This is a genomic window from Paenibacillus sp. FSL H8-0260 (assembly GCF_045040625.1).
GTDB classification, from domain to species: domain Bacteria; phylum Bacillota; class Bacilli; order Paenibacillales; family Paenibacillaceae; genus Paenibacillus_AQ; species Paenibacillus_AQ odorifer.
This window is the reverse complement of sequence record NZ_CP150298.1, coordinates 1-57,671: the sequence shown is the minus strand read 5'-3', so window position 1 is coordinate 57,671 and position 57,671 is coordinate 1. Positions and strand designations below refer to the sequence as shown.

47 protein-coding genes, 6 rRNA genes and 1 riboswitch (1 of these 54 running past the window's edge) are annotated in these 57,671 nt (G+C 45.7%); of the genes, 4 read left to right on the top strand and 49 right to left on the bottom strand.

Annotated features, from left to right (window positions below):
* The 4 genes from MHI51_RS00265 to pth form a co-directional block, all read right to left on the bottom strand.
* On the bottom strand, nt 1-355 hold the 5' end (the start) of the coding sequence (locus MHI51_RS00265; protein WP_076186806.1) for a peptidylprolyl isomerase. The gene continues 698 nt to the left of window position 1, outside the view; the window shows 355 of its 1,053 coding nt (coding positions 1-355); its start codon is at nt 353-355; its stop codon lies beyond the left edge, outside the window.
* On the bottom strand, nt 342-3,866 hold the full coding sequence (gene mfd, locus MHI51_RS00260; protein WP_038568019.1) for a transcription-repair coupling factor: 3,525 nt from the start codon (nt 3,864-3,866) through the stop codon (nt 342-344). The genes MHI51_RS00265 and mfd overlap by 14 nt, the downstream gene beginning before the upstream one ends.
* 131 nt (nt 3,867-3,997) lie before the next feature.
* Nucleotides 3,998-4,228, bottom strand: a complete 231-nt coding sequence (locus MHI51_RS00255; protein WP_036678789.1) for an anti-sigma-F factor Fin family protein — start codon at nt 4,226-4,228, stop codon at nt 3,998-4,000.
* Between the two features lie 84 nt (nt 4,229-4,312).
* A complete protein-coding gene (gene pth, locus MHI51_RS00250; RefSeq protein WP_076218449.1) occupies nt 4,313-4,873 on the bottom strand; it encodes an aminoacyl-tRNA hydrolase in 561 nt (186 codons plus the stop codon).
* A gap of 125 nt (nt 4,874-4,998) precedes the next feature.
* On the opposite strand from pth, the gene MHI51_RS00245 reads away from it, so the two are divergent.
* Nucleotides 4,999-5,199, top strand: a complete 201-nt coding sequence (locus MHI51_RS00245; protein ID WP_036678792.1) for a hypothetical protein — start codon at nt 4,999-5,001, stop codon at nt 5,197-5,199.
* A gap of 88 nt (nt 5,200-5,287) precedes the next feature.
* Here MHI51_RS00245 and MHI51_RS00240 read toward each other — a convergent pair whose 3' ends face one another.
* The 13 genes from MHI51_RS00240 to MHI51_RS00180 all read right to left on the bottom strand — a co-directional run bounded on the left by MHI51_RS00240 (nt 5,288) and on the right by MHI51_RS00180 (nt 17,930).
* A complete protein-coding gene (locus MHI51_RS00240) occupies nt 5,288-6,241 on the bottom strand; it encodes a ribose-phosphate diphosphokinase (RefSeq protein WP_036678796.1) in 954 nt (317 codons plus the stop codon).
* Nucleotides 6,242-6,328: 87 nt separating this feature from the next.
* Nucleotides 6,329-7,729: a bifunctional UDP-N-acetylglucosamine diphosphorylase/glucosamine-1-phosphate N-acetyltransferase GlmU gene (gene glmU, locus MHI51_RS00235; protein ID WP_076138495.1), complete on the bottom strand. Its 1,401-nt coding sequence runs from the start codon at nt 7,727-7,729 to the stop codon at nt 6,329-6,331.
* 272 nt (nt 7,730-8,001) lie between these two features.
* On the bottom strand, nt 8,002-8,289 hold the full coding sequence (gene spoVG, locus MHI51_RS00230) for a septation regulator SpoVG (RefSeq protein WP_020425826.1): 288 nt from the start codon (nt 8,287-8,289) through the stop codon (nt 8,002-8,004).
* Between the two features lie 209 nt (nt 8,290-8,498).
* Nucleotides 8,499-9,326 (bottom strand): pur operon repressor, encoded by an 828-nt coding sequence (gene purR, locus MHI51_RS00225; protein ID WP_036678807.1) that lies wholly within the window; start codon nt 9,324-9,326, stop codon nt 8,499-8,501.
* 75 nt (nt 9,327-9,401) lie between these two features.
* Nucleotides 9,402-10,256, bottom strand: a complete 855-nt coding sequence (gene ispE, locus MHI51_RS00220) for a 4-(cytidine 5'-diphospho)-2-C-methyl-D-erythritol kinase (protein WP_076138497.1) — start codon at nt 10,254-10,256, stop codon at nt 9,402-9,404.
* 140 nt (nt 10,257-10,396) lie between these two features.
* Nucleotides 10,397-10,573: a small, acid-soluble spore protein, alpha/beta type gene (locus tag MHI51_RS00215; protein WP_036678812.1), complete on the bottom strand. Its 177-nt coding sequence runs from the start codon at nt 10,571-10,573 to the stop codon at nt 10,397-10,399.
* A gap of 143 nt (nt 10,574-10,716) precedes the next feature.
* The gene (gene veg, locus MHI51_RS00210; RefSeq protein WP_019914493.1) at nt 10,717-10,992 is read right to left on the bottom strand and encodes a biofilm formation stimulator Veg; all 276 of its coding nucleotides are present in this window, start codon (nt 10,990-10,992) and stop codon (nt 10,717-10,719) included.
* Between the two features lie 276 nt (nt 10,993-11,268).
* A complete protein-coding gene (gene yabG, locus MHI51_RS00205) occupies nt 11,269-12,171 on the bottom strand; it encodes a sporulation peptidase YabG (RefSeq protein WP_036678813.1) in 903 nt (300 codons plus the stop codon).
* 164 nt (nt 12,172-12,335) lie between these two features.
* Complete coding sequence (gene rsmA, locus MHI51_RS00200; RefSeq protein ID WP_076218450.1) at nt 12,336-13,220, bottom strand: 16S rRNA (adenine(1518)-N(6)/adenine(1519)-N(6))-dimethyltransferase RsmA; 885 nt, start codon at nt 13,218-13,220, stop codon at nt 12,336-12,338.
* Nucleotides 13,217-13,768, bottom strand: a complete 552-nt coding sequence (gene rnmV / locus MHI51_RS00195; RefSeq protein WP_036678817.1) for a ribonuclease M5 — start codon at nt 13,766-13,768, stop codon at nt 13,217-13,219. The genes rsmA and rnmV overlap by 4 nt, the downstream gene beginning before the upstream one ends.
* A 176-nt stretch (nt 13,769-13,944) precedes the next feature.
* Complete coding sequence (locus tag MHI51_RS00190; protein ID WP_076105834.1) at nt 13,945-15,111, bottom strand: 3D domain-containing protein; 1,167 nt, start codon at nt 15,109-15,111, stop codon at nt 13,945-13,947.
* 285 nt (nt 15,112-15,396) lie between these two features.
* Nucleotides 15,397-15,626, bottom strand: a riboswitch (cyclic di-AMP (ydaO/yuaA leader).
* Nucleotides 15,627-15,824: 198 nt separating this feature from the next.
* Nucleotides 15,825-16,595, bottom strand: coding sequence for a TatD family hydrolase (locus tag MHI51_RS00185; protein ID WP_036678823.1), 771 nt, complete (start codon nt 16,593-16,595; stop codon nt 15,825-15,827).
* 51 nt (nt 16,596-16,646) lie between these two features.
* The gene (locus MHI51_RS00180) at nt 16,647-17,930 is read right to left on the bottom strand and encodes an HD domain-containing protein (RefSeq protein WP_076218451.1); all 1,284 of its coding nucleotides are present in this window, start codon (nt 17,928-17,930) and stop codon (nt 16,647-16,649) included.
* Between the two features lie 295 nt (nt 17,931-18,225).
* Here MHI51_RS00180 and MHI51_RS00175 point away from each other — a divergent pair, with 295 nt between their 5' ends.
* Nucleotides 18,226-18,480 carry an AbrB/MazE/SpoVT family DNA-binding domain-containing protein gene (locus MHI51_RS00175; RefSeq protein ID WP_036678829.1) on the top strand — a complete coding sequence of 85 codons (255 nt, stop codon included), beginning with the start codon at nt 18,226-18,228 and terminating at the stop codon, nt 18,478-18,480.
* Between the two features lie 418 nt (nt 18,481-18,898).
* Here the strand turns inward: MHI51_RS00175 and rsmI are convergent, their stop codons facing one another.
* The 10 genes from rsmI to MHI51_RS00125 form a co-directional block, all read right to left on the bottom strand.
* Nucleotides 18,899-19,810 carry a 16S rRNA (cytidine(1402)-2'-O)-methyltransferase gene (rsmI, locus tag MHI51_RS00170; RefSeq protein ID WP_076218452.1) on the bottom strand — a complete coding sequence of 304 codons (912 nt, stop codon included), beginning with the start codon at nt 19,808-19,810 and terminating at the stop codon, nt 18,899-18,901.
* Nucleotides 19,807-20,580: a tRNA1(Val) (adenine(37)-N6)-methyltransferase gene (locus MHI51_RS00165; protein WP_036678833.1), complete on the bottom strand. Its 774-nt coding sequence runs from the start codon at nt 20,578-20,580 to the stop codon at nt 19,807-19,809. The genes rsmI and MHI51_RS00165 overlap by 4 nt, the downstream gene beginning before the upstream one ends.
* A gap of 109 nt (nt 20,581-20,689) precedes the next feature.
* Nucleotides 20,690-21,055: a DNA replication initiation control protein YabA gene (gene yabA, locus MHI51_RS00160; protein WP_036678835.1), complete on the bottom strand. Its 366-nt coding sequence runs from the start codon at nt 21,053-21,055 to the stop codon at nt 20,690-20,692.
* 30 nt (nt 21,056-21,085) lie between these two features.
* Nucleotides 21,086-21,886: a stage 0 sporulation family protein gene (locus MHI51_RS00155; RefSeq protein WP_036678838.1), complete on the bottom strand. Its 801-nt coding sequence runs from the start codon at nt 21,884-21,886 to the stop codon at nt 21,086-21,088.
* Between the two features lie 139 nt (nt 21,887-22,025).
* Complete coding sequence (gene holB, locus MHI51_RS00150; protein WP_076218454.1) at nt 22,026-23,000, bottom strand: DNA polymerase III subunit delta'; 975 nt, start codon at nt 22,998-23,000, stop codon at nt 22,026-22,028.
* A gap of 17 nt (nt 23,001-23,017) precedes the next feature.
* Nucleotides 23,018-23,461 (bottom strand): YaaR family protein, encoded by a 444-nt coding sequence (locus MHI51_RS00145; protein ID WP_036678842.1) that lies wholly within the window; start codon nt 23,459-23,461, stop codon nt 23,018-23,020.
* Between the two features lie 51 nt (nt 23,462-23,512).
* Nucleotides 23,513-23,842, bottom strand: coding sequence for a cyclic-di-AMP receptor (locus tag MHI51_RS00140; protein ID WP_036678844.1), 330 nt, complete (start codon nt 23,840-23,842; stop codon nt 23,513-23,515).
* A 126-nt stretch (nt 23,843-23,968) separates the two neighbouring features.
* Nucleotides 23,969-24,610: a dTMP kinase gene (gene tmk / locus MHI51_RS00135; RefSeq protein ID WP_076099910.1), complete on the bottom strand. Its 642-nt coding sequence runs from the start codon at nt 24,608-24,610 to the stop codon at nt 23,969-23,971.
* Nucleotides 24,611-26,149 (bottom strand): aminotransferase class I/II-fold pyridoxal phosphate-dependent enzyme, encoded by a 1,539-nt coding sequence (locus MHI51_RS00130; protein WP_076277932.1) that lies wholly within the window; start codon nt 26,147-26,149, stop codon nt 24,611-24,613.
* Between the two features lie 208 nt (nt 26,150-26,357).
* Entirely contained in the window at nt 26,358-26,543 is a 186-nt protein-coding gene (locus MHI51_RS00125) for a sigma factor G inhibitor Gin (RefSeq protein WP_036678851.1), read from the bottom strand.
* A gap of 209 nt (nt 26,544-26,752) precedes the next feature.
* Here MHI51_RS00125 and MHI51_RS00120 point away from each other — a divergent pair, with 209 nt between their 5' ends.
* Nucleotides 26,753-27,277 (top strand): hypothetical protein, encoded by a 525-nt coding sequence (locus MHI51_RS00120; protein ID WP_076194944.1) that lies wholly within the window; start codon nt 26,753-26,755, stop codon nt 27,275-27,277.
* A gap of 63 nt (nt 27,278-27,340) precedes the next feature.
* On the opposite strand, the gene MHI51_RS00115 is transcribed toward MHI51_RS00120, so the two are convergent.
* The 16 genes from MHI51_RS00115 to gyrA all read right to left on the bottom strand — a co-directional run bounded on the left by MHI51_RS00115 (nt 27,341) and on the right by gyrA (nt 50,031).
* On the bottom strand, nt 27,341-27,754 hold the full coding sequence (locus tag MHI51_RS00115; protein ID WP_036678856.1) for a hypothetical protein: 414 nt from the start codon (nt 27,752-27,754) through the stop codon (nt 27,341-27,343).
* 258 nt (nt 27,755-28,012) lie between these two features.
* A 5S ribosomal RNA gene (gene rrf / locus MHI51_RS00110) occupies nt 28,013-28,129 on the bottom strand.
* A 128-nt stretch (nt 28,130-28,257) separates the two neighbouring features.
* Nucleotides 28,258-31,183, bottom strand: a 23S ribosomal RNA gene (locus tag MHI51_RS00105).
* 231 nt (nt 31,184-31,414) lie between these two features.
* Nucleotides 31,415-32,972, bottom strand: a 16S ribosomal RNA gene (locus MHI51_RS00100).
* The 16S, 23S and 5S rRNA genes sit together here, the layout of an rRNA operon.
* A gap of 425 nt (nt 32,973-33,397) precedes the next feature.
* Nucleotides 33,398-34,549 carry an amidohydrolase family protein gene (locus MHI51_RS00095; RefSeq protein WP_312151823.1) on the bottom strand — a complete coding sequence of 384 codons (1,152 nt, stop codon included), beginning with the start codon at nt 34,547-34,549 and terminating at the stop codon, nt 33,398-33,400.
* Nucleotides 34,550-34,551: 2 nt separating this feature from the next.
* Nucleotides 34,552-35,610 carry an alanine--glyoxylate aminotransferase family protein gene (locus MHI51_RS00090; RefSeq protein ID WP_076195264.1) on the bottom strand — a complete coding sequence of 353 codons (1,059 nt, stop codon included), beginning with the start codon at nt 35,608-35,610 and terminating at the stop codon, nt 34,552-34,554.
* A gap of 21 nt (nt 35,611-35,631) precedes the next feature.
* Complete coding sequence (locus MHI51_RS00085; protein ID WP_076187689.1) at nt 35,632-36,381, bottom strand: ABC transporter ATP-binding protein; 750 nt, start codon at nt 36,379-36,381, stop codon at nt 35,632-35,634.
* Nucleotides 36,372-37,136, bottom strand: coding sequence for an ABC transporter ATP-binding protein (locus MHI51_RS00080; protein ID WP_342410305.1), 765 nt, complete (start codon nt 37,134-37,136; stop codon nt 36,372-36,374). The genes MHI51_RS00085 and MHI51_RS00080 overlap by 10 nt, the downstream gene beginning before the upstream one ends.
* Nucleotides 37,136-38,002, bottom strand: coding sequence for an ABC transporter permease (locus tag MHI51_RS00075; RefSeq protein WP_139330225.1), 867 nt, complete (start codon nt 38,000-38,002; stop codon nt 37,136-37,138). Before MHI51_RS00075 ends, MHI51_RS00080 begins: the two co-directional genes overlap by 1 nt.
* Entirely contained in the window at nt 37,999-38,988 is a 990-nt protein-coding gene (locus MHI51_RS00070; protein WP_341088147.1) for an ABC transporter permease, read from the bottom strand. The genes MHI51_RS00075 and MHI51_RS00070 overlap by 4 nt, the downstream gene beginning before the upstream one ends.
* On the bottom strand, nt 38,985-40,601 hold the full coding sequence (locus MHI51_RS00065) for an ABC transporter substrate-binding protein (RefSeq protein ID WP_076130912.1): 1,617 nt from the start codon (nt 40,599-40,601) through the stop codon (nt 38,985-38,987). The genes MHI51_RS00070 and MHI51_RS00065 overlap by 4 nt, the downstream gene beginning before the upstream one ends.
* Nucleotides 40,602-40,755: 154 nt before the next feature.
* Nucleotides 40,756-40,872 (bottom strand): 5S ribosomal RNA (gene rrf, locus MHI51_RS00060).
* A 146-nt stretch (nt 40,873-41,018) separates the two neighbouring features.
* A 23S ribosomal RNA gene (locus MHI51_RS00055) occupies nt 41,019-43,944 on the bottom strand.
* 231 nt (nt 43,945-44,175) lie between these two features.
* Nucleotides 44,176-45,733: ribosomal RNA gene (locus tag MHI51_RS00050) — 16S ribosomal RNA — on the bottom strand.
* Between the two features lie 379 nt (nt 45,734-46,112).
* Nucleotides 46,113-47,210: an HD-GYP domain-containing protein gene (locus MHI51_RS00045; protein ID WP_076124333.1), complete on the bottom strand. Its 1,098-nt coding sequence runs from the start codon at nt 47,208-47,210 to the stop codon at nt 46,113-46,115.
* Nucleotides 47,211-47,466: 256 nt separating this feature from the next.
* Nucleotides 47,467-50,031 (bottom strand): DNA gyrase subunit A, encoded by a 2,565-nt coding sequence (gene gyrA / locus MHI51_RS00040; RefSeq protein WP_036677722.1) that lies wholly within the window; start codon nt 50,029-50,031, stop codon nt 47,467-47,469.
* A 356-nt stretch (nt 50,032-50,387) separates the two neighbouring features.
* Between gyrA and MHI51_RS00035 the strand changes: the two genes are divergently transcribed.
* On the top strand, nt 50,388-51,263 hold the full coding sequence (locus tag MHI51_RS00035; RefSeq protein WP_076276332.1) for a YheC/YheD family protein: 876 nt from the start codon (nt 50,388-50,390) through the stop codon (nt 51,261-51,263).
* Between the two features lie 79 nt (nt 51,264-51,342).
* On the opposite strand, the gene gyrB is transcribed toward MHI51_RS00035, so the two are convergent.
* From gyrB to dnaA, 6 genes are all read right to left on the bottom strand, one after another.
* Nucleotides 51,343-53,253, bottom strand: a complete 1,911-nt coding sequence (gene gyrB, locus MHI51_RS00030) for a DNA topoisomerase (ATP-hydrolyzing) subunit B (protein WP_036677726.1) — start codon at nt 53,251-53,253, stop codon at nt 51,343-51,345.
* Between the two features lie 47 nt (nt 53,254-53,300).
* On the bottom strand, nt 53,301-53,549 hold the full coding sequence (gene remB, locus MHI51_RS00025; RefSeq protein ID WP_036677731.1) for an extracellular matrix regulator RemB: 249 nt from the start codon (nt 53,547-53,549) through the stop codon (nt 53,301-53,303).
* 17 nt (nt 53,550-53,566) lie between these two features.
* Entirely contained in the window at nt 53,567-54,685 is a 1,119-nt protein-coding gene (recF, locus tag MHI51_RS00020; protein ID WP_036677733.1) for a DNA replication/repair protein RecF, read from the bottom strand.
* 23 nt (nt 54,686-54,708) lie between these two features.
* Nucleotides 54,709-54,936, bottom strand: a complete 228-nt coding sequence (gene yaaA, locus MHI51_RS00015; RefSeq protein WP_036677736.1) for a S4 domain-containing protein YaaA — start codon at nt 54,934-54,936, stop codon at nt 54,709-54,711.
* 48 nt (nt 54,937-54,984) lie between these two features.
* Complete coding sequence (gene dnaN / locus MHI51_RS00010) at nt 54,985-56,127, bottom strand: DNA polymerase III subunit beta (RefSeq protein WP_036677739.1); 1,143 nt, start codon at nt 56,125-56,127, stop codon at nt 54,985-54,987.
* Between the two features lie 197 nt (nt 56,128-56,324).
* Entirely contained in the window at nt 56,325-57,671 is a 1,347-nt protein-coding gene (gene dnaA, locus MHI51_RS00005; RefSeq protein ID WP_036677741.1) for a chromosomal replication initiator protein DnaA, read from the bottom strand.

The following is a 57,671-nucleotide window of genomic DNA, read 5'->3' as shown; positions in this document are numbered from 1 at the left end:
AGGTATCGCCCAATTGTTCCTTAATGCTTGCAATTTGAGTATCGGCTTCTTTTTCCGCTTGCTTTTTCGCTTCATCCGTTGCTTGGGAAGCCAAATATTCAAAGCCCACTTCTTGCTTCAGAATGGACTCCTTAAACGCATCAATCTCTAAATATTGCGCTTGTTGTGGAGAAAGGAATTTCATGATTTTTTGATCCATTGCAAATTCCTTTTGTGTAATCGTTCCACCTTTATAAGTGGCCACAGCTTGATTATCATCCGCACTATTTCCACATGCTGCTAGCATAGAAAAGGAAACTGCCGCTGCCAATGAAACGAGCAGCACTTTCCATGATTTTGTTTTATTTAACGACATTGTGTAGTTCTCCCTTCGATTTAAAAGACTGTTTAGCTTCCTTAAGAAACTGTTCAAGCAAGTCAAGCAGCTGTTTATCACTTAAATCTTTCGATTTGACCCGGATACTGGCTTTCGCATCCCTATCAAATTGTACACGTCTTTCGAAGCTATTTCCAACTTTGGCGAGTTTCGCTGTGTCTAAAGCGCCGAGACTTCCCTCATAGAAATTCAAGGTAACATCATCTCCGCGTCTAATCATGGAATCAATGCCATACATTTTTCCATACACTTTCAGACGAGCGACCGATAGTAGATTTACCACGGCTTCAGGTAACTCACCGAACCGATCCAAGAGCTCATCTTCAAGCTCGGAAGCATCATCAAAGGAGGTTACTGCCGCCACTTTTTTATAAATTTCAATTTTTTGGATACTGTCGTAAATATACTCTGACGGCAGATACGCGTCAATCGACAAATCAATGACTGTATTGCCTTCTTTCAGGGATGTATCTTCCTCCCCAAGCACAGTAACCTTACGCTTACGAATTTCCTCCGCCAGCATTTGTGAGTACAGATCAAACCCCACGGATGCGATAAAGCCATGCTGCTCTGCACCCAGCAAGTTACCTGCACCGCGAATAGACAGATCTCGCATCGCTATTTTGAAACCAGAGCCCAGCTCCGTAAATTCCTTAATAGACTGCAGACGTTTCTCTGCAACCTCTGTCAGCACCTTGTCCCGTTGATACGTGAAATAAGCGTAAGCGATCCGATTGGACCGGCCTACACGTCCACGCAGCTGATAGAGCTGAGACAAGCCCATTTTATCCGCATCATGCACAATAAGTGTATTAACGTTCGGAATATCTACGCCCGTCTCAATAATACTTGTGCTGACGAGCACATCGTATTCTCCGTCAAGGAAATCGAGAATGGTCTTCTCGAGCTCAGATTCCGACATTTGACCATGTCCGATGCCAACTCTAGCCTCAGGAACAAGCATAGAGATTTGAGCGGCCATTTCTTGAATGCCCTGCACACGATTATAGAGATAATAGACTTGACCACCACGAGCTAATTCCCGCTCTACAGCTTCCCGCGTAAGGGTCTGGCTATGCTCCACTACATACGTTTGCACAGGGAATCTGTTCTCTGGTGGGGTCTCAATGACAGACAAATCCCGCACTCCGAGCATCGACATATGTAGCGTACGAGGAATTGGAGTTGCAGTCAGCGTAAGAACGTCTACATTTGTTTTCAGTTTTTTCAGCTTTTCTTTATGAGTCACGCCGAAACGCTGTTCTTCATCCACAATTAATAACCCCAGATCCTTGAATACAAGGTCCTGAGATAACAGACGATGTGTACCGATAACTACGTCGACAGTTCCTGCCCTAACGCCTTTAATCGTCTCGTTCTGCTCTTTACGGCTGCGGAAACGACTTAAGACCTGAATATTAAGCGGGTAATTAGCGAAACGTTCCCGGAAGGTCTCATAATGCTGCTGAGCCAAAATCGTTGTCGGGACTAGCACCGCCACCTGTTTACCTTCAATCGCTGATTTAAAAGCCGCCCGAATAGCCACTTCAGTCTTACCATACCCAACATCACCGCAAAGCAATCGGTCCATTGGCCGGTTTTGTTCCATATCCTTCTTAATCTCTTCGATAGCCCGAAGCTGATCTCGGGTCTCCTCGTAAGGGAACATTTCTTCAAATTCATGCTGTTCCTGTGTATCCTTTTCAAAACCATATCCTGCGGCACTTTGGCGCTCAGCATATAGCTTTATCAAATCATCAGCAATATTCTGAACGGAGGAACGAACCTTATTGGTCACTCGTGTCCATTCATTGCCGCCTAGTTTATATACTTTCGGCTCTTTATCTTCGGAACCGACATATTTCTGAATCAGGTCAATCTGCTCAATCGGAACTGAGAGCTTATCGCCGCCAGCATATAAAATATGCATGTAATCACGGTGAATACCGCTGACCTCAAGCGTGCCGATTCCCATATATTTTCCGATACCATGGTTCTGATGGACGACATAATCACCGATTTTCAGCTCTGTGTAACTCTTGATCCGTTCTGCATTATCTATTCCTTTGGAGATCTTCCGTGCCTTCCGCTGCTTCTGAGAGAACATTTCTCCCTCAGTTATAACAGCTAGATGAATAGAGGGCAGCTCAAAACCAGAACCCAGATTTCCTTGTACAATCATCGGCTCGTTAATGCCGTAATCATAAAGAACTCTGCGCACTCGTTCAATCCGTTCCTCACTGCTCGCAAGCATCATTACCTTAACACCGGACTTCTGCCAACGCTCCATTTCCGATTTCAACACATTCATCTGGCCATGGAAATCCTGCATTCCACGACTGATAAATCCAAGAATGTTCTGAGGCTGAATATGCGGAACCTGACGTAAAAAGATTGACATAAACAGGCTTTGGAACGGGCGCTGATACATAACAACATCCGTATCGACAGAGAGATCTAGATCCGGCAATGATTTGCCGTTTTGCAGCAAATGCAGGTTCCATTCCGATTCATCCCGTTCAAGCTGTCTCGCCGTTTCGAGCAGTCTTGTCGGCTCATCTAGAATAAGAATGGTATCCTGGGCCATGTAATCAAATAAATGAGAGCGTTCAGGATATAAAAGACTGATATATTTATAGATCTCCGGGAAATAAGTACCTTCCCGCAGCATTTCCAGCTCACGGCCAATTTCTTCCCGCAGCCTGAGCTTCGCCTGGCGATCCGCCATCTTCTCCAACTGTCGCTCCATCATAGCTGAGGCTTCAGCAGAAGCAGATTCCTGGCGCAATCTACTAGCTATAATCTCTTTAGCCGGTGTAATCTTCACACTACGTACCTTATCAATAGAACGCTGATCCACTGGATCAAAAGTTCTTATGGAATCAACCTCATCGTCAAATAACTCAACCCGATAAGCCAAAGGAGATGTCATTGGATAAAAATCAATTATTCCACCCCGTACGCTCAGTTCACCACGATTTTCAACCCGCTCTACTCTTTCATAGCCCATTTCAATCATGGACATCAAAAATTCATCCAGAGCAAGCGTTCCATCTTGGGAAACGGTGACTTGCGCCTCTGCCATAACCTCTGGGGCTGGCAGCAATCTACGCACTCCTGAGTAAGGAACTACAACAATACCACGGAAGCCCTGAGCGCATTTGGTCAGCACATCTATACGCTGAGCCAGTGTCTCTGGGCTTGATACAGCCGCTTCTGCAGCCACTAGTTCATTGGCGGGATAGAGCAGAACCCGGTCAGGAGAAAGCGCTTCCTGCAAATCATCGGCCATCTTCTGGGCCGAAAACATATTATGAGTCACTACAAGTAAGGGACGAGTTGTCTCTTCATGTAATGCTGCAAGCATAATCTGTCTAGCAGAACCTGTAAGCCCCGAAATGAGCTGCTCTTTCATACCTGCAGCAACACCATGGGTGATAGACTGGAAATCGGGATCCTTGGAAAAAGCTTCTATAAGACCTTGTAACAACAGGCGCACCTCTCTTACTAAACAGGCTAACGGTGGCATAGCCACCGTCACCTATTATGATTGGAATCGAAAAGAAGCCTCAGCTGTAACGCCAAGGCTTGCGGATGACGATAGAGACAGGCGCTTCCACCTTACTGAAGCGGACTTGTCAGCAGGCTAAGCTCCGGATTGTTCTCTAAAGCCTCCTTGCAATAGTCGCAAGTAACCTTTACCGTGATTTCACCTTCTGAATTATACGCTATTATATCTCTGCGCTCCGCAGGGGTCAAGGAATGAAGGCCCAACTGCATTTCTGTAACATCACTTCTATTAATACTGCCTAGAGATGTCTTACAGTGCCTACAAACATAGTTTATTGCCATCTATATGCCTCCTGAAGGTACTATATACCTTCAGTATGTCCGGGCAGCTTCATCTTTAGCCTTAAAAACAACAGGGTTTACAGATTAACCATTGAACTTAGCCATCGTCTGCTCGAATGAATGCTGTAAGCTGTATTCCAGTGCATCACAAGTATTAAGGATCATTTGCTTAAGCGGATCGCTTTCCTTCTTAGGAAAAGTAGAAAGAACATAATCGACAATAGCAAAACCTGGCTCAGGACGAGAAATACCCATTCGTACCCGATTGAAATTTTGTGTTCCTACATGCTGTATGATGGATTTAATTCCATTATGTCCACCAGCGCTTCCTTGATAACGCAAGCGGATTTTTCCGATTTCTGTATCCAAATCATCATAAACGACGATCATATCTTCAAGTTGAACTTTGTAATAATCCATATAAGCGCGAACGGCCTCACCGGACAAGTTCATAAAGGTCATGGGCTTAATCAATACGGTTTTGACGCCACCAATGACCCCTTCACCGAAGACGGATTTACATTTGCTCTGGTTGAAGGCAATTCCGTTCTGGGCAGCAAGCTCATCCAAAGCCATAAAGCCAACATTATGCCTTGTTTTCGCGTACTGTGTTCCGGGATTTCCCAATCCGACAATCCATTTCATTATCGAACCTTTCCTTTCCGTTCGGGCTCTCCGGCAAGAGGAGTCCGTTTTTGGTACAATAGATCTAATCTACATATCTCTGTGCAACCAGAGCGAAATTATACTCCGAAGACAGGTGATAACCCATGCCGCACAAAGGCGAATTATTGACACATCAACGCCATTTTCAGTACCACATCCAATATGCTGTGCCCGTGGAAATATACAAGGGCGACGTGCATATTGATATCGGTGTATTAACAGCGGTAGACGAAGCTTTCGTGGAGCTACAAGGGACACTATATAACCGCAGTTTATTCACCTTTGTCTCCCGTCCCGGATATTAAATCCAGTAGTTCTACCTGTAGCACGCCGATAAGGGTTACATCTCCGAGAACGGAGGTGTAACCCTTTTGTACTATTCATTCGTTATATTTATTCAATCTCGAACAATTTACTAATCGACAACTCTTCATGAACGCGGATAATTGCCTCACCCATAAGTGGAGCCACGGACAACACCTTGAGCTTAGAGGTTGGATTCGCGCTGCGAATTGGAATGGTATCCGTCACGATAATTTCTTTGATTGGAGAATTCTCCAGACGCTCGTGTGCAGGACCAGACAATACTGGGTGTGTACAGCATGCGTATACTTCCTTCACGCCGCCTTCCATCAAAGCATTAGCACCAAGTACGATCGTTCCAGCGGTATCGATGATATCATCGATCAGGATGGCTGTTTTGCCTTCGATATTACCGATGATGTTCATAACTTCGCTGACGTTAGGTTCTGGACGACGCTTGTCTATAATAGCCAGTGGAGCGTTCAGGAAATCAGCAAGCTTTCTTGCACGTACTACACCGCCATGGTCCGGCGATACGACAACTGGGTTCTCGATTTGCTTGGAACGGAAATACTGAGCCAGAATCGGTACACCAAGCAAGTGATCCACTGGAATATCGAAGAATCCTTGAATCTGCATGGCATGCAGATCCATCGTGATTACACGGTGAGCGCCAGCCTTTTCAATTAGATTGGCTACCAGCTTAGCGGTAATGGGGTCACGGGAACGGGCTTTACGATCTTGACGGGCATATCCGTAGTAAGGGATAACCACGTTGATGCTTTTTGCGGAGGCACGTTTAAGCGCATCTACCATAACCAAAAGCTCCATCAGGTTATCATTTACAGGGCCACAAGTGGATTGAACAATATAAACATGGCATCCCCGAACGCTTTCTGACAGCTTGACCTGAATTTCTCCATCGCTGAAACTTGTGGTGTGTGATTCACCCATCGGAATCCCGATGTAATCAGCAATTTGACTAGCTAGCTTAGGATTGGAGTTACAGGTGAAAATCTTTAACTTGGAATCACAATAAGTCATAAAATATAAACCCTCCGTGACGGAATTTAGCTTTCCAAAGGCGCCGGCGCGGAAATATAAGTCCGTCCGGCGCTTCTTAGCAACGCTTTACGATGGACTCGAGTGGTCTTTCTTCGCTTTAGCACGGGAACGGATCTTCTCTGCATATCCCGGTTTGTTCTCTTGTCTTACTCTAGCTACAGCCAGATCGTTCTCGGAAACGGAACGTGTAATTGTCGAACCTGCTACAACAAAAGCCCCTTTGCCCACAGTAACTGGAGCAATAAGGTTAACATTACTGCCAATAAAGGCATCGTCTGCGATTGTTGTCTTGAATTTATTATACCCGTCGTAGTTAACGGTAATCGCACCGCACCCGACGTTTACATTCTTACCTACAGATGCGTCGCCAACATAACTAAGATGTGACACTTTTGAACCGTCACCAATCGTAGCATTCTTGATCTCGACGAAATCTCCAACCTTAACTTCTTCTCCAAGCACAGAGCCTGGACGCAAATAGGCAAAAGGCCCAACGGTTGTCCGTGCGCCAACTTGAGCTTGATTCAATACGGACTGCTTAATCGTTGCATCATCCATAATCTGACAGTCTTCGATTTCACTAGCCGGTCCGATCACACAATTGTCCCCGATTACAGTCTTCCCTTTCAGGATAGTTCCTGGATAAAGCGTAGTATCTGATCCGATAACTACATCTGCTCCGATATAAGTCGAGGCTGGATCAATGATGGTCACACCGCCTAGCATGTGTTTACGATTAATACGTTGACGCATAAAGGCTTCCGCTTCGGACAAAGCTAAACGATCATTAACGCCGATAGACTCAGCTGCGTCATGGGTCTGATATCCTAGTACGGTATCCCCTTGTGAACGAAGAATCCCAATCACATCAGTCAAATAATACTCCTGCTGGTTATTACTGTTCGTTACCTTCTCGAGTGCAGCAAATAATTTAGCATTATCAAAACAATAAGTGCCTGTATTGATTTCTTGAACCGCATCTTCTTCAGTAGTGCAATCCTTCTGCTCTACAATCTTCAGAACGCCGCCATCTTCACCACGAATAATTCTTCCGTAGCCTGTAGGTTTTTCCATAACAGCTGTCAATACGGTTGCAGCCGCATTACGCTGTTCATGAAGCGCCATTAGTCCTTCCAGGGTCTCCGTGGTTACGAGTGGTGTGTCTCCACAAATAACTATAGTTGTTCCTTCTTCGCCAGCAAGTAAATCCTTTGCTTGTTTGACAGCATGGCCAGTGCCGAGCTGAGTTTCCTGCAGAACGTATTCCGCTCCTTCACCTACATAGGCCTTAACTTTCTCTGCGCCATGCCCAACAACAACAACGGTGCGCTGGCATCCGGTCGCTTTTACTGTATCAAGCACGTGCCCTACCATCGGCTTACCGCAAACGGGGTGCAGCACCTTATATAATTTAGATTTCATTCGCTTGCCTTGACCTGCGGCAAGTACTACAGCCATTCTTTTCAAGAATGCCAACCTCCTACTCTTGAACTCACTACTGAATATATCTCATTCCGGGCAAAAAGAAAAGAGAACCATGAAGTCATGGTTCTCTTTTCTATAAACCCCAAGTTAGAAAAGCATTTATCGCTGCCTTTCGAAGATGTCGTCAAATCCTTCACCAGCAATAGCTTTTCTTGCAAGATCAGGCTGCTAATTCATGAAGTGTATGTCGGTGTGATCTTATCAAAAACGGCGGATCCTACGCCACCCAAAAGGTAGCAGTCTTCCGAGGAAGCCTAAGCTCCCTCTTCAATAACTTCTTCTTCTTCCGTAGCGGCGCGATCGTACTCGGCCAGAACCGCGGATTGAATCTTCTCGCGTGTTCCCGAAGAGATCGGGTGCGCGATATCGCGGAATTCGCCGTCCGGTGTACGCTTGCTGGGCATTGCAACAAACATCCCATTATTGCCATCGATGACGCGAATGTCATGAACAACAAACTCGTTATCGATGGTAATGGATGCGATTGCTTTCATTCTCCCCTCAGAGTTAACGCGGCGGAGTCTGACATCCGTAATTTGCATGTGTGTGTTCACCACCTTTTTCCATCAGAGACTTGGTGTATAATTCCACACAGCAAAGCGAATTCCTTCTTTTTGATTCCATAAAATACCTAAAAAAGAAATATATTTTTTAGGATATGTTGTTTTCGACATACATCGAGTAGTTTTCTTAATATTCCTTACGTTTTCGACAATTTCCACGCTTTTTGAAAATGTAAGAGAATGGCTAATCAAGAGGAAAAGTAGTTGCCCGGATGCGCCGAAATTCTCCGCTCTTTCGAGTCTACTTCACTTAGTTTTACCAAGGACACGTAATCGTGCAACAGACGCTCTTCCGTCTCTACAGCGCCTGATTCCACTAAAACGCCTACCCCAGCAACCTCGGCATTAAATTCACCGAGCAGATCGACCATACCACGTACAGTCCCTCCCGCCTTCATGAAGTCATCTACGATAAGTACTCGCGATTTCTCCTTGAGTGCACGTCTGGAGAGAGACATTGTGTGTATGCTTTTATGAGATCCTGATACGTAGTTAATACTTACTGCTGATCCCTCTGTAACCTGATGGTCACGTCGCACAAGCACTACCGGCAAGCCTAGCTGCGCTGCTGTTGCATAGGCTAGTGGAATGCCTTTCGTTTCAACGGTCATCACCACATCGATTTCCGATCCGTAAAAGGCCGTTGCGATGATCTTACCCGCCTGTTCCATCAAAGACGGCAACCCAAGTAGATCCGACATATACAAATAACCGCCAGGCAATATCCGGTCAGTCTGCTCTAGCTGCACACATAAGCGCTGCACAAAGGTAAGCGCCATATCTTTAGGCATAACCGGGATATAACGTACTCCACCCGCTGCACCAGCTAAAGTCTGCAGCTCTCCGATGCCTTCACCTTCAAATACTTCTTTTATGATTGCCAAATCTTCACTGATGGAGGATTTAGCCGCTCCATAGCGATCGGCAAATATAGACAGCGGCAGTAGTTCATGCGGCCGCTCAAGTAAAAACTGAGTCATGTCTACCAAACGTTGGCTTCTTTTTAATTTCTTCACGGAATGCTCCTCGCCAAAACCGAATATTTTAGAAAAATATATCACTTTTGTACGGGTTTACACAAGAGAAGCAGACTAATTCAGTGATCTCACTGCGTAGACTTCCTTGCAGAACCCTCGCAGCCCGTTGTAAATCCTTGCTACTTTAGACTGCTTGGACACTAATCCGAATACGGTAGGTCCACTGCCTGACATCAGTACGCCATCTGCTCCAAGCTTTATCATCGCTTCCTTAAGCTGCTGAACTTCTGGATGCAGCTTTAGGGTAACATCTTCAAGCACGTTGCCCAGATGGTTGCACACGCCCCCAAAGTCTCCAGCTTCTATCGCTTGCTGCATCTTTCGAGCAGAAGGATGAACCGCTATATTATTGCTCCGAACGCGTCCATACACTTCTGCAGTCGATACATTGATCGGTGGTTTCGCCAACACAACCCAGCATTGTGGCGGGTTATTGATTGGTGTCAGCTTTTCGCCTCGTCCTGTAGCCAAGGCTGTGCCGCCTGTGACGCAGAAAGGTACATCAGAACCCAGCTCAGCGCCAAGCTCCTGTAGCTCCTGCGCAGGAATACCCAGACGCCACAGACGGTTTAGACCGCGTAGCGTAGCTGCGGCATCACTGCTGCCGCCAGCCAGGCCAGCCGCAACCGGAATTCTTTTATCCAGATGGATATGTACCCCACTCTTCACGTTATAACGGTCTTTAATAAGCCTTGCCGCCTGGAAAGCTAAATTTTTCTCGTCCAGGGGAATATAACCAGCCTGACTTGATATTATAATAGTATCCCTTGGCAGCTCAGACAGCTCTAAGCGGTCTGCTAAATCTACCATGGTCATAATCATTTCCACCTCATGAAAACCGTCAGCACGTTTGTGCAGCACATCCAGCATCAAATTAATTTTAGCTGGTGCCTTTTCATACATTTTCAAGGCGTTCACCCACCTTCAGCTTTTCCCGTAAAAACAACTTAACATATTATATGAGAAACTTCTAATGAAGTCCAATAATAAAAGGGTGTCGCCATTTAGACGCACCCTTTTTCAGTAATATTCAATTTATAGCCTAAAATTTAAGATTTCCGCGCAGCCTGTTCAGCAAGCTGTATCGCTTTTTTCACCATGTTGCCAGCGTCTTGAGTTGTAATTCCACCCCAGCCCTCACGTTCCACGGTTTCATAAAAACCCAGCTCCTTGGCTAACTCTGTCTTCAGTTCCTCCGACATCATGCCTCGTTTTCTGCGGCTCATTACGGAATTCCTCCCTTATGAAAATAAATGATTAACCCGTTGCCCAATTAGTATGCTTGCTTAGCACACGGATCATGCACCAAATATTTGTCCCAAAAAACGCAAACAAAAAACAGCCTCCAAGGGAGACTGTTCGTGAAACATTAAGCTTTAATATACATAATCCGCATCTGCCCATCGTCTTCACAAACTGTGATTTCCACAGATTCAGTAAGTATATCGGCATAGCTATAGGAGACTCGCTTAAAAGTTTGCTGCTCCTGATCCAGTTTGACAATAAATACAGAAGGGTACGTTTCTTCCAGGACACCTGTGCGTTCAACGGTTTTACGACGACCTCCGTTTGCACGCAATGTGATCTTATGACCGACGTGAGCTTCAAGACTGCGTTTGATTTCCAACAGCGCGTTATTAGCCATTACCTGACGACCACCTCTTTTCTTGTCCATTATACAACTTTTTCAGGACAATGTCAAAGCAAATAAATAATTAATTATAGTTGATGCATATTTCGTTGTCAACGGAATTTTTTTGCGAGAAATCAGCGCCGGACTAATATCCTTGTTATCTGTAATATAGGCATTACAAAGAAAAAAAGAAAGGGTTAAGCTCAGCGCTCACCCTTTCTTTCGGATATTCTATTCAGCCCATTCAAATTACCTATATTCCTGACACCATAGACCTATCTCTGCCGCTTAAATGGCTGATGGTGTCACTTTTAGCGCCGACAGATTCTGCAGTCGCGGCATTCCGATGCGGAAGCTGCCACGGGTCTCAACACCACCAATACCCTGATTTCCGCTGATGGTATTATTCAGAACATCGCTAAGATTTACAGTATCCCTGATGGAAGTAAAGGATGATTTTGCTGCTACATACACGGGATCCAGAGCATGGATCAAAATTCGACCAGGTGAACTGGCAAAATTAGCTCCAGCTCCAAGTAAGGCCTCGAAATGAGATTGACAAGCACCGGCAACAATAGTCAACGCATCAAAATTCCGCTCATACTCCCTAGCTACCCTAATAGCAGCTATAAAGTTTTGCGAATTTTTATAGCTATTCAGACTATACAGATCGTAAGTATGCTGTTGCTTCAGTACCCCATCATGACCAGTGATCACTACAATATCTGGGCGTACACGGGGCAACAGCCGGTATAACGTATCAGCCATTGCAGATTCATGAACATGATGCCCTTCAGCGGGAATCCGCAGCTGCTCGTATAAGCTAAGGCTCTTATTCAAATATGCCGGATCGCCATCCAGATGCAGTACTTTACCTGGCACTTCAAAATAAGGAGCTTCCTTGGACGGTGGAGCCCATGTCCCCTCTGTTAGGGTTCCCCCGCTCCGCTGACTTTGCTCCTGACGGTCCTTCCGCAGCTGTGTCAGTGATTCCTTCGCTTTGATCTGTGCTTGCTGTCCCCGTTCCGTTATTCGGGTAGGAGGCACTTGAACCAGGTCATCCAGAGGAGAATCCGCCAACAGGCGGAAATCTGTGCCTTTAATGACGGCTCTATCCTGCACAATATTATCTACACGAAATGTTAAATCACCGCCATAAGATTTGCGAACGACCAAGTCTCCTAAATTCATTACAACCACCACCTCTACCCCATCGTATGGGCAAAGGCCTCAGTTGGTTCATAACTCAACATATTTTTAAAATATAAGAATGTATAATGCTCCACCAGAATAACATCCTTATATTTCTACGAGAAACGGTTGTCGTCCTTAAGACAACAACCGTTTCCTATTGCTTATTCAATTCCAGCGGCTAGCAAAACACCGCTTAAGCGGGCGTATTCTTCAAGACTGAGTGTTTCTCCGCGACGGGTCGGTTCAATACCCGCTTCTGCGAGTAAAGCCTCCAGCTGCTCACGTCCTTGTTCAGGGAAGTAGCGAGCCTTCAGATTGTTAGCAATCGTCTTGCGGCGCTGTGTGAAAGAAGCGTGAACCACTTCAAAGAAATGCTTCTCACTCTCCACCTTTACCGGAGGATGCTCTCTAACCTTCAGACGAATAACAGCAGACTCCACATTAGGTTGAGGGATGAATACCGTACGTGGCACGATACAGACGAGCTCAGGCTCGCTGTAGTACTGCACGGCAATGCTAAGACTTCCGTATTCCTTTCCACCTGGAGATGCAGCCATACGCTCCGCAACCTCCTTCTGAATCATTACAACGATGTTATCAAGGGGAAGCCTCTCTTCGAGCAGCTTCATCAGAATCGGAGTAGTCACATAATAAGGCAGGTTAGCAACCACACTGACCTTGTTCACAGTGGTGAAATCTTCCTTGAACATTTCCTGCAAGTTCACATTGAGGACATCATCGTTACGAACCTTAACATGGGGATAGGGGGAAAGTACGTCTTTTAATATTGGAATCAGTCTACGGTCAATCTCTACGGCAGTTACAGCACCCGCTGTTAGTGCCAGACGCTCCGTCAGCGCTCCAATTCCCGGCCCGATCTCCAGCGCCCCAGAATCGCTATCTAGTCCAGCAGCGTCTACAATCTTGTCCAAAATATTTTGATCAATCAAAAAATTTTGTCCCAGGCTTTTCTTGAACTTGAATCCATAACGTTGAATAATCTCTTTGGTCCGTTTTGGAGTCGAAATTTCCTCTCTACCACTCATGAAGTAATGCCTCCCTGATCAATTTGGGCGAGAGCCCCGGCAAATTCCTCCCGCGTAATCCCAAACATCGCCAGCCGCTTGTACAGCTGTTTGCCGTTACAATATCCGATTCCAAGCAAATTACCAAGCGCCATACGTCTTTCAGCAGCCCGAGGGTGTACAAGCATTCCAGCGGCCATAAGATCATCAATACCAATCAAAGCAGGTGCTCCTTCAAAAGAGGTATGTACATTACGCAGCGCATGACGAATCGCCTCTGGCGATGCATTCTCTACACCGATATCCCCTTTTCGAGTTGCGTCCTTCTCTGGAATAAAAGCATGCTTGCAGCCCGGCACCTTCGCTGAAACGATTTTACGAATTCGCTCCCCAGCATGGTCCGGGTCCGTAAGAATAATAACCCCTCTACGTTCCATAGCAAGCGCGATCTTAGCAATTACAGTCCGGTTTACAGCAGAGCCGCCTGTCTCAATGGTATCCGCTTCTACAGCACGCTTAATGGCTACGGTATCGCTTTTGCCTTCAACGACGATTAATTCCTTAATCATATTTCTTGACTCCTTCCAAAAAAAGCAAAAAGAAGAGGATTCGCTCCTCTTCTTTTGGTTAAAGAATGTATAAGTGATGAGCGGTTGCTCTGCGATCAACGAAATGATCATCCAGCGTTCCTTAACGGTTATCATCACTATAGCTTATCAAAGGATTTTTTGCAAAAGCTTCAGTTCTAGTTAAGCTCAGGTTTCACAGGTCCAATCACATAAACGGTACGTGATTTACGGCCGAAATTACGAGCATGGCTCAGGGAATCATAATAGACATCCACTTTATTGCCTTTAATGGCACCGCCAGTATCCTCTGCACGGCGGAATCCAAGCCCATCGATATAAACCCACCAGCCAATAGGAATTACATTCGGATCTACTGCAATTGTACGACCTTCCGTTACGCGTGTTCCGGAGGCAGTTTTAGTACCTATCCCTGGCTCTTCTGACGAATAAGCTGTCATGGAGACGTTCTTAATCATCTTCTTGTACTCAAAGTCTACGCCAGCCTTGCTTGTGACGTTCTTAGTCTTAGCGCTAACTTTAGTCGTTTTGGAGGTAGTGCTTGATTTGGAAGTTGTTGTAGCTTTAGCAACTACAGTAGGCTTAGGAAGTGCTTTAGTACCAACGGCAATGATCTTATCTTTTGTTACCGTTTGTACTTCCTTGCCGATCATGCGCATAGAGGCCAGTTCTCCGTCTTGATAGATCTTTTCAATATGCTGAACCATGACGCCTGGTTTGCCTGCCTGTGCCACTCTAACTGTTCCCACAGTAAGGGAGGGATCTGCTGTCTTAATAACACGGAAAGGTAAGTTAGTTGTTCGCTGTACCGTTTGCTTGTTGATACGAACGATCTTAATCTCCATGTCAGCAGAGATGGTGGTGTCTAACGAAGGAAAAATCTTATCATAGCCTTCTAGGTTGATACCCAGTTTGTCAATCGCTTGACCGATAGTGTCTTCGGTCGTATATAACGTTTTTGTTGCTCCGTCCGCAGTAAGGCTAAATTTCTGCGCACGATTGATAACGACACGGTCACCGTCTTTTATTTCATCACTCAGACCTAAAGATAATTCATCATGCGGCTGCAGCGAAATTTGCTCTTTCTCCAACACATCACCAAGAAGTGCTTCTCGCGTTTCAAGTGTCTGTGTTTGCCCGTCTATTACTAAAACTAATTGTTTATTACTTTGACCGTGTACGTACAGCAGAATTAACAGCGCGATTGCGATTGAAATCACACCTGCAAGTAAAAGTACGCGAGTATTTACTTGCTCCCACCGTAATGCGAAAGACCTGCTGGATGACTGCGAATCATGGGATACCTCTGGTTGGAATAAGCCCATTCTCTCCATCCTCCTTACATAGCCTCGTCGTCAATTTGTATATCATGAGGACTGAATTTCTTTGACGAAACTATTTGAGATTGTCACAGGATACGCACGTATTAACTTAGCGTCTCCTGCTCATGGATCGCCTGCTCGGCACAGCTACTCCCACACCTGTTATATAACAGTATGCGGGCAACATTCAGTTTATTCAAAAATAAAGAAGCCTAAAAAGAGTTCTCTTGAGGACTCTTTCGTGGCTTCTCCGATGTCAGAATACGCGGGAATGTTTGTGCACGAGGTTGCCTCTCTTACTTGCGCTTACGGGGTTAGCTGTCGGGTTCGGACGAAAGAGAGACGCCCTATTTCAGGTCACCCGCTCACGGCGGTTGCCCTTAAATTCACCCCAAAGACCACGTGAAGAAATCAAATATTGTTCTGCGGCAATTCCTAGTCGTATTCAAGATACAGGCATGCGGCAGTTCAATATTGGTTCCCCCGTTCTCCATACGGAGACTCAGCGAGACGATCCATGAATCAATGGCTGTCACAATAACAACAGCTCACATCACTGAAAAGATGATATCCTGTTTTGATGCATGTTGTAAAGGACGATTCAACCACGTTTACGCAAATATATGGTTAAAATATTGTAATAATCAGCCGTTTTTATATTAAAAAAGTTTAATATATCGGCCATTCTCTATTTTTCACCCGTTTTACTCCTGTTTTCAGACAATCCCAAATCGTTCCAGTGCGTTCGCATACGTAATTTTAGCCAATTCTTCCCATGTTAACCCTTTAATTTCAGCCGCAGCCTCTGCTACTAACTTCACATGAGCACTCTCATTTCGCTTGCCTCGGAAGGGGTGTGGAGTCAAATATGGAGCGTCTGTTTCGATCAATAATCTGTCCAATGGCGTCTGTGCAAGCACCTCTTTAGGCACTCTGGCATTTTTGAACGTGATCGGTCCTCCAAATGACAAATGAAATCCTAGATCTAGACACATTTTTGCGGTTTCCCAGCTGCCTGAGAAAGAATGCATTACGCCACCAATTTCATTTGCTTTTTCCTCCCGTAAAATCCGTACGACATCTTCATGGGCATCACGGTCATGTATACAGATTGGCATTTTTAGTTCACGGGCTAGTCCAATTTGTTTGCGGAAGACCTCCTGCTGCACATCCTTGGGAGAGGTATCCCAATAATAATCCAACCCAATCTCTCCGATGGCCACCACTTTCTCATGGCTGCAAAGAGAGGCGATCCAATCGAGGTCCCCCTCTTTCATATCAATCGCATCCTGTGGATGCCAGCCCACCGCTGCATAAATATAATCATAAGATTCAGCCAGCTTCATCGTTGAAGGGATCGTTTCCCGATTAAATCCAATATTGATCATCTTGCTAACTCCGGCCTCTACTGCACGAGCTATAACTTCCTCGCGATCCTCGTCGAATTGAGGCGCATCTAAATGTGTATGTGTGTCGAACAGATACATTTTAAAGCTCACTCCTTGTTGTTTTTATCAATAGTTCCATAAATATTTGTATTATTTTGCAAAAATCTCTGCTACAGAAGAGGGCAACCGTGTAAGGGCTTTTTTCAGCTTATCCTGTGGGAAATATAGGTGATATCTGCCACGATGAATCCCGCTTATTGAGCGTACAATATCCGATACCTCTGAAATTTCCCGCAATTGCTCATTGCGATCAAGCAGTAAAATTTGATTATTGTCGAAGGCTGCTCCTGGACGGAACACATCATAAGGCAAATCTGTCGGATAATCAATCTCTAAGTCATATTCTGGGTTAAGTCCCGCTCCCGCAAAACTGCTGCGGATTTCCGTAATCATATCTGTATCCAAATTCTCGATCTCTACATATTTATACAGTTTACGATGAATAAAACGGGTACACAAGTCGCTTAATAACTCATCTTCTTCAAGGGTCCATTGCATAAAGGCAGTCTGTACCAGTGCCTCATCAAGCATTAAATATTGCTTCACTGTTACTTCTCCTCGAAAGAGATCTTCCAGCGGAGCGATCATAAAGCGAAATTTGTACTCCTCTTGGAACAATTCTTTAGCTCTACGGAAGATTTGACGCAAAATAATTTCAGAGCTGCGCGTCACCGGATGAAAATATACCTGCCAGTACATTTGATAACGCGACATTAAATAATCTTCAATGGCATGCATACCTGATTCTTTTACTACAATCCGCCCATTATAAGGACGAAGCATTCTCAAAATCCGATCAATATCGATGGTTCCATAGTTTACACCTGTATAGTACGCATCACGCAGCAAATAATCCATACGATCAGCATCTAGCGGACTGGAAACCAAATTGACAACAATTTCATGCTCATATGTCTTAGAGATAACTGAGGCTACTTTACGAGGAAAATCTTCCTCCACATCACGCAATATTTCGGTGATCTCCGTGTCCTCCAAAATAATTCGGCAGGTCCAATCCTCATGGTTCATTTCAAAAGCTTCTTCTATAGAATGTGAAAATGGACCATGCCCTAAATCATGCAGCAAAGCCGCACACAAAGTAAGCAAACTTTCTTCAGGAATCCAATCCTTATACCCGCTGCGCTCAAATTGCGAAATGATTCGGCGTGTAATTTCATATACTCCTAAAGAATGAGAAAAACGACTATGCTCTGCACCATGAAAAGTGAGATATGAGGTACCTAACTGGCGAATCCGGCGTAAACGCTGAAATTCTTTTGTATTAATTAGTCGCCAAATAATCGTATCCTGTACGTGAATATAATTATGAACGGGATCCTTGAAAACTTTTTCTTCCGTGAGCGGCTGCTTCATGAGATCAACTCCTTCTAATAATTTAATATGATTTTAACTAATATCAGTATATAATAAGTAATTATGTCGTACTTTGTCGAAAAGTATCATTTTTGGTCTTGGTAAATCGACAAAATGCTTTCAGGGTAATTCTTAATTTTTATAGGGACATTCAAAGTTCTTATGGAAATTTTCTTATTCGGCCTATGAAAAAAGGTTGACTGATTTGGGAATCGTTGGTATTATAAGTATCATAAAACAGTGAACAATGTCGAATAATGACGTTTTTGGAACATTGAGAGGAGTAACGATTGTTATGATGAAATCAACAGGAATTGTAAGAAAAGTGGACGAACTTGGACGGGTTGTTATTCCTATTGAATTACGCCGTACACTTGGCATTGGCGAAAAGGACGCACTGGAAATTTACGTTGATGGCGAACGGATTATGCTTAAAAAGTATGAGCCTGCCTGCATTTTCTGTGGCAACGCTGAGAACGTAACTTACTTTAAAGGAAAAATAGTTTGTCATGAATGCATATCTTCCATCCCTACCCCTGTGACAAACTAAATTAAATAGTATATAATAGAACTAATCAAATTGTTAATTCTAACCTTTTCATATCTCCTTGACCTCCCGTGACCGCGGGAGGTATTTTTTATGTCTGGGTTTGCCCTCCTGGTTATCCCCTCCCTAAGGGCAATGTGCTTCAAGACGGAACTAGTAATACTTAGTTGTATTTCTTACAGTTATTTTAAATGCTTTTTACCATTAAACGAATTAATTGTATTTTGTACACTTATATTTCCTATATCTCCGTGAAATCAATCCTTTCCACCTTTATAACTGTATGAAGTACAACTAAACGAACAAATACATAAAAAAATTCAAAATAACTGTACAAATTACATTTAACCCACAGATAAATCACTCAAGCTCGAAACGGCTCCGAAAATCCTTAGTTATTCTAAGAATTCGTCTACAACACTTACTCTTCTGCTCTATCAAGCAACGCATTATAAATATCCCGTTTGGCTACACCCCGGTCTGATGCCGCTTTTTTCATAGCCTCTTTCCGTGGTACATCCTGTGCTTCGTAATGAGCTACATGATCTTCAATGCTTAACTGACGCCACCACGCCGATTCTGCGATTTCTGCATCTTCCTTGCTCTCCCCTTCTACGACAATAACATATTCGCCTAGCGGAGGATGTTCAGCCAGCCATAGTGTACATTCCTCAATCGAACCGCGTAGAAACTCCTCATATCTTTTCGTTAATTCACGTGCCAACACAATCTGGCGATTACCGAATGCTTCTTGAAGATGAGCAAGTGTCTTAACTACGCGATGGGGAGATTCGTAGAACAACAAAGTGCCTTGAGCCGAACGAAGTGGACTTAATACTGTTCGGATGTCCTTACGCTCTCGGGGAAGAAAGCCGATAAAGGTGAACGTATTCGTAGATAGACCAGAAGCGATCAAAGCTGACAACGCTGCGTTAGCTCCAGGGATAGGAATCACCGGAATTCCATGACTTATAGCAAGGGCTACAAGATCCGCTCCAGGGTCAGAAATCGCTGGTAAACCGGCATCGCTGACGAGTGCCAAATTTTTTCCTTCTATTATATAGCGTACAAGCTCAGGTCCACTGGCGGCCTTATTATGCTCATGATAACTAAACAACATCGAAGGTGAAATCTCAAAGTGGCTGAGTAATTTTCGGGTCTGTCTCGTATCCTCCGCGGCAATAATATCACATTCCTGTAATGTGCGGACTGCGCGATAGGTCATATCCTCCAGATTACCGATAGGTGTAGCCACCAGAAAAAGCGACCCTATTGTCTCCTGAGTACTGGTATTAGTCTTGTTTTGAAAACTGCTTTGGCATGATATCGTCATGATTTACCCTCTTTAGCACCATAGTAGATGTCCATAATCTCTGGACAGTATTGATTGTCCTCATTATATACGATGAGCGGTGGTTGTAAACGAACCTCAGGCTTTCCATCACGTGCGGCTTCGATTAATACCATATTTGCCTCCAGATGGGCACGTGGATGTACAAACCGAATAATCTTTGGCTCGAGTCTATATTGTCTCATAAGACTGATAATATCAACCAACCGTTGTGGTTTATGAACCATACTTACCTTTCCGCCCGTCCGAACCAATCGCACACAAGCCTGAATGACCTCCTCCAGTGTACAGCCTATCTCATGGCGAGCCATAGCCTGATGGTTGTTCAGCTTCAGATCACTGCCATTAAGCGGCATATAAGGAGGGTTCACCGTTATTGCATCATACACCCCATGTCCTGCGGTAGTATATAACTCGCGCAAATCACCTTCATGAATTACAACCTGATCCTGAAGGCCATTTAGAGCCACGCTACGACGAGCCATATCAGCTAAACGAGGTTGTATTTCAATACCTTCTATAGAAGCTTTTGTCCGGGTAGTCATTAAAATCGGTATTACACCATTTCCCGTACAAAGATCTAGAACTCTTCCACGTGGCGGAACACTGGCGAAACGAGCAAGCAATACAGCATCCATAGAAAAACTAAATACTTCATCACTTTGAATAATGCGCAGATCATGTGTTAGTAAATCATCCACCCGCTCCGTCGGTAACAAGGGGACAGATATATCATTAAAAGAATTCGTCATGTAATAATCTCCTAAAGGTTTTGTTGAGAAAAACTTGCTTCAAAGCCATATGCCTATGGGCTAAAATTCAAAAAAAACCGTAGGATTAATCTCCTACGGCTGGATATCCTCATTTATTAAGAAAAGAAAGACAGAACAGACAGTCACCTTCCGTGCGTAAATGTCCAAAATAAACATTACAGATGTGAAAGCCTTCGTGGTAAAGTCGAGCCAAGTTGTCATAACCTTCCCCGACAACCTCTTCTGTTCCCTCTCCGGTAGCTAAAAGAGCTTCCGCCTCCGCAGAATCTACGGTAGGATCCAAAGGTGCATCCCGCTTTAAAATTTTGCGAAGCTGTTCATTCTCCAGAGTTAACCTCTGGTTAGCTTCCATCAGTTCTTTTACCGTCTGTTTCCATTCTCCAAGATTGGCGCGCATCGTTTCCATCTGCGCTTCCATATCCTGCATGTGTGCAAATATATTTTTCTTCTCCAAGTTTCCACCCCGAAAGTAACCTTATATGGTTTACTTGACGACAACATCATCCATTGGAAGTTCCTTAACTTTGCCCACTTCAAACAACTGTACATGAACCGTACGGTTTCCGGCATTGATCCCTACTACTTTGCCATCCCCCAATGAGGTCACGACAATCTTGCCGACCGCTGGCATTTCTTCCTTTACACTCTCATAATTGTCATGCTCAAATTTCAAACAACACATCAGACGTCCACAAAGTCCGGAAATCTTCGTCGGATTAAGTGAAAGGTTCTGATCCTTGGCCATTTTTATGGATACGGGTTCAAAATCCCCTAACCAAGAGGAGCAGCAAAGCACTCGTCCACAAGGTCCAAGTCCACCTAGCATCTTAGCTTCATCACGTACCCCAATTTGCCGAAGCTCAATGCGGGTCCGAAAAATACTTGCCAGATCCTTAACCAATTCTCTAAAGTCAACGCGTCCTTCGGCCGTAAAGTAAAATATAATCTTATTACGGTCAAAAGTAAACTCTACATCTACGAGCTTCATTTTGAGACCGTGGTCGCGTATTTTATTTAAACAGGTGGTAAAAGCCTCCTTAGCGGCGCTTTTGTTCTCCTCAACAACGCGTGCGTCGGTTTCTCCGGCAATACGCATCACTTTTTTGAGGGGTAGTACAACATCGGACTCCTCCACCTCTTTTTTGCCTACGACAACCTTACCGTATTCCACCCCACGTGCTGTCTCAACAATAACACATTGATCTCGTTCAATCGGAAAATCAAGTGGATCAAAATAATATATTTTACCCGCTTTTTTAAAACGGACACCTACTACGCTGTACAAAAATTAACCCCCTTGTTTGCCGGTAAAAGGAACCTATGGGCATGTCCGCTCCCTGATGATCCATGCTTGTCCTTCCTCGTCTGTTAAAACGATACTTCCAGGTAAAGCGACATCCGGAGGATATATCATTGCTAATCCTTTAACTTTCCAGTCGGATTAAGAACTGCTCCAGACACAACTGGGCATTGGCATTGGAATGCAGCTTCTTAGTACTCTCTGCAGCATATCCCATATAAGCCACCCATTGTTCCGCACTGCGCCCACGGGCATGCCTGGAAATAAAGTCTAACTGATCTATAAAAACGATACTTTCGTGCTTACGGTACAGGAAGTAGAGCATATCTTTAAACCATAGATGGAACATGCTGAAAAGGATATCCAAATGTTCAGCGAGCCCAGTCTTGAACAGCTTCTGCCCGGCAGTTGCTACCGTGGAGCTGCCCTTGCTTAAGGACTCCTTAGCTAATTGTAACACTAGATTTCTCATTTCTGCAAACCAATTCTGTTCCAAAAGTTCCCTGCAACCATCAAGTCCCGAACTAAGTGATACTGCACATCGAGCTAAGGGGATCGGCACACCCTCACTTGCTAGCGCTTGAAGCATAATATCCGGATTTAACGGACTAAATGGGATCCGCTGAGTCCGTGACTGAATCGTCGGCAATAAAGTACGACTATTATCAGATATTAGGATTCCTACTGCCGGAGCTGGCGGTTCTTCCAGAAACTTCAACAAACTATTGGCAGCTTGTACCGTCATTTTGTCTGCCCCATCTATAATATAAACCTTTGGATTCACACCCTCAGATCGATAGGAAAAGACACGCTGCAGCTCACGGATCTGGTCTATTTTTATGCTTGCACCGTCGGGCTGCAGCAATGACAAATCAGGATGGTTTCCATGCTCAACCTTTCGGCACTCTAGACATTCGCCACAGGCGTCATCCTTGCTTTCCGTGCAAAAAATTGCTTGGGCAAACATCAGCGCCGTCTTCATTTGTCCACTGCCTGCTGGTCCTGTAAATAAATAAGCATGGCTCACAGCATCCTTGCGCAAGGCATTTTGGAGTAGCCGTTTAGCATGCTCCTGGCCTACTATATCATGAAAAGGCATAATTTCCTCCCAAAACTTTAAAAAGAAAGGTTGATTAACAACCCACGAATTTCTCCAACACGTCCCAACAGATCTATTCGGCCCTGCTCACTATTCAGCAGATCGTCTGCCATAGATAGCAAAGCCGCATCAATTTCCTCAAGCAGCTTGTAACGCTTACCCCGCCCACGTCTATCCCATCCACGTGTCTCTTTCAGTATAACGCCTCTACGAGCGGTTTCTTCCAGAAACCTTTTGATCATCATCCGGTAAATGGTGAGTTCACGAATGGTCATAGACTTAGATAAACGGTCGCCTTGTGACTGTATTTCTTTGATCTGGCGGTTTAGTTCATCTTTGGTTTTCTGTTCACCTTGCTGCTGAAAAACGTCAGAGAACGATTTCTGCTGAACAGGCTTATTAGCCCCTTCTGCATTTGGAAGCTCACTCTTTAAGGGCCTATATCCCGGATTGATCTTCAAAGGTTATCTACCGCCCCTTTTTTGTAAATGACTTGCTCATTTATATTATACTTAATAATGTTCGAAACGATCTACAGGAAGCACGAATACAGTAGCGCCACCGACCTGTACTTCAACAGGGAGCGGTAAATAGGAATCCGTCGTGCCACTCATCGGAGTTACTGGAGTGACTAGTTGTTCACGCACTTTACAGCTGTTACGGATAACGTTCAATACAGCTTCGATCTGACTGTCTTCTACCCCAATCATAAATGTCGTATTTCCCGCCCGCAGAAATCCACCTGTACTTGCGAGTTTGGTAGCACGGAAATTGGCTTTTACTAGCTCACTGGATAACCGGTTACTGTCTTTATCCTGGATAATTGCAATGATCAACTTCATCTTCGCATTCCCTCCCAAAAAAGTTTTATGGAGTATTACTACTTAATGTGTTCTTAGTAGTAACCTCACTTCATAAGCAAACGCTTAGTTATATGCCACTTCTCTTATTATATTAGACAAAACACCCTAAAAACCCTTTAATACTCTCTCTTCAAGAGTTCTCACGATATCTTGTTCTACCAGATGAATAGGGCGGTTTGCATCAAGAACTACTATTCTCTCCGGATTCGCCTTAATTAATAAATGATAACCTTCACGAACCTTCTGATGAAAGGCAAGACTCTCCATATCCAGACGATTGACTTCGCGATCTTGATTGGCCGCAATCCGTGATAATCCAATCTCAGGCTCTACATCCAGATAAAAGGTTAGATCGGGCATGCGATTTCCAATAGCAAAACGGTTAATACTCCACACCTCTTCCATACCTAATCCTCTTGCATGTCCTTGATAAACGAGACTGCTGTCTACAAAGCGGTCACAGAGGACTGTAAGCCCTTCTCTAAGAGCTGGCTCTACTACTTCAGCGAGATGTTGGCTTCTTGATGCAGCGTACAGCAATGCCTCTGTACGTGCATCCATTGCAGTATGGGCAGGATCCAGAATAATAGAGCGAATTTTTTCGGCGATTTCTATGCCTCCAGGTTCACGTGTAATTCGATAGGGCATGGACCGATTCTGCAAATATGCTGCTACTCTGCCCAGAACCGTTGTTTTTCCGGAGCCTTCGCCCCCTTCTAATGTTATAAAGAAACCTTCTTTGCCCACTTATACTTCTCCGCCCTTCTGAATGTTGTATACCTTAATACGCTGTAAGACCGGATCAGCACAAGCCTGGAACTTCGCGCCTCCATAAGCTAAACCAGTCAGTCTTTGCTGTATCTGATCTGTGATGACCTCACCCGGATATAATAATGGAATGCCTGGTGGATAGGGAATTACCATTTCTGCAGCTACTCTCCCCACGCTGTGTTCAAGATTAATACTTTCTACCTCATTGGCTGACACCGGCTTCAAAGAGAAGGGAACAGGTGCTGAGATTTGTAAAACATTCAAATTGTTCCACGTGGAAATATTTCGAGATTCTGAAATGCCTGCGGTGTACGGTGATTCGGATGTAACCTCCGAATCTATTTCCTGCAGCGCCTGCAATAACCTTGCTGCATCTTCAGCCTTCGAACCGAGGCTGAACAGCAGCACTACGTGCCGGTCGTCACTCATCTCCGGCACACAGCCCTTAGCCTCGAGCCTGCGCTGCAGCTCGAAACCGCCTAGGACCCCGGTGGCGTCATAAATGACGACTTTGAAGGGGTCCTGCGTCTCGTACGCCGCCCTATGCAGCGGCGTACCGTCGTGCAGCGGCTCTGCCGGCTGCACCAATCCATAGCGCGGCAGCTCGGCAAGGCCGCGCCGCAGGACATCCACGGCGGCCAGCCCTGCCGTGAAAGCCTCGCTGCCCCGGCTGTGCAGCAGCCGCCGGGCAAGATCAAGCGACGCCATCATAGGATATGATGGGCTGGAGCTCTGCACCATGGCGAGCCGCTGCGAGAGCAGGGCGCGGTCGAGCCGCTGCCCTTGAACATGCAGCATAGCGCCCATGGTCATCGCAGTGAGCATCTTGTGCGTGGACTGCACTACGCCGTCTGCGCCACAAGCAAGCGCCCCGGCAGGCAGTGCCGGGTGCTGCCCGTAATGCGCCCCATGCGCTTCATCGACAAGCAGCGGTACACCGCTGTCGTGGCAAATACGCGCGAGGGGCGCAAGGTCACTGCCCATGCCGTAGTAATTGGGCATGGTGACAAATACAGCAGCGGCTTCCGGATAGGCTGCAAGTGCAGCCTCAACAGCTTCTGCCGCCGGCGCTACTGCCAAGCCGCTGAGTGGATCAATTAGCGGCTCGACGAAAACAGCCCTCACTCCAGCTAACATAAGACCATGAATCACTGATTTATGCACATTTCGTTGAAGAATCAGAATCATTCCTGGCTCGGGGCAAGCCGTTAGAATCAGCGCCAGGTTACCCGCCGTACTTCCGCCAACTAGAAAAAAACTCTCCTCTGCTCCAAAGCAATCCGCAGCCAACTCCTGTGCTTCCTTAATGACTCCCTCAGGATGATGAAGATCATCCGTGCCGGTAATCTCCGTAACATCGTACTTCATGACCTCATCTAGAAACCCAGCGCCTTCTACGCCGTCATATGCCGCTCCATTTTTATGTCCCGGCACATGATAAGATATATTACCCACAATTCTATATTGCTCCAGCATTTCGTATACAGGTGCCCTACATCGTTGTAATTTATTCATATTAAATTCCTTCCCATAGGGTTCCTTCTATTTTAACGTAAATATTCAGAAACTCCTATGTTTCCTCATAAAAGCATCTGACTGAACAGCAAAACGGCTCCCCCCGCTTAAACAACGAGGAAGCCGTATATGAATATCTCTAATGCAGCCCTTATATCTTTCATCCAGACTGCTCTCTTATCCGCATCAATTAACAGAGTTACTCTACTTAAGCGTTCTTTTGCAATCCGATCTTCTTCATCTGGCCAATAAAAAAACGGTACTTAGCATCTTCTGCCTCGGTACGGATCATTTCCGCCTCACAATCCTCACAAATAAAATGCGAGACAATCACAATACCTTCTTCTTTTTCCTGCCCACAAATGATACAAGCTTGCCCGGTTTGCTGTTCCATAACCATCCCACCTTGACTCTTTTAAGAACAGTATGATACACCTTCTATCATTTTAAACCTTTTCATAGTTTTTTCATATCCTTCGTTTCGTGTATTATATATATTCCGCTGCCCCTATATCGGTGAATATTCGCCCATAGTTTAATAAAATGCTTTCATTCGCCGATATTAAGAACATATGAATCTGTGAGGAGGTTAGTCTATTTTATATGGAACCCAACACCAAAGGCGCTGCTACATTCTATCAATATAAATTAATCAAAAAAATTAATCTAACGGCACCTCTGCTGCGTGTTTATATTTTGCTCCCTCTTTTGGTCCTTGTGCTCGAGACAGTCTTTCTTTCTTGGTGGAGTATTCTCTACTTAATTATAGCTGCTCCGGTTATGTTCTGGGTTCAATATGTTATTTCACGCTCAGTACTTCTAATCTCCGGGCATCCTATTTCAAAAAGATGGTCCATCTCATTTAAAATCCCGTGGCTTGGCTTCATGCCAGATCAACACATTAGTTACCGCATTTTCCGTAAAGTACAGTTACATAATTTTTATATTGGTCTTTGTATTGCAGCTCTCTTTATTTTTTGGTCTCCACCGGCATTTACAGTATCCCTGATTATTTGCCACTTGTGGCTTTTACTGCCCCGTCTCTATACACTGTTCAAAATAAATCAACGCAACAAGGAAGGCATGCTGAAGTTTAATCCATCCGATGCCTCCTATTACTCTCAATAGAGTACAGTTAACCTGTGTTCGCATATAAATAAATAATCGCCATCCATAAAGGACGGCGATTATTTATTTTGTCTTAAGACCTTTAATTAAGGCCTTCTTTTCTTTAGGAATCATAACTATAAAATAATCATCATGCACTGTTAAATGAACCGTTACTCCATCCTTCTGAAAAACACCAGATGAGTCGGTATTCTCCTCTTCCTGTTCAACCCATCCCCAGGCCTTAATAGTATCCATATACTCCTCTGGGATGCCGTTCTTCTCCTTTAATCCAGGTAAAGAATAACGCACATAATCCATAGCAACGTTTGTCGTAGTCTGGTCTGGTGAGTACGCCTCTTGGGGCACAGGGAAATTTTTCTCGTTTAGCGCACCCTCAAAAGCATCCCAGCTGGGCGCTTTCGTACCGCAGCCTGCCAGTATTAAAGCTACTATACACGAAAAAATTAATATCTTAATAATTCTTGTTTGTTTCATGCCTTAAATCCTCCTTACCTCCACAATGCATCTAAAGACACAAGAAAATTCAAAGTTAGAATTTATGAGTAGTTCCTTCGTATTAGAGATGTTGCTTATTATTTGCACTTATCTATTATACTTGTATCGACCTCAGCGTCGGTAACAAAAATGTCACTCAATTACAGCCCCTTCAGATGTTGTACTCCCCTTCAAATAACACTCTTGTCCAAAAAAAACAAAAAAGCCACTGCTGATAAATCAACAATGGCTTAATGTGCTTGGCAACGTCCTACTCTCCCAGGACCCTTCGGTCCAAGTACCATCGGCGCTGGAGGGCTTAACGGTCGTGTTCGGGATGGGTACGCGTGGAACCCCTCCGCTATCGCCACCAAACATGCGTCTGTCAAACAGACGCTGCCGCGTGAAATTCGGTTCATCACCAGAAGTGACAATGAATTTCTAAGCGTGTTACAGGCTTGATGCCTGAAAACTGAATCCGAAACGAATTTGCATCCTACGTATAGGATAAGCCCTCGACCGATTAGTATTGGTCAGCTCCATGCATTGCTGCACTTCCACCTCCAACCTATCTACCTCGTCGTCTTCAAGGGGTCTTACTAATTGGGAAATCTCATCTTGAGGGGGGCTTCACGCTTAGATGCTTTCAGCGCTTATCCCGTCCGTACGTAGCTACCCAGCCATGCTCCTGGCGGAACAACTGGTGCACCAGCGGTACGTCCATCCCGGTCCTCTCGTACTAAGGACAGCTCCTCTCAAATTTCCTGCGCCCACGACAGATAGGGACCGAACTGTCTCACGACGTTCTGAACCCAGCTCGCGTACCGCTTTAATGGGCGAACAGCCCAACCCTTGGGACCTACTTCAGCCCCAGGATGCGATGAGCCGACATCGAGGTGCCAAACCTCCCCGTCGATGTGGACTCTTGGGGGAGATAAGCCTGTTATCCCCAGGGTAGCTTTTATCCGTTGAGCGATGGCCCTTCCATGCGGTACCACCGGATCACTAAGTCCGACTTTCGTCCCTGCTCGACTTGTAGGTCTCGCAGTCAAGCTCCCTTATGCCTTTGCACTCTGCGAATGATTTCCAACCATTCTGAGGGAACCTTGGAACGCCTCCGTTACTCTTTAGGAGGCGACCGCCCCAGTCAAACTGCCCGCCTGACACGGTCCCCGTACCCGATAAGGGCACTAGGTTAGAACCTAGATACGATCAGGGTGGTATCCCAACGGCGCCTCCACCGAAGCTTGCGCTCCGATTTCTACGGCTCCCACCTATCCTGTACAGATCGTACCCAAATTCAATATCAAGCTGCAGTAAAGCTCCATGGGGTCTTTCCGTCTTGTCGCGGGTAACCTGCATCTTCACAGGTATTAAAATTTCACCGGATCTCTCGTTGAGACAGCGCCCAAGTCGTTACGCCATTCGTGCGGGTCAGAATTTACCTGACAAGGAATTTCGCTACCTTAGGACCGTTATAGTTACGGCCGCCGTTTACTGGGGCTTCGGTTCATAGCTTCGGGTTACCCCTAACCACTCCCCTTAACCTTCCAGCACCGGGCAGGCGTCAGCCCGTATACTTCGCCTTGCGGCTTCGCACAGACCTGTGTTTTTGCTAAACAGTCGCTTGGGCCTTTTCACTGCGGCCCCCTCGTGCTATTCACACTACCGGGGCACCCCTTCTCCCGAAGTTACGGGGTCATTTTGCCGAGTTCCTTAACGAGAGTTCTTCCGCGCGCCTTAGAATTCTCTTCTCGCCTACCTGTGTCGGTTTGCGGTACGGGCACCTTCTCCTGGCTAGAGGCTTTTCTTGGCAGTGTGAGATCATGACCTTCGCTACTACAATTTTCGCTCCCCATCACAGCCCAGCCTTAACGATGTGCGGATTTGCCTACACATCAGCCTCACTGCTTAGACGGACATCCATCAGTCCGCGTCACTACCCTCCTGCGTCACCCCATCGCTCATAGCGGATTACGGTGGTACAGTAATTTCAAACTGTTGTCCTTCGACTACGCCTTTCGGCCTCGCCTTAGGTCCCGACTTACCCTGAGCGGACGAGCCTTCCTCAGGAAACCTTGGGCTTTCGGCGGATCAGATTCTCACTGATCTTTTCGTTACTCATACCGGCATTCTCACTTGTGTAGTGTCCAGCGCTCTTTTCAGTACACCTTCAACCCCTACACAACGCTCCCCTACCCCAGATGCAAAGCATCTAGCCATAGCTTCGGTGGTGTGTTTAGCCCCGTTACATTTTCGGCGCAGAGTCACTCGACCAGTGAGCTATTACGCACTCTTTCAATGGTGGCTGCTTCTAAGCCAACATCCTGGTTGTCTGTGCAACTCCACATCCTTTCCCACTTAACACACACTTGGGGACCTTAGCTGATGGTCTGGGCTGTTTCCCTTTTGACAATGGATCTTAGCACTCACTGTCTGACTCCCGGCAATAAGTATATGGCATTCGGAGTTTGACTGAGCTTGGTAATCCTTGCGGACCCCGCACCCAATCAGTGCTCTACCTCCACTACTCTTATACCGAGGCTAGCCCTAAAGCTATTTCGGGGAGAACCAGCTATCTCCGAGTTCGATTGGAATTTCTCCGCTACCCCCACCTCATCCCCGCACTTTTCAACGTACGTGGGTTCGGGCCTCCAGTGCGTGTTACCGCACCTTCACCCTGGACAGGGGTAGATCACACGGTTTCGGGTCTACGTCCACATACTAATTCGCCCTATTCAGACTCGCTTTCGCTGCGGCTCCACCTTCTCGGCTTAACCTTGCATGTTAAACGTAACTCGCCGGTTCATTCTACAAAAGGCACGCCATCACCCATTAATAGGGCTCTGACTTTTTGTAAGCACACGGTTTCAGGTTCTATTTCACTCCCCTTCCGGGGTGCTTTTCACCTTTCCCTCACGGTACTGTTTCACTATCGGTCGCCAGGTAGTATTTAGCCTTAGCAGATGGTCCTGCTGGATTCATACGGGGTTTCACGTGCCCCGCACTACTCGGGATCCGTCTCGGAGAGAACACAGTTTAGATTACAGGGCTTTTACCTCTATCGCGGGCCTTTCCAGACCTCTTCACCTACCATATTCCTTTGTAACTCCATGTGAGACGTCCCACAACCCCAAGAGGCAAGCCCCTTGGTTTAGGCTGTTCCGCGTTCGCTCGCCGCTACTGACGGAATCACTATTGTTTTCTCTTCCTCAGGGTACTTAGATGTTTCAGTTCCCCTGGTCTGCCTCTACATTTCCTATGTATTCAGAAATGAGTAACTGCGAATTACCACAGCTGGGTTTCCCCATTCGGACACCCCCGGATCAAAGCTTGCTTACAGCTCCCCGAGGCAGTTTCGTTGTTCGCCACGTCCTTCGTCGGCTCCTGGCGCCTAGGCATCCTCCGTGTGCTCTTATTAGCTTAACCTTGATTCTTCCGAAGAAAAATCTCACTAATAACATTTACTTGTTTACACAAGTTGCTAAAAGATGTTCTAAAACGCAAATTCGTTTCGGTATCCAGTTTTCAAGGATCAAGTCTTACTGAGAGCTTAAACTCTCAAAACTGAGCAACGAGTGAGTAACAGGCCTAAACCTGAGTTTTGGAAGTTAAACTTCCGATTTGAATGTTCTCATTGCAGAGAACGATTCTCCATAGAAAGGAGGTGATCCAGCCGCACCTTCCGATACGGCTACCTTGTTACGACTTCACCCCAATCATCTACCCCACCTTCGGCGGCTGGCTCCCTTGCGGGTTACCCCACCGACTTCGGGTGTTGTAAACTCTCGTGGTGTGACGGGCGGTGTGTACAAGACCCGGGAACGTATTCACCGCGGCATGCTGATCCGCGATTACTAGCAATTCCGACTTCATGCAGGCGAGTTGCAGCCTGCAATCCGAACTGAGACCGGCTTTGATGGGATTGGCTCCACCTCGCGGCTTCGCTTCCCGTTGTACCGGCCATTGTAGTACGTGTGTAGCCCAGGTCATAAGGGGCATGATGATTTGACGTCATCCCCACCTTCCTCCGGTTTGTCACCGGCAGTCACTCTAGAGTGCCCAGCATTACCTGCTGGCAACTAAAGTTAAGGGTTGCGCTCGTTGCGGGACTTAACCCAACATCTCACGACACGAGCTGACGACAACCATGCACCACCTGTCTCCTCTGTCCCGAAGGCCGCTGCTATCTCTAGCAGATTCAGAGGGATGTCAAGACCTGGTAAGGTTCTTCGCGTTGCTTCGAATTAAACCACATACTCCACTGCTTGTGCGGGTCCCCGTCAATTCCTTTGAGTTTCAGTCTTGCGACCGTACTCCCCAGGCGGAGTGCTTACTGTGTTAACTTCGGCACCAAGGGTATCGAAACCCCTAACACCTAGCACTCATCGTTTACGGCGTGGACTACCAGGGTATCTAATCCTGTTTGCTCCCCACGCTTTCGCGCCTCAGCGTCAGTTACAGCCCAGAAAGTCGCCTTCGCCACTGGTGTTCCTCCACATATCTACGCATTTCACCGCTACACGTGGAATTCCACTTTCCTCTTCTGTACTCAAGCCACCCAGTTTCCAGTGCGACCTCAGGTTGAGCCCAAGGTTTAAACACCAGACTTAAATAGCCGCCTGCGCGCGCTTTACGCCCAATAATTCCGGACAACGCTTGCCCCCTACGTATTACCGCGGCTGCTGGCACGTAGTTAGCCGGGGCTTTCTTCTCAGGTACCGTCACTCCGGTAGCAGTTACTCTACCGGACGTTCTTCCCTGGCAACAGAGCTTTACGATCCGAAAACCTTCATCACTCACGCGGCGTTGCTCCGTCAGGCTTTCGCCCATTGCGGAAGATTCCCTACTGCTGCCTCCCGTAGGAGTCTGGGCCGTGTCTCAGTCCCAGTGTGGCCGTTCACCCTCTCAGGTCGGCTACGCATCGTCGCCTTGGTGGGCCGTTACCCCACCAACTAGCTAATGCGCCGCAGGCCCATCCCTCAGTGACAGATTGCTCCGTCTTTCATTCTTCTCTCAGGAGAAAAAAGAAATTATCCGGTATTAGCTACCGTTTCCGGTAGTTATCCCAGTCTGAAGGGCAGGTTGCCTACGTGTTACTCACCCGTCCGCCGCTAAGTTACTTTGAAAGCAAGCTTTCAAAGTAACTCCGCTCGACTTGCATGTATTAGGCACGCCGCCAGCGTTCGTCCTGAGCCAGGATCAAACTCTCCAATTAGTATTGAAAAGAGCGATATGCTCATTTTGAAACATCTGACGAGAAAATTAATTCTCTAATTTTGGATTTCACTTGCGTGATTTCCTACTCACTCGTTGTTCAGTTTTCAAAGATCAAGTTCTCGTTGGCGCCGTTTAATGTCTCAGCAGCAACTCTTATACTATATCATGTTCGGCTATTTAATGTCAAGCTCTTTTTTTAACTTCTTTTTCGAGCTCGGCATGTGTACTTCTTGGCCGGACTTAGAATATATCATGTATGGAGATGCATTGCAAGAGTTTTTTTATATATAATCAAATGCATAAAACATCATCTATGTATTATCGTATTATAATAACTACCTCCCCTTATCATCTAATTATCTAGAAAGTAAAAAAACAACTGCAGAAGATAACAGTTGTTTTTTAGAAGAAGCTTAGACGATTCTAGATTAATTCCGCTTCCTTCGCTCCAGTAATTACGGCAATGATATTGCTTCGAAGTGCCTCCGCATTGTGCGCTTCATATGGATCCACTTTGAAAACAACAGCATCTGCAATAAAACCTTCTGCAATTTGTCCCAGCTCGTTACCGCTCCCCAGAATATCTGCAGCACTTTTAGTCGCAGCCTGCCACGCTTCTCTCCGAGTTAAGCCATAATCAATCAATGTATCCAGTTCTTGAAGGTTATAGCCATGTAGTGCAGGTGTGGCATAATCTGTACCGAATCCAATACGAACGCCTTCTCTTTTTGCATAATGAATGGCCTTGGAATGACATTCGGCAGCGCGGGCAGCTCGGTCGCAAATGATCGGGTTCAACGCTAGAACGCCTTTTGGGTCTGCAGCAATACGATAAATTGATGTGGTGGGTACAAACGCTACCCGCGAGTTAGCAAGTCTTCCTGCCTGATCCTCAGTTAGAAACATCCCATGCTCTATTGATTCCACGCCGGCCTGGATGGACCAGTCTATCGTCACTCCGCCCCAGGTATGAACCAGTACCTTCTTATCATGGGCATGTGCATTACGAACAATGAACGAGAACTCTTCTTCAGAAAAGATCGGGTCAACGACTTTCTCGGTAGGTGCTCCAAGCCCGCCTGTGGCCATGATTTTTATCCAACCCGCTCCTGTAGCAAAGATTTCCGCCATGCGTTGTTCTAAATGCTTGAGACCACGGGCATCTGCTGCTCCAATCATATCGCTACTGGTCTGCACTCTTAATGGATGCTGATATTGCTGAACAAGATGCTGCACTGTGCTCGGCAGAATCCCACCTGCATCACGGGCAGTCGTTACACCCGTTCTAAGAGTAGCTTCAAAAGCTTGTGCCTGCATAATTTCGATCTCGTTGGCATCGCGCTTCAATTGATCAGAGTGGTCAAAATCTGTCCAAGCTAAATGCGTATGTAGATCAATAATACCCGGACTTAGCCACAGATCTGTTCCTGCAAGATTTGACTCTACTTGATGCGGCTCCGCTTCAGTAATGGATGAAAAACGACCATCCTTTATCACGACATCAAAACGTCTGCCTTCGATACCTGCTATAAAAATATCATTGAACGTCTGCAGCTCTGGATGCTTATGAATCATCTTCATTCCCCCCATGCCAGCCGAACAGCTGCTAATGCCTGAACTGGGTCTTGTTTCAACAGTTCGGCAAGCGTGGATATAGCCTTCTCCACACTTTGCCGCTCAGCATTCGTTCCAAAATGGTTGATCCGTAGAAGATGGCCAAATAATTCTCCGTCTCCGGGAGCCACAATGCCTATAGGCTGCTCAATCCGCAACTCTTGCTTTCCAGAAATCCGCACCGTTGTAGTCAGCGTAGAATAATGTCTGCTGTCCTTTTGCCAAGGCTCAAGCCCCAAGGATTTAATACCAGCTACAGCAGCTGCTGCGGCTCGCTCATGGCGTTTGATTACTTGATCCAATCCTTCTTCTTCAATTCGTGTCAAAGCTTGAGTCAAGGCTCTAGCCTCCAGCGTAGGAATGTTTGGGGCAACCCGCAATGGCGCGGCGTCTCCCAGTGATGGCTTCAGATCCAGCAAGGATAAAATAGAATTGCGTGGAGCATTTTCATTCGACTCAAGAAATTCCCAGCCACGTGGAGAAATACTTACGGCACTAACACCGTTGGGTCCAGCTAAGGCTTTTTGCGCACCTATAACTGCAAAATCAACGGACCATTCATCCACCAGCAGGGCCTCTCCCCCAACCGCAGATACGGAGTCCGACACAGTAATTAGATTGAATTCTTTTGCAATTTCAAATATTTCTTTAGCAGGATTAGAGCCTCCAGTAACCACTTCAGCTTGAACAAAAGAAAGGGCACAAGGTTTAAACTCCTTAATCGCAGAAGCAACTTGGTCGCTAGTGACCACTTCATCAAAAGGAACCTTTACTTCAACAACCGTTGCTCCACCCCGCTCAAGCCATTTTCCAAATAAACTTCCATAAGGACCTGTTACTATATTTACAATGGTTCGACCGGGTGCAGCTATTCCGGCGGCTACCGCCTCGATTCCAAGGATTGCCTCAGCCGGAATGATAACTGGAGGGTGCTCAGTAAACAAGACTTTGGAAATTAAATGTGTTAGCTTATTGTACTCAGCCAGTGAAAGTGGCACGTATCCTTTATGTTCTCGGTTCATAAAAAAACCTCCTGATGTACTTTATTTTGGCATTTTCGGAACCGCCGACAACAGCTCATAACTGTATTCATGTTTAGGACGGATGAAGAATTGATCCCGCGGACTCTGCTCCACGAGCTTTCCTTGCCGCATAACTGCTACCGTATCGCTAATTGCATTGATTACTCCTAGATCATGAGAAATAAAAAGCATGGTGAGATTAAGCTCAGCCTTCAGCGTATTGAACAGTTCGAGCACACTAAGCTGCACAGATACATCCAACGCACTTGTAGGTTCATCCGCGATCAGGATGTTTGGCTCAACACTTAATGCACGAGCGATCGCTATCCGTTGACGCTGGCCGCCGGAAAATTCATGTGGGAATTTGTCTAACGCCTTTTGTTCTAAATGAACTTGATTCAAAAGCTCTTTGCATCTTTGTTCAACATCTGTACGCCCCACTATTTTATGAAACAATAAGGGCTCGGAAAGAATTTGCCTAATCGAATGTTTAGGATTTAGCGAAGCATCTGGATTTTGGAAAATCATCTGGATTGTTTTGTGCTGCTCACGGCTTCTTTTCTTTTTTAATTCTTGGGTACCCAACAGAATCTGTCCCTCATTTGGGGCAATCAGTCCAGCAATTACTCGCGCCAGCGTAGATTTCCCTGATCCGGATTCTCCAACAAGCCCAAGGGTGGTGTGCTGCTCAAGATTCAGATTGATACGATCCAGTGCAGTAAAGCCGCCATAATGAACAGTTAAATCTTTTATTTGCAAGGCTAATTCCATGAGTCTCTACTCCCTTCAAGCTCTGGCAAAGGAAGCACCGAATCAATCAGCATCTGTGTGTAAGGGTCTTTCGGATTTTGCAAAATATCAAGAGTATTGCCCTGCTCAACAATCTGCCCCTGTTTCATTACACATAGCCGTGAACACAAGTTTGCTGCAATCGCTAGGTTATGCGTAACAAATACCATGGCAAAACTGAGCTCATGCTGGAGGCTCGTGATCGTCTCAATAATTTGCCGTTGAACCGTGACGTCAAGTGCCGTTGTCGGCTCATCACAGAGAAGTACGCCTGGCTTACACGCCAGTGCCAGAGCGATGACTACCCGTTGACACTGACCGCCTGACAGCTGACTCGGATACCGGTCCTTTTTCTTCAATGACTCGGGGAGACCAAGCCTTTCGAGCAGTTCCAGTGCAATTACCCGCGAAGTCTTACGGCTTACTTTCTGTCTGTAATACACAACTTCAGCCAGTTGTTTGACAACCGTACAGAGCGGATCAAGCGCACCTCTTGGATCTTGAAATACCATCGCACTGCTTACGTCACTTTTAATGGTGCCACCAGTCTGTTCAACACCATTTGGAAGCAAGCCTAAAATTGCACGCAGCGTAAGCGATTTTCCTGATCCCGATTCACCTACTAATCCCAGACTCTCCCCTTTACTCAGCGAAAAACTAACATTATTGACCAATCTCTCATTTGACTTAGCTGCCAGCGATAGCGCCTCTATTTCTAAAATGGGTTGTATAGACATTATTTTTTCCTCCATATGTCTGCCAAACCATCACCTAGGAGCGACAAAGCTATCCCCGTATACACCACTGCAAATCCCGGAACGGCCGAGAGCCACCAAGCTGTAGTGATGAAGGGCTGTCCATCTGAAATCATTGTCCCCCAGTCAGGAGTTGGCGGTGTAATGCCGATACCAAGATACCCGAGTGTAACAATGGCAACAAGCAATCCAATCATATCTGTCATAAGGACGACCACGGCTTGCGGAAGTACATTCGGCAGGAGATGACGCAAAATAATTTTCACTCCTGGTAGCCCTAAGGTTTGAGCGGACGCCACCCATTCCTGATTACGAAAAGAAGCACTAAGACCTCTGACGACACGGGCAAAGACAATCCATCCTACAAAGATAAAAGTAATATAAATGCCTCGTTCTCCTGCTCCACTGGCAAAAGCCACGATAATAACGATCAGATAAAAAGGAAAGGCGATGAATGTATCTGACAACAGCGTAATAACTGTATCGATCCATTTGCCGTAATATCCTGCCAGCATTCCTAGAAATACACCTGTGCAAAAGGGAATGATTTCTGCCAAGACCATGATTTTCAAATCAGTCCTCGCTGCATAAACCAGTCTGGTAAACAGATCACGCCCTAATTGATCAGTTCCCAACCAATGTTCGGCTGACGGAGGCTGTAAAAAGGCACTCAAATTTTGCTCAGAGGGGTCATAAGGACTTATATAAGGTATAAACACAGTCAAGAGAATAAGAGCTGCAAACATAATAATTCCCACTAGAAGTGATGGGGTATTCCAAATTCGCTTTAAGCCGCTTGTTATCTTACCGTCTTCATACAATCGCGAGTCTAGTCTTATAGTTTTCATTGTTTTCCTTTCGTTCTGGGATCAAGCCACCAGGAAATGATTTCAATCAAGAGACTGATGATCACAACAGATAGCGCACAGTAAAGTGCTATTCCTTGAATAACCGGAAAGTCCCGTTTCGAAATTGAAGTGAACAATAAGCTGCCAATTCCCTTAATTCCAAATACCTGCTCAACGACCAAGGTGCCTCCGATTAAATAAGAAATATTCACACCCAGCAGCATTAACGTAGGAAGAGCAGAGTTGCGCAGCACATGTTTAAATAAAATAACCCTGTTTGGTATGCCCGCAGCCTTAAGGGTGACTACAAAATCCGATTCTAACACTTCAAGCATCTGCGCTCTTAATGAACGAACAAGCGTAGGAACCTGTGAAAAAGCAACAGTGATTGCTGGAAGTGCAAGACTATGCAAGGTTCCGACCCACCCTTCACTTACTCCCCCAACAGGGAACCAGCCAAGCCGGACACTAAAGAGCAAAATTAAAAGTAAGCCAACCCAGAAGATTGGCATACCTAGAGTAATTGTAGGAAAAATACGTATCAAATGGTCCAGCAGTTTATCCTTATGCGTAGCGGCTACCGTAGCGAGCAGAAGGGATACGAAAATCGCCAACACACAAGCCATCACGATGAGCAGCAAAGTAACAGGGGCCCGTTGTGTAATCAACTCTCTTGTTGATGTCCCCATAATAATGGAGTTTCCAGTATCTCCTTGAGTAAACAGCGTCTTCACAAATCGGATGAATTGCTCCCATAAAGGGAGGTCCAGCCCAAGAGTATGATGCATACTCTTGAGCGCCTCAGGGGTGCTGTATTCTCCCAAAATCATTTTTGCTGGATCTCCCGGCACGATTCGAATGATGAAAAAGACCGCTATCATTACGCAGAAGATCACTGCCAATGCTTTTATAAGAGATATCAAAAGCCAGTTGTAAGAACCCTTGCTTCCTTTCGGTTGATTTAACACCTGCTTAGGATTCATCATTGGCTGATGCGGACATCTTCGAAACGGGCACTGCCGTTTGGTAGAACAACGAGACCGTCAACTGAAGAACGAATACCTTTTAAAACATCTGGATAGTAAAGCGGAATATAAGGAACTTCATCAGCAAGGGTCTGCAGCAGCTTAGTATAGATTTGTGCACGTTCATCTCCATCCGCAGTTTTTTGTCCCTCATATAGAAGCTTCGTTACTTCATCATTTGTATAATGCGTCCAATATGATTTGCTGAAGCCTTCCGGATCGGTCTGGAAAGCAATAATTGAGTTCGCTTCAGGGGAATCCGCTTGGCCACTGTTCAGCATTGCCGCAAAATCATATGCGAAGAAACGTTCACGGAAAGTGGCAAGTTCAATCGATTCAATCTCAATCTTAATCCCGATCGTTTGGCCCGCTGCCTGAATAATTTGTGCCTCTTGAGCTCTTGTGCTATTACCGGATGCTACAAGTAATTTGGTAGTGAAGCCATTAGGGAAGGCAGATTTGGCAAGCTCCTCCTTGGCTGCTTCGATATTAAAGTTCAGTGCTTTGATTGTATCATTTGCGTTATAAGGAATCGTTGTTGGCAGCAATGAGTTTGCTGTTTGTGCATAACCAAAGGTTAGCGCCTTGGTCAAGCCCTCACGATCAAGCGCCAGCGCCAGAGCGCGACGGACATGCACATCAGAAAAATGTTCATCCAACGTATTAAAGAACAATTGCTCTGTCACCCAACTACCGTTAGTGACTACTTTAGTGTCAGCCCCATCTTTAATCTCATTGGCATTTTGCAGAGCCAAAGATTCAATAGCATTAACTTCTCCAGCCTTCAGCTGGTTAATCGCTTGGCTGTCATCTTCAATCAGCTTATAAACGAGCTTATCAATATAAGGTTTACCTTCTTGCCAGTAGAATGTATTCTTAGTGAAGGTCAGATCACCAGCAGTGTCCCATGTTTCAACAACAAAAGGTCCCGTACCGATCGGTTTCTTGAAGAATTCTTCTTCGGATACTCCGCCGAAATTGTTAGGAAGGATACCATTTGAGAAATTAGATAGCTCCGAGATAAATGGTGTATAAGGCTCTTTAAGTGTAATAACAAGCGTTTTGTTATCTTGCGCTTTGATTGTGTCGACCTTTGCGGATATTGCCAGCGGGCCGCCTACCTTCAAGTGCCGCTCAAGAGAGAATACAGCATCTTCTGCGGTCACATCCGTACCATTGGAAAACTTCAACCCATCACGAAGCTCGAATGTATACGTCAGACCATCTTCACTGATATTATGTGACTTAGCAAGCCAATCTACAATTTCACCTTTGCTGTCAAAAGCGACTAATGATTCAAAAACTTTGTCGATTGCAAAAGCATTGTTGGACGTAATCTGATTATGCAAATCCAGCGAAGTTACAGAAGCAGGTCGTCCATAGACGAAAGTCCCTCCCGTTGCAGGTTCTGCAGTTTGAGGACTTTGAGTTGCCGGACTCGCACTTTCCTGTGCCTCTTTATTTGAATCAGCCTTATTATTAGACCCCGAGCACCCTGCAATTAACATCAATAGCAAAACTGCTATTGCCCCCAACAGAATCGGTTTCTTAATAGATACACTAAAGTACGACATAATTCGCTCCCCCTATAATTCTTATATGTTTAGTATGAATTGTATTATGGGTTAAACACTCTAGTCTGTCAAACATAATTTAATTTGCAACAATCCTTAAGTAAATATACATAACAAAAAGACCACTGTCGATTACTCAACAGTGGTCTTGCGTGCTTGGCAACGTCCTACTCTCCCAGGACCCTTCGGTCCAAGTACCATCGGCGCTGGAGGGCTTAACGGTCGTGTTCGGGATGGGTACGCGTGGAACCCCTCCGCTATCGCCACCAAACGGGCATTTGCGGTACAAATGCATTATTCAGGTCTCAGCATCGCCAAATGCTGAAAACAAATTCATCATCATACAGTCACTTGGACTATATAAATCTGAGATTGATGCCTGAAAACTGAATCCGAAACAAATCTGCATTTTACATATAGGATAAGCCCTCGACCGATTAGTATTGGTCAGCTCCATGCATTGCTGCACTTCCACCTCCAACCTATCTACCTCGTCGTCTTCAAGGGGTCTTACTAATTGGGAAATCTCATCTTGAGGGGGGCTTCACGCTTAGATGCTTTCAGCGCTTATCCCGTCCGTACGTAGCTACCCAGCCATGCTCCTGGCGGAACAACTGGTGCACCAGCGGTACGTCCATCCCGGTCCTCTCGTACTAAGGACAGCTCCTCTCAAATTTCCTGCGCCCACGACAGATAGGGACCGAACTGTCTCACGACGTTCTGAACCCAGCTCGCGTACCGCTTTAATGGGCGAACAGCCCAACCCTTGGGACCTACTTCAGCCCCAGGATGCGATGAGCCGACATCGAGGTGCCAAACCTCCCCGTCGATGTGGACTCTTGGGGGAGATAAGCCTGTTATCCCCAGGGTAGCTTTTATCCGTTGAGCGATGGCCCTTCCATGCGGTACCACCGGATCACTAAGTCCGACTTTCGTCCCTGCTCGACTTGTAGGTCTCGCAGTCAAGCTCCCTTATGCCTTTGCACTCTGCGAATGATTTCCAACCATTCTGAGGGAACCTTGGAACGCCTCCGTTACTCTTTAGGAGGCGACCGCCCCAGTCAAACTGCCCGCCTGACACGGTCCCCGTACCCGATAAGGGCACTAGGTTAGAACCTAGATACGATCAGGGTGGTATCCCAACGGCGCCTCCACCGAAGCTTGCGCTCCGATTTCTACGGCTCCCACCTATCCTGTACAGATCGTACCCAAATTCAATATCAAGCTGCAGTAAAGCTCCATGGGGTCTTTCCGTCTTGTCGCGGGTAACCTGCATCTTCACAGGTATTAAAATTTCACCGGATCTCTCGTTGAGACAGCGCCCAAGTCGTTACGCCATTCGTGCGGGTCAGAATTTACCTGACAAGGAATTTCGCTACCTTAGGACCGTTATAGTTACGGCCGCCGTTTACTGGGGCTTCGGTTCATAGCTTCGGGTTACCCCTAACCACTCCCCTTAACCTTCCAGCACCGGGCAGGCGTCAGCCCGTATACTTCGCCTTGCGGCTTCGCACAGACCTGTGTTTTTGCTAAACAGTCGCTTGGGCCTTTTCACTGCGGCCCCCTCGTGCTATTCACACTACCGGGGCACCCCTTCTCCCGAAGTTACGGGGTCATTTTGCCGAGTTCCTTAACGAGAGTTCTTCCGCGCGCCTTAGAATTCTCTTCTCGCCTACCTGTGTCGGTTTGCGGTACGGGCACCTTCTCCTGGCTAGAGGCTTTTCTTGGCAGTGTGAGATCATGACCTTCGCTACTACAATTTTCGCTCCCCATCACAGCCCAGCCTTAACGATGTGCGGATTTGCCTACACATCAGCCTCACTGCTTAGACGGACATCCATCAGTCCGCGTCACTACCCTCCTGCGTCACCCCATCGCTCATAGCGGATTACGGTGGTACAGTAATTTCAAACTGTTGTCCTTCGACTACGCCTTTCGGCCTCGCCTTAGGTCCCGACTTACCCTGAGCGGACGAGCCTTCCTCAGGAAACCTTGGGCTTTCGGCGGATCAGATTCTCACTGATCTTTTCGTTACTCATACCGGCATTCTCACTTGTGTAGTGTCCAGCGCTCTTTTCAGTACACCTTCAACCCCTACACAACGCTCCCCTACCCCAGATGCAAAGCATCTAGCCATAGCTTCGGTGGTGTGTTTAGCCCCGTTACATTTTCGGCGCAGAGTCACTCGACCAGTGAGCTATTACGCACTCTTTCAATGGTGGCTGCTTCTAAGCCAACATCCTGGTTGTCTGTGCAACTCCACATCCTTTCCCACTTAACACACACTTGGGGACCTTAGCTGATGGTCTGGGCTGTTTCCCTTTTGACAATGGATCTTAGCACTCACTGTCTGACTCCCGGCAATAAGTATATGGCATTCGGAGTTTGACTGAGCTTGGTAATCCTTGCGGACCCCGCACCCAATCAGTGCTCTACCTCCACTACTCTTATACCGAGGCTAGCCCTAAAGCTATTTCGGGGAGAACCAGCTATCTCCGAGTTCGATTGGAATTTCTCCGCTACCCCCACCTCATCCCCGCACTTTTCAACGTACGTGGGTTCGGGCCTCCAGTGCGTGTTACCGCACCTTCACCCTGGACAGGGGTAGATCACACGGTTTCGGGTCTACGTCCACATACTAATTCGCCCTATTCAGACTCGCTTTCGCTGCGGCTCCACCTTCTCGGCTTAACCTTGCATGTTAAACGTAACTCGCCGGTTCATTCTACAAAAGGCACGCCATCACCCATTAATAGGGCTCTGACTTTTTGTAAGCACACGGTTTCAGGTTCTATTTCACTCCCCTTCCGGGGTGCTTTTCACCTTTCCCTCACGGTACTGTTTCACTATCGGTCGCCAGGTAGTATTTAGCCTTAGCAGATGGTCCTGCTGGATTCATACGGGGTTTCACGTGCCCCGCACTACTCGGGATCCGTCTCGGAGAGAACACAGTTTAGGTTACAGGGCTTTTACCTCTATCGCGGGCCTTTCCAGACCTCTTCACCTACCATATTCCTTTGTAACTCCATGTAAGACGTCCCACAACCCCTAAGAGCAAGCTCTTAGGTTTAGGCTGTTCCGCGTTCGCTCGCCGCTACTGACGGAATCACTATTGTTTTCTCTTCCTCAGGGTACTTAGATGTTTCAGTTCCCCTGGTCTGCCTCTACATTTCCTATGTATTCAGAAATGAGTAACTGCGAATTACCACAGCTGGGTTTCCCCATTCGGACACCCCCGGATCAAAGCTTGCTTACAGCTCCCCGAGGCAGTTTCGTTGTTCGCCACGTCCTTCGTCGGCTCCTGGCGCCTAGGCATCCTCCGTGTGCTCTTATTAGCTTAACCTTGATTCTTCCGAAGAAAAATCTCACTAATAACATTTACTTGTTTACACAAGTTGCTAAAAGATGTTCTAAAACGCAAATTCGTTTCGGTATCCAGTTTTCAAGGATCAAGTCTTACTGAGAGCTTAAACTCTCAAAACTGAGCAACGAGTGAGTAACAGGCCTAAACCTGAGTTTTGGAAGTTAAACTTCCGATTTGAATGTTCTCATTGCAGAGAACGATTCTCCATAGAAAGGAGGTGATCCAGCCGCACCTTCCGATACGGCTACCTTGTTACGACTTCACCCCAATCATCTACCCCACCTTCGGCGGCTGGCTCCCTTGCGGGTTACCCCACCGACTTCGGGTGTTGTAAACTCTCGTGGTGTGACGGGCGGTGTGTACAAGACCCGGGAACGTATTCACCGCGGCATGCTGATCCGCGATTACTAGCAATTCCGACTTCATGCAGGCGAGTTGCAGCCTGCAATCCGAACTGAGACCGGCTTTGATGGGATTGGCTCCACCTCGCGGCTTCGCTTCCCGTTGTACCGGCCATTGTAGTACGTGTGTAGCCCAGGTCATAAGGGGCATGATGATTTGACGTCATCCCCACCTTCCTCCGGTTTGTCACCGGCAGTCACTCTAGAGTGCCCAGCATTACCTGCTGGCAACTAAAGTTAAGGGTTGCGCTCGTTGCGGGACTTAACCCAACATCTCACGACACGAGCTGACGACAACCATGCACCACCTGTCTCCTCTGTCCCGAAGGCCGCCGCTATCTCTAGCGGATTCAGAGGGATGTCAAGACCTGGTAAGGTTCTTCGCGTTGCTTCGAATTAAACCACATACTCCACTGCTTGTGCGGGTCCCCGTCAATTCCTTTGAGTTTCAGTCTTGCGACCGTACTCCCCAGGCGGAGTGCTTACTGTGTTAACTTCGGCACCAAGGGTATCGAAACCCCTAACACCTAGCACTCATCGTTTACGGCGTGGACTACCAGGGTATCTAATCCTGTTTGCTCCCCACGCTTTCGCGCCTCAGCGTCAGTTACAGCCCAGAAAGTCGCCTTCGCCACTGGTGTTCCTCCACATATCTACGCATTTCACCGCTACACGTGGAATTCCACTTTCCTCTTCTGTACTCAAGCCACCCAGTTTCCAGTGCGACCTCAGGTTGAGCCCAAGGTTTAAACACCAGACTTAAATAGCCGCCTGCGCGCGCTTTACGCCCAATAATTCCGGACAACGCTTGCCCCCTACGTATTACCGCGGCTGCTGGCACGTAGTTAGCCGGGGCTTTCTTCTCAGGTACCGTCACTCCGGTAGCAGTTACTCTACCGGACGTTCTTCCCTGGCAACAGAGCTTTACGATCCGAAAACCTTCATCACTCACGCGGCGTTGCTCCGTCAGGCTTTCGCCCATTGCGGAAGATTCCCTACTGCTGCCTCCCGTAGGAGTCTGGGCCGTGTCTCAGTCCCAGTGTGGCCGTTCACCCTCTCAGGTCGGCTACGCATCGTCGCCTTGGTGGGCCGTTACCCCACCAACTAGCTAATGCGCCGCAGGCCCATCCCTCAGTGACAGATTGCTCCGTCTTTCATTCTTCTCTCAGGAGAAAAAAGAAATTATCCGGTATTAGCTACCGTTTCCGGTAGTTATCCCAGTCTGAAGGGCAGGTTGCCTACGTGTTACTCACCCGTCCGCCGCTAAGTTACTTTGAAAGCAAGCTTTCAAAGTAACTCCGCTCGACTTGCATGTATTAGGCACGCCGCCAGCGTTCGTCCTGAGCCAGGATCAAACTCTCCAATTAGTATTGAAAAGAGCGATATGCTCATTTTGAAACATCTGACGAGAAAATTAATTCTCTAATTTTGGATTTCACTTGCGTGATTTCCTACTCACTCGTTGTTCAGTTTTCAAAGATCAAGTTCTCGTTGGCGCCGTTTAATGTCTCAGCAGCAACTCTTATACTATATCATGTTCGGCTATTTAATGTCAAGCTCTTTTTTTAACTTCTTTTTGAGCTCGGCATGTGTACTTCTTGGCCGGACTTAGAATATATCATGTATGGAGTTGCATTGCAAGAGTTTTTTTGAAATATACTAGATAAATGAGAGACTGTGCTGCCAAAAGCCTCAATACTGCAATATATAATGGCTAGCACAGCCTTATTCCTTTGTACCTACGCCCTAAGCAATGATTTCTTGAATATACAATTCACGTTCCAACATCAAATTAACTATTGTTTCCTCTATCTTAACCATCGGACGTGTAGGGTTTGCGCGATCTGTGAAGATAATCTCCCCATGACGGCCATCACTTAATTTGATTCTAGTGCCATTAAAGAGATCAGTACTCTTCTGTATAAACGTCTGCACAATCACTGGGTCAAGCTTACCGAAGCTTTCTGTCAGAATCTGCTCTAGTACCAAATAAGGAGACTGTGCTCTTCTGTAGGCTCTTTCTAAGGTCATAGCATGGAATATATCTGCTACTGCGACTACTTTAGCGTAGAAATGAATCTGACTGCCGTCCAGCTTCAATGGATAACCAGAGCCATCAATCTTCTCATGATGCTGCAAGGCGGCAAGTCTTACCCCTTCATTAATCGCTGTAACATTGCGTAATAATTGATAACCATATGTAGTGTGTCGGCGAACCTCTTCTATTTCACTATTGTTAAGTGACTCCGGTTTCTGTAAAAGTGAGCTGTCTACTTTAGCATTACCGATATCATGTAATAATCCTGCAAAAGCAATCTGCATCCAATCCTTTTGTGGGTACCCACACCACTGAGCGATTTTATAGGAGGTCAACGCGGACAACACAGCATTGTGATAGTTGTAATCCTCATATTTTAAAGTGCGCGGTGTAAACTTCAAGACATGATAATCCTTCAAATAACCTATTAATGTCTCTAACTGACTGCGAAGCTCAAAAATAGGAAGTGAAGCTGCCGTTACCGATCGATAGCTGTTCTTAATAAGAGTGAGCATTTTATCGTATTCATCATGTAGAGGAGAATTAGTCTTGGCCAACATCGATTCGTTGATAATGGCTCCAGCTTTAGGGGAAGCTTGCTTAGCTGTTGTTTTGGCTCCATCCGAACTCGCCTCACCTTGGTCACCTTCGATTTCCACTTGCCCAATCAAAAAAGCCTGTAAAATATCTAGATCACGAGGGAGCAATATTTTTCCCTTAGTGAATAAAGTCCCCCCTAAAGGTGTAATTACATCCTTTATTATCTTTGAGCCTGCTTTAACTTCTCCAACCAATATATTTGGCATATACTCAGCCCCTTAATTTCTATAAGCCGTACACCCAGCATTACCTCACATTGATAAGACAGATAATTTCTGAGAAATTAGTACTTTATAGGATTCTATTGGCTAATTATAGTACGGATAAATGGAAGACACTAGTGCAGTGAAAACTATTCTTTCAAAATATTTATTTTATTTTTTGAAGCATCGGTCATTCTAAAAGCAACAAAAAGAGCAAGAACTTCTGTAATAGAAGCCCTTGCTCTTTTTTGAATTCAACCTATTCTAAGTCAGTGTCTTCGTCCTCAGTCAGGATCTCAGGCTGATCAATATCGCCAGATTCCTCGACTGTATCTTGCCCATCCAGGCCTTCTTGCCCTTCCAAGCCTTCCAGACCTTCCACTTCCTCAGATTCATCCTCTTCGTTCTTGTCAGCTCTACACAGGGTAGCTACTGCGTCATCCTCACGGATGTTAATCAGCTTAACCCCTTGAGCATAACGGCCCATAGTAGAAATTCCATCCATGCTGGTACGAATCAGGGTACCGCTAGTCGTAATAATCATTAAGTCTTCATCCTTCTTAACGACCTTAAGACCCACTACAGGACCATTCTTATCGGTGAGATTAATGGTCTTGATCCCTTTACCGCCACGAGTCTGGGAACGATAATCACCGGCTGGTGTCCGTTTACCATAGCCCTTGGTAGTAACAATCAGAACCTCAAGCTCCTTATCGACACAGTCCATACCAATGACATGGTCATTACCGTCAAGCGTAATACCCTTAACGCCAGTCGCGCTACGTCCCATAGAACGCACATCATTCTCTGAGAACGTAATCGACATTCCGCGAGCTGTACCGATAATGAGATTTTGCTGTCCATCAGTCAGCTTAACCTCGATTAGGGAATCTTCTTCACGAAGATTAATAGCAATAAGACCGCCTTTACGGATGTTGTTATAATCCCCAAGAGGCGTCTTCTTCACGATACCCTCGCGGGTAGCAAAGAATAAATATTTGTCGCTATCGCCATCTTCCACTTGGATTACCGCACTAATCTTCTCACCTTGTTCGATTTGAATCAGGTTGATGATTGGCGTCCCCCGGGCTGTACGGCCCAATTCTGGGATCTCATAAGCTTTAATCCGGTAAACTTTACCCTTATCGGTAAAGAACATCAGATAGTTATGAGAGTTACTCACGAAGAGATGCTCCACGAAATCCTGGTCCTTGGTGTCCATCCCCATGACTCCGCGACCTCCGCGCTTCTGACTGCGGTAGGTGCTGACAGGTAGACGTTTGATATATCCTGTATGTGTAATAGTGATAACAACCTCTTCACGTGGAATAAGGTCTTCATCCAGGATACTTTCTTCACCAACCGTAATCTCTGTCCGGCGTTCATCAGAATATCTATCGCGGATATCCTGCAGCTCGTTGCTGATGATTTCCAGTACAAGATGCTCGTTAGCCAGAATTTCACGGTACTCTGCAATTTTAACGATCAATTCGTTATATTCATTCTCGATCTTTTCCCGTTCCAGACCGGTCAGACGTTGCATCCGCATATCGAGGATAGCCTGAGCCTGCTCTAAACTGAGGCTAAAGGTGCTCATTAATCCTTCGCGGGCTATATCAGTTGTCCGTGAAGCACGGATTAACGCAATCACTTCATCCAGATGATCAAGCGCAATGCGCAGACCTTCTAAGATATGAGCGCGTGCTTCAGCTTTTTTAAGATCAAATATAGTACGACGACGAATAACTTCAATCTGGTGCTGCAAATAATGATAAAGTACATCACGCAGATTAAGAATTTTCGGCTCGTTATTTACGATGGCAAGCATGTTGATCCCAAATGTGGATTGCATAGAAGTATGTTTATATAGATTGTTTAATACTACATTTGGATTAACATCGCGTCTCATCTCAACAACTACACGCATACCGTTACGGTCAGACTCATCTCGAAGATCCGTTATACCTTCGATCCGTTTCTCACGTACTAATTCTGCGATTTTTTCAACCAATCTTGCTTTGTTAACCTGGTATGGAAGCTCATGCACAATGATGCGAGCCTTGCCGTTGTTCTCTTCGATCGTTGCCTTCGCACGCATGGTTACTGAACCACGCCCCGTACGATAAGCCTGACGAATGCCCTCACGACCCAAAATATATCCAGCCGTAGGGAAATCCGGACCTTGGATAAACTCCATCAATTCCATTGGCGTGATATCAGGATTCTTAATCATCGCCTGCACACCATCGATAACTTCACCAAGGTTATGCGGTGGAATATTAGTAGCCATACCTACAGCAATACCAGATACCCCATTTACGAGCAGATTCGGATAACGGGCTGGCAATACAACCGGCTCATTCTCTTCACCATCATAGTTGGGTGCGAAGTCAACTGTCTCTTTGTTCAAATCACGAAGCATTTCGCCTGCAATCTTGGAGAGACGGGCTTCTGTGTACCGCATCGCCGCGGCCATATCACCATCGATCGAACCAAAGTTCCCGTGACCGTCTACAAGCATATAGCGCATCGAGAAATCCTGAGCCATCCGTACCATTGTTTCATAGACAGCTGAGTCACCGTGAGGGTGGTACTTACCGATAACCTCACCGACGATTCTTGCAGATTTCTTATGAGGCTTATCCGCAGACATTCCAAGCTCCGACATCGCAAACAAAATGCGTCGGTGAACCGGCTTGAGTCCGTCCCGCACATCTGGCAAAGCCCGGCTAACAATGATGCTCATTGCGTAATCCATAAAGGATTCACGCATTTCCACGCCAATGTCCCGATCTTTGACTTGTGGGTTATTTTGTTCAGCCATGAGTTGCTGGACCTCCTTCAGTTAAAAAACCGCTACCCTTAATTATATTACTTTCACAAAAGTAGCACAATTAAACATGATAGCCTTTTATCTTCTAATATTGATTTCTTTTTGCGCTTATCAGGGTATTTGCCCTTTCCGCAAATATCTTTACTACATAGACTGTAAAGACAAGAAACACGGTTTTATTATCCTAATATCGTTCGATAAGGCATAACCCCATATCCTTATATTATACCATTGTTTAGGTAGCTTGTCCTGATTTTCAGCTGTCAAAGATTATGCTGCCACTGCATTTTTTACAACAAGGAACCCAAAGGACCTATTCCTGCACAAAACTCATAAGGAGGAAGATAATGAAGATTCAACGCGTCCCAAGCAAATGGGCTAAAACGAAAGTCATCCTTCAAAATCACTCTCTATTGCAATATGTGCCTGATACCCGTAAATTCGATGTCAATGCTCTTAAGGAGATGCTTGCGTTATATACAATGGTCTATATTAAGCCAGATCGAGGAAGTTATGGTATCGGTGTAATGAGAGCTGAGCAGCGTACTGTAACTCTTAGCACTAGCAAACAGAAAGCTGAACACGGTACCGACCTCGATAACGTTAATAAAGAAGAGCCCGAAGAACAGATCTTGTATATTTTAAGATATGGGAAGACTGCGGAAGTGTTTTTCTCACCAGAAGAGCTGTATGAGAACTTACAGAAACGAATTCAGAATCGAACCTATTTGATTCAAAAAGGGATTGACCTTCTGCGTCATCAAGACCGCCCTTTTGATCTTCGGGTTCTTACCCAAAAGACACCATCAGGAGTATGGGAAACAACAGGAATGCTTGGAAGAGTAGCTGCCCCTCAAAAAATCGTCACCAATTATCACAGTGGAGGCAGTATCCTTTCCGTAAGTACTCTGCTAAAAAATTATATGCCGCCCTCTGAAGTCCTAGTTACGATCAATCACTTAAAAGCATTGGGTATACAAATCGCGGCACAGCTTCAATCTGCCTATCCGGGAATCAAAGAGATTGGTCTGGATATTGCCATGGATCAACATCTGGATATGTGGCTGCTGGAAGTCAACACTCTTCCGTCCATTGCTGTATTCAAATTATTTCCTGATAAATCAATCTATCGTAAAATACATCGCTATGCCGTAGCCTATGGACGTGTAAAAGCAAGAAAATCCCCTTATTCGACCCGCAATAAACAATCCACAAGAGCCTAAAAAAAGCTTGAAATCAAAGAACCTCCAGCGTTCTCATTCCGTTAGGAATAGAAGCCGGAGGTTGTATTAAATATTGTTTTTACACATCAAGGTATCTAACGTTCTTGGCATGCTCATGGATAAAGTCACGTCTTGGTTCAACATTGTCACCCATAAGTGTATCAAAAATACTATCTGCCAGCATCGCATCTTCAATCGTAACCTGGAGCATCATACGGGTCTCAGGGTCCATCGTTGTGTCCCAAAGTTGGGTTGCATTCATCTCTCCCAAACCTTTGTAACGTTGGACGTTAACCTTAGCATTTTCTCCAAAAGAAGCGATAATATCATCGCGTTCCTTCTCGCTGCCTGCGTAGCGGATAACCTTATTGCGCTCAATCTTAAAGAGAGGAGGCTGTGCAATATAGATATAACCCGCGTCTACTAGCTTCCGCATGTAACGATAGAAGAACGTTAATAATAGCGTTCTAATATGGGCTCCATCGACGTCGGCATCGGTCATAATAACGACTTTATGGTAGCGAGCCTTCGATAAGTCAAAGTCATCGCTGATCCCTGTGCCCAAAGCCGTAATGATGGCGCGGATCTCCGCGTTAGATAAAATACGGTCAAGGCGAGCTTTTTCAACGTTTAGGATCTTACCACGCAACGGTAGAATCGCTTGGAAATGACGATCCCGTCCTTGCTTAGCCGATCCACCCGCTGAGTCACCTTCGACGATGTATAGTTCGCTGATCGAGGCATCCTTGGATGAACAGTCGGCGAGTTTACCAGGCAGAGCACTGACTTCAAGCGCACTCTTCCGACGGGTTAACTCACGTGCCTTACGAGCAGCTTCTCGCGCGCGTGAAGCGGAAAGTGACTTTTCAAGAACGCGACGTGATACTGCTGGGTTTTCTTCCAGAAACTCTTGTAATTTCTCTCCGAACAGTGATTCTACGATACCCCGCACTTCACTATTTCCGAGCTTAGTTTTCGTTTGACCTTCAAATTGTGGATCTGGAATTTTGACAGAAATAATGGCTGTCAATCCTTCACGCACGTCATCACCAGTCAGATTCGAATTGCTATCCTTCAGTACTCCCGCTTTACGAGCATAATCGTTGATGATACGGGTCAGCGCACTTTTAAAGCCGGATTCATGCGTTCCACCCTCATGCGTATTAATATTATTCGCAAAAGAGTAGATGTTCTCAGTATACGAATCGTTATATTGGAGAGCCACTTCAACTTGGATCATATCGCGTGAGCCTTCCACGTAGATCGGATCCTCATGTAGTGCTTCTTTTTTCTCATTCAAATATTTCACATATTCAACGATACCACCCTCGTATTTGAACACGTTGGTGACATCCGTCCGCTCATCATGAAGTGAAAGCTCGATTCCTTTGTTAAGAAAAGCCAGCTCCCGAATACGAGTAAGCAGTGTCGAATATTCAAAAACTGTGGTTTCCGTAAATATTTCAGGATCCGGATGAAAGGTTGTAGTCGTTCCTGTCTCATCTGAATCGCCAACGATTTTGATATCATACTGCGGTGCACCACGTCTATATTCCTGTTGGTAGATATGACCGTCACGTTTGACCTTAACAAGGACCTTTTCAGACAAGGCATTCACTACAGAGATACCCACGCCATGCAAACCACCGGAAACTTTATATCCGCCACCGCCGAATTTACCGCCTGCATGCAGCACGGTCATTACGACTTCAAGCGTCGACTTCTTAAGCTTTACATTCTCACCTACAGGTATGCCACGTCCATTATCGATAACAGTGATCGCGTTATCCTCATGTATAATCACTTGAATCCGGTCACAATAACCTGCGAGTGCCTCATCGATACTATTATCGACGACCTCCCATACCAAGTGATGGAGACCTTTAGAACTAGTCGAACCAATATACATGCCCGGACGTTTCCGAACCGCTTCCAGCCCTTCCAGTACCTGAATCTGGCTCTCATCATATGTCGGTTGATTCATTGACATGCCTTCACCTACTTCTTTCTGATTATCTCTTTGTTACCCAATGCAAGTTATATTTCGAGCAAAATTTTGGCTCTTTTTTTAAGAGTGGAGGAGGAAATGGGGGAGTAATACACGATATTTTTAGTTACGACAATAGATTTTGCTTCCTCTTCGCCAATCCGCTCAAGCTTCTTATCCTGCTCAGAGTGAATAACGAATTGCTTAGATACCTTGGAAGATTTCTCAATCGAAATATCAAATATAGCAATTAACTCCGAAGACCTAATGATCTTCTCCCCGCCCAAATGAATATACATGATCGTCCTCCGCTCTTTTATAACTCAACTTTTCCATCATGAACATGAAATAGGCTGGCGCCCTTTAATTTATCGGCATTCAGACCCTCAATTCCGGTAGCGGTAATGAATGTCTGTACCTTGCTTTGAAAGGTTTCAATAAGCTGGGTCTGGCGGTAAGGATCAAGCTCGGATAAAACATCATCAAGAAGCAGCACAGGATATTCTCCGATTTCCTCATGGATCAGCTCGATTTCCGCCAGCTTAAGCGATAAAGCCGTGGTACGCTGCTGTCCTTGAGAACCGTAGACCTGAGCTTCCCTTCCGTTGATAAAAAAGGACAGGTCATCCCGATGGGGACCCGTCAGCGTCATGCCGCGCCTGATTTCTTGTTCTCTCGTTTGTGATAACTTTAACATAAAATTGTCTAATAAGACAGCTTCATCTTCCTCATCCCGATCGCCGAAAGAGGGGACATAGAGCAATTTCAGTTCTTCTCCGCCGTTCGTAATCCCCCGGTGAATGCTTTCAGCCCATATTTGCAGCTTCTTTATGAATTGTTTCCTTTTTTTGACGATTTTAACACCATGCTCTACAAGTTGAGCATCCCAGATTTCCAGAAGCTCTTTCCCTGCAGCCTCTTTTCCCCATAATTGCTTTAAGAGATTACCTCTTTGCAAGAGAATTTTTTGATACTGCTGTAGGTGAAATAGATAACTAGGCTGGACTTGGCCGATCTCCATATCAAGAAAACGCCGTCTGATACCAGGGGTCCCTTTTACAATCTCTAAATCTTCCGGTGCAAACATGACCACATTCAGAGATCCAACAAACTCACTAAGGCGCCGCTGCTCCAAACCATTGATCTTGGCTTTTTTACCTTTGGCAGATAGGGTGAGCTCCAGCTTGAGATCGCCATACTTGCGTTCCACCTCGGCAACGATCTGAGCTGCATCTCCGGGGGCGTCGAAGGAGATAAGTTCGCGGTCCTTAGAGGTGCGGTGGCTTTTGGTCATCGCCAGGACGAACAATGCCTCCATGAGGTTTGTTTTGCCTTGGGCGTTCTGACCCAGAATCAGATTCACATCGCCCAGGCTCTCCAGACGCAGCAGCCCGTAATTCCGATAATGCTGCAGACCGATATTTTTAACAAACACGAAATGGTTCCTCCCCTAGCGTACTACTCTTTTACTCCTCCGCCTTCAACCTCAAAGGTACCGTTATCCTGCACTTCGATTTTGTCACCCGGATAAAGTTTTCTGCCGCGCCGTTCCTCTACCTCTCCGTTGACCAATACGTGACCTTCCTGCAATAAAGCTTTGGCCATTCCACCTGTGGATACACAATCTGCGAGTTTCAGAAATTGGTCCAGCTTAATGTATCCACTGTGGATAAGTATTTTTTTCATGGTTTTTATCCTTTCAGCCACTTATCCACATGTTCATGAATGTTGGCATTAATTTGTTGTACGGTAAGGCAAAATGATATACAAGCTATTGGTTTGGTCAAGTGGTTTCAAAATGATCGGACTCATCATCCCTGTAAATGCAATAACGAGCTGTTCACTCTCTATGACCTTTAATACATCAAGCATATATTTCGAGTTGAAAGATATTTTGAGAGGTTCACCTTTGAAATCGATGACTTCAAGTTCCTCGCGAACCTTACCCAGCTCTGATGAGCTTGAAGAAATTTCAATACCGCCTTGATCAAGCGTCTGCATACGAACAATATTTGTTTTTTCTTCCCGGGACAGCAAATAAGCACGATCAATCGATTCACTTAATTTTTTTGTATCTAAAGTTAGTTCTGTTTTGTAGGTTGTTGGAATAATTCTAGAAGTATCAGGATAAATCCCATCTAGGATCCGTGAATAAAACAGTACTTTGTCGATTTTGAAGAGAACTTGATTATCCGCAACGACAATATCAACCAGCATATTTTGGTCAGGGATAATTTTGCTGAGCTCATTAAGGGTTTTACCGGCAATAACAATATTTCCGAAATTGACATTTTCCGTGCCTTCAAGTTTAGCAGCTCTTGTTGCCAAGCGGTGACGGTCAGTCGCTGTAAACTTAAACTCATTGTCGCTCAGATTCCATAGTATACCCGTTAATATCGGAGTTGTCTCTTGGGTAGAAATAGAAAAGGCTGTTTGTTTAATCATATTTTTCAGCAAATCACCTGGTAGAGAGATCGTGTCATTCTCTTCAATGCTCGGTAACACTGGGAATTCTTCAGGGTCTAAACCTACCATCTGAATCTCAGTGGATCCGGAAGAAATGTACGTTTGGAATCCTTCTTTTACTTCCATGTGGATTTCTTTGGAGGGCAGCTTCTTAATAATCTCGACGAAAAATTTAGCGGGAAGGACAACACTTCCTGGCTGATCTATCTTCACGATGGTGTGGCTGTCATTCTCTGCTGGAATAAACGATTGAATAGAAATATCGGTATCACTTGCAGTTAATGTGACGCCTTGATGGCTAACTTCCAGTTTAATACCGGTCAAAATAGGGATTGTTGTTCTGCTGGATATAGCTTTGGATACGTGTTGAATGGATTCGTTGAGTTCATTTTTAAGAATGCTTATTTTCATGATTTCACTCCTAGCTGAAAAATTGGGAATTTCGATGGATTTGAGTCTGTTAATTACGCGTCTTTACATGATGAATTATTATAGTTATTTAATAGTATTAGTAGTAGGGGCGACGAATATGTGGATAACCCCACCAAACAGCATAAAATTAAGCCTACCCACATGTGTATAGATTGTGTATAGGCTCTTTGTTCCTCTTAGGAAGGATTTTTAATTTTCTCCGCAAGATTATTTACCACTTTGTACAACTCCTGATCGACCTTTAATGCCTGTGTAATTTTATCGTGCGCATGAATTACGGTCGTATGGTCACGTCCTCCGAAAGCCTCACCAATCTTAGGCAGCGAATAATCCGTTAGTTCACGGGATAGATACATTGCGATTTGACGTGGAAACGCTACGGCTTTGGTTCTTTTGCGTGCTTTGAAGTCTTCAAGGCGCAAATTGTAGTATTCTCCGACTTTTTGCTGAATATCAGCGATGGTGATCATCTTGGGACGACTGGAAGGAATAATATCCTTGAGCGCTTCAGCTGCCAAATGAGTGGTTACATCCTGGTTGGTAAGCGAAGAATAAGCAACTACCCGGATTAATGCACCCTCAAGCTCACGAATATTGGTGTCAATCTGGTTGGCAATATACATCATGGCCTCATTAGGGATATCAAGGTTCTCTGCCTTAGCCTTTTTGCGTAAAATCGCAATCCGGGTCTCCAGATCTGGTGGTTGAATATCCGTAATCAAGCCCCATTCGAACCGGGAACGCAGCCGTTCTTCCAGTGTGGGAATTTCCTTTGGTGGTCGGTCGCTGGAGATGATAATTTGCTTGCGTTCTTCGTGGAGCGCATTGAAAGTATGGAAAAACTCCTCCTGTGTAGACTCTTTTCCAGCGAGGAATTGAATGTCGTCGATAAGCAAAATGTCAACATTACGATACTTGTTACGGAAGCTTTCACCGCGGTTATCACGGATCGAATTGATAAATTCATTCGTGAATTTCTCAGACGAGATGTAAATTACCTTGTTATTTGGGTTATGTTCCAGGACATAGTGCCCAATTGCGTGCATCAAATGGGTTTTGCCCAGACCTACACCACCGTATAAAAACAAGGGATTGTATGCTTTGGCTGGTGCTTCGGCTACTGCCAGTGAGGCTGCATGCGCAAAGCGGTTCCCAGAGCCGATTACAAAGGTGTCAAAAGTGTACTTTGGATTGAGCAGATGCGTTTGTGCTTCTTCTCTTGATACTACGGGAGTCGGAGCGGATTGTTGAACCACAAGCTCAGGCGGCTTGCTTTCTTCAATCACGAATTTTACATCCACTTGTTTCCCTGTGACTTCGTAGACGGTTGCTCCTACCAGTTTGGTGTAACGACTTTCCAGCCATTCTACTGCAAACGTTGTAGGTGCCGAGATAATGAGAACCTGGGAGTTGAAGGTTATCGCTTTAGTAGCCTTAAACCAGGTATCAAAGCTCGGCTTGCTTAATTTGGTTTGAATAATCGATAAAATTTGCTGCCATAATTCGGAAGTATGGCTGTCCAC

Excerpts from the sequence above, each read along its gene's own strand:
- rsmA (WP_076218450.1), bottom strand. The coding sequence starts at position 13,220 with ATGAGTGGTAGAGAGGAAATTTCGACTCCAAAACGGACCAAAGAGATT.
- pth (WP_076218449.1), bottom strand. The coding sequence starts at position 4,873 with ATGAAATGGATTGTCGGATTGGGAAATCCCGGAACACAGTACGCGAAA.
- MHI51_RS00095 (WP_312151823.1), bottom strand. The coding sequence starts at position 34,549 with ATGATTCATAAGCATCCAGAGCTGCAGACGTTCAATGATATTTTTATA.
- MHI51_RS00255 (WP_036678789.1), bottom strand. The coding sequence starts at position 4,228 with ATGGCAATAAACTATGTTTGTAGGCACTGTAAGACATCTCTAGGCAGT.
- MHI51_RS00165 (WP_036678833.1), bottom strand. The coding sequence starts at position 20,580 with ATGACGAATTCTTTTAATGATATATCTGTCCCCTTGTTACCGACGGAG.
- MHI51_RS00180 (WP_076218451.1), bottom strand. The coding sequence starts at position 17,930 with ATGAAGCAGCCGCTCACGGAAGAAAAAGTTTTCAAGGATCCCGTTCAT.
- MHI51_RS00075 (WP_139330225.1), bottom strand. The coding sequence starts at position 38,002 with ATGAAAACTATAAGACTAGACTCGCGATTGTATGAAGACGGTAAGATA.
- rsmI (WP_076218452.1), bottom strand. The coding sequence starts at position 19,810 with ATGACGATATCATGCCAAAGCAGTTTTCAAAACAAGACTAATACCAGT.
- holB (WP_076218454.1), bottom strand. The coding sequence starts at position 23,000 with ATGCCTTTTCATGATATAGTAGGCCAGGAGCATGCTAAACGGCTACTC.
- MHI51_RS00115 (WP_036678856.1), bottom strand. The coding sequence starts at position 27,754 with ATGAAACAAACAAGAATTATTAAGATATTAATTTTTTCGTGTATAGTA.
- yaaA (WP_036677736.1), bottom strand. The coding sequence starts at position 54,936 with ATGAAAAAAATACTTATCCACAGTGGATACATTAAGCTGGACCAATTT.
- MHI51_RS00045 (WP_076124333.1), bottom strand. The coding sequence starts at position 47,210 with ATGCCAAATATATTGGTTGGAGAAGTTAAAGCAGGCTCAAAGATAATA.
- spoVG (WP_020425826.1), bottom strand. The coding sequence starts at position 8,289 with ATGCAAATTACGGATGTCAGACTCCGCCGCGTTAACTCTGAGGGGAGA.
- gyrA (WP_036677722.1), bottom strand. The coding sequence starts at position 50,031 with ATGGCTGAACAAAATAACCCACAAGTCAAAGATCGGGACATTGGCGTG.
- MHI51_RS00245 (WP_036678792.1), top strand. The coding sequence starts at position 4,999 with ATGCCGCACAAAGGCGAATTATTGACACATCAACGCCATTTTCAGTAC.
- MHI51_RS00085 (WP_076187689.1), bottom strand. The coding sequence starts at position 36,381 with ATGGAATTAGCCTTGCAAATAAAAGATTTAACTGTTCATTATGGCGGC.
- MHI51_RS00190 (WP_076105834.1), bottom strand. The coding sequence starts at position 15,111 with ATGGGCTTATTCCAACCAGAGGTATCCCATGATTCGCAGTCATCCAGC.
- rnmV (WP_036678817.1), bottom strand. The coding sequence starts at position 13,768 with ATGATTAAGGAATTAATCGTCGTTGAAGGCAAAAGCGATACCGTAGCC.
- veg (WP_019914493.1), bottom strand. The coding sequence starts at position 10,992 with ATGGCTAATAACGCGCTGTTGGAAATCAAACGCAGTCTTGAAGCTCAC.
- MHI51_RS00130 (WP_076277932.1), bottom strand. The coding sequence starts at position 26,149 with ATGAATAAATTACAACGATGTAGGGCACCTGTATACGAAATGCTGGAG.
- MHI51_RS00240 (WP_036678796.1), bottom strand. The coding sequence starts at position 6,241 with ATGACTTATTGTGATTCCAAGTTAAAGATTTTCACCTGTAACTCCAAT.
- MHI51_RS00090 (WP_076195264.1), bottom strand. The coding sequence starts at position 35,610 with ATGAACCGAGAACATAAAGGATACGTGCCACTTTCACTGGCTGAGTAC.
- MHI51_RS00065 (WP_076130912.1), bottom strand. The coding sequence starts at position 40,601 with ATGTCGTACTTTAGTGTATCTATTAAGAAACCGATTCTGTTGGGGGCA.
- dnaN (WP_036677739.1), bottom strand. The coding sequence starts at position 56,127 with ATGAAAATAAGCATTCTTAAAAATGAACTCAACGAATCCATTCAACAC.
- MHI51_RS00215 (WP_036678812.1), bottom strand. The coding sequence starts at position 10,573 with ATGAGCCGCAGAAAACGAGGCATGATGTCGGAGGAACTGAAGACAGAG.
- gyrB (WP_036677726.1), bottom strand. The coding sequence starts at position 53,253 with ATGTCAATGAATCAACCGACATATGATGAGAGCCAGATTCAGGTACTG.
- MHI51_RS00035 (WP_076276332.1), top strand. The coding sequence starts at position 50,388 with ATGAAGATTCAACGCGTCCCAAGCAAATGGGCTAAAACGAAAGTCATC.
- MHI51_RS00070 (WP_341088147.1), bottom strand. The coding sequence starts at position 38,988 with ATGATGAATCCTAAGCAGGTGTTAAATCAACCGAAAGGAAGCAAGGGT.
- MHI51_RS00120 (WP_076194944.1), top strand. The coding sequence starts at position 26,753 with ATGGAACCCAACACCAAAGGCGCTGCTACATTCTATCAATATAAATTA.
- MHI51_RS00125 (WP_036678851.1), bottom strand. The coding sequence starts at position 26,543 with ATGGAACAGCAAACCGGGCAAGCTTGTATCATTTGTGGGCAGGAAAAA.
- MHI51_RS00175 (WP_036678829.1), top strand. The coding sequence starts at position 18,226 with ATGATGAAATCAACAGGAATTGTAAGAAAAGTGGACGAACTTGGACGG.
- MHI51_RS00185 (WP_036678823.1), bottom strand. The coding sequence starts at position 16,595 with ATGTATCTGTTCGACACACATACACATTTAGATGCGCCTCAATTCGAC.
- remB (WP_036677731.1), bottom strand. The coding sequence starts at position 53,549 with ATGTATATTCATTTGGGCGGGGAGAAGATCATTAGGTCTTCGGAGTTA.
- MHI51_RS00080 (WP_342410305.1), bottom strand. The coding sequence starts at position 37,136 with ATGTCTATACAACCCATTTTAGAAATAGAGGCGCTATCGCTGGCAGCT.
- yabG (WP_036678813.1), bottom strand. The coding sequence starts at position 12,171 with ATGAATTTAGGAGACTTGGTCGTTCGCAAATCTTATGGCGGTGATTTA.
- MHI51_RS00140 (WP_036678844.1), bottom strand. The coding sequence starts at position 23,842 with ATGAAGTTGATCATTGCAATTATCCAGGATAAAGACAGTAACCGGTTA.